The sequence below is a fragment of the Kitasatospora sp. NPDC002040 genome (assembly GCF_040296785.1).
Classification (GTDB): Bacteria; Actinomycetota; Actinomycetes; order Streptomycetales; family Streptomycetaceae; genus Kitasatospora.
The window spans coordinates 1-56,735 of the sequence record NZ_JBEOXV010000003.1 but is presented as its reverse complement, the minus strand read 5'-3'; the positions used below and the strand labels follow the sequence as shown (position 1 = coordinate 56,735).

Annotated in this window: 51 protein-coding genes and 2 tRNA genes (1 of these 53 running past the window's edge); 24 read left to right on the top strand and 29 right to left on the bottom strand. The window is 72.7% G+C overall.

Annotated features, from left to right (window positions below; all coding sequences use genetic code 11):
• From metG to rsmI, 3 genes are all read right to left on the bottom strand, one after another.
• A protein-coding gene (gene metG / locus ABT118_RS10490) for a methionine--tRNA ligase (protein WP_350657477.1) crosses the window boundary here: on the bottom strand, positions 1-664 show its 5' portion. Its footprint begins 956 nt before the window's first position; 664 of the gene's 1,620 nt are visible here — the first part of the coding sequence; its start codon is at positions 662-664; its stop codon lies beyond the left edge, outside the window.
• Positions 665-745: 81 nt separating this feature from the next.
• Positions 746-1,162 (bottom strand): hypothetical protein, encoded by a 417-nt coding sequence (locus ABT118_RS10485; RefSeq protein WP_350657455.1) that lies wholly within the window; start codon positions 1,160-1,162, stop codon positions 746-748.
• Positions 1,163-1,530: 368 nt separating this feature from the next.
• Positions 1,531-2,379, bottom strand: a complete 849-nt coding sequence (gene rsmI, locus ABT118_RS10480; protein WP_350657448.1) for a 16S rRNA (cytidine(1402)-2'-O)-methyltransferase — start codon at positions 2,377-2,379, stop codon at positions 1,531-1,533.
• 203 nt (positions 2,380-2,582) lie between these two features.
• Between rsmI and ABT118_RS10475 the strand changes: the two genes are divergently transcribed.
• Positions 2,583-4,331, top strand: a complete 1,749-nt coding sequence (locus tag ABT118_RS10475) for a dolichyl-phosphate-mannose--protein mannosyltransferase (protein ID WP_502884533.1) — start codon at positions 2,583-2,585, stop codon at positions 4,329-4,331.
• A gap of 119 nt (positions 4,332-4,450) precedes the next feature.
• Entirely contained in the window at positions 4,451-6,160 is a 1,710-nt protein-coding gene (locus ABT118_RS10470; protein ID WP_350657400.1) for a penicillin-binding transpeptidase domain-containing protein, read from the top strand.
• A gap of 7 nt (positions 6,161-6,167) precedes the next feature.
• On the opposite strand, the gene ABT118_RS10465 is transcribed toward ABT118_RS10470, so the two are convergent.
• The 8 genes from ABT118_RS10465 to ABT118_RS10430 form a co-directional block, all read right to left on the bottom strand.
• Entirely contained in the window at positions 6,168-7,688 is a 1,521-nt protein-coding gene (locus ABT118_RS10465; protein ID WP_350657380.1) for a N,N-dimethylformamidase beta subunit family domain-containing protein, read from the bottom strand.
• Positions 7,689-7,737: 49 nt separating this feature from the next.
• Positions 7,738-9,060, bottom strand: coding sequence for a glycosyltransferase 87 family protein (locus tag ABT118_RS10460; protein ID WP_350657364.1), 1,323 nt, complete (start codon positions 9,058-9,060; stop codon positions 7,738-7,740).
• 103 nt (positions 9,061-9,163) lie between these two features.
• Positions 9,164-10,645, bottom strand: coding sequence for an APC family permease (locus tag ABT118_RS10455; protein WP_350657345.1), 1,482 nt, complete (start codon positions 10,643-10,645; stop codon positions 9,164-9,166).
• A 210-nt stretch (positions 10,646-10,855) separates the two neighbouring features.
• A complete protein-coding gene (locus ABT118_RS10450; protein WP_350657331.1) occupies positions 10,856-12,106 on the bottom strand; it encodes a glycosyltransferase 87 family protein in 1,251 nt (416 codons plus the stop codon).
• Between the two features lie 231 nt (positions 12,107-12,337).
• On the bottom strand, positions 12,338-13,744 hold the full coding sequence (locus ABT118_RS10445; protein ID WP_350664992.1) for a penicillin-binding transpeptidase domain-containing protein: 1,407 nt from the start codon (positions 13,742-13,744) through the stop codon (positions 12,338-12,340).
• 107 nt (positions 13,745-13,851) lie between these two features.
• Positions 13,852-15,222 carry an FtsW/RodA/SpoVE family cell cycle protein gene (locus ABT118_RS10440; protein ID WP_350657306.1) on the bottom strand — a complete coding sequence of 457 codons (1,371 nt, stop codon included), beginning with the start codon at positions 15,220-15,222 and terminating at the stop codon, positions 13,852-13,854.
• 87 nt (positions 15,223-15,309) lie between these two features.
• Complete coding sequence (locus tag ABT118_RS10435) at positions 15,310-15,819, bottom strand: DUF1269 domain-containing protein (RefSeq protein WP_350657292.1); 510 nt, start codon at positions 15,817-15,819, stop codon at positions 15,310-15,312.
• A gap of 90 nt (positions 15,820-15,909) precedes the next feature.
• Positions 15,910-17,097 carry an FAD-dependent monooxygenase gene (locus tag ABT118_RS10430; RefSeq protein ID WP_350657284.1) on the bottom strand — a complete coding sequence of 396 codons (1,188 nt, stop codon included), beginning with the start codon at positions 17,095-17,097 and terminating at the stop codon, positions 15,910-15,912.
• Between the two features lie 104 nt (positions 17,098-17,201).
• On the opposite strand from ABT118_RS10430, the gene ABT118_RS10425 reads away from it, so the two are divergent.
• From ABT118_RS10425 to ABT118_RS10415, 3 genes are all read left to right on the top strand, one after another.
• Positions 17,202-17,906: a TetR/AcrR family transcriptional regulator gene (locus ABT118_RS10425; RefSeq protein ID WP_350657264.1), complete on the top strand. Its 705-nt coding sequence runs from the start codon at positions 17,202-17,204 to the stop codon at positions 17,904-17,906.
• An 83-nt stretch (positions 17,907-17,989) separates the two neighbouring features.
• The gene (locus ABT118_RS10420) at positions 17,990-19,309 is read left to right on the top strand and encodes a VWA domain-containing protein (protein WP_350657251.1); all 1,320 of its coding nucleotides are present in this window, start codon (positions 17,990-17,992) and stop codon (positions 19,307-19,309) included.
• Between the two features lie 2 nt (positions 19,310-19,311).
• Complete coding sequence (locus tag ABT118_RS10415; protein ID WP_350657237.1) at positions 19,312-20,181, top strand: peptidase; 870 nt, start codon at positions 19,312-19,314, stop codon at positions 20,179-20,181.
• 87 nt (positions 20,182-20,268) lie between these two features.
• Here the strand turns inward: ABT118_RS10415 and ABT118_RS10410 are convergent, their stop codons facing one another.
• Together ABT118_RS10410 and ABT118_RS10405 are read right to left on the bottom strand one after the other, a co-directional pair.
• Positions 20,269-21,216 (bottom strand): GNAT family N-acetyltransferase, encoded by a 948-nt coding sequence (locus ABT118_RS10410; protein WP_350657222.1) that lies wholly within the window; start codon positions 21,214-21,216, stop codon positions 20,269-20,271.
• Positions 21,217-21,409: 193 nt separating this feature from the next.
• Complete coding sequence (locus ABT118_RS10405) at positions 21,410-22,951, bottom strand: M28 family metallopeptidase (RefSeq protein WP_350657203.1); 1,542 nt, start codon at positions 22,949-22,951, stop codon at positions 21,410-21,412.
• A 209-nt stretch (positions 22,952-23,160) separates the two neighbouring features.
• Between ABT118_RS10405 and ABT118_RS10400 the strand changes: the two genes are divergently transcribed.
• The 3 genes from ABT118_RS10400 (at position 23,161) to ABT118_RS10390 (ending at position 25,190) form a co-directional block, all read left to right on the top strand.
• Positions 23,161-23,961: a leucine-rich repeat domain-containing protein gene (locus ABT118_RS10400; RefSeq protein WP_350664983.1), complete on the top strand. Its 801-nt coding sequence runs from the start codon at positions 23,161-23,163 to the stop codon at positions 23,959-23,961.
• Between the two features lie 143 nt (positions 23,962-24,104).
• A complete protein-coding gene (locus tag ABT118_RS10395; protein WP_350657190.1) occupies positions 24,105-24,521 on the top strand; it encodes a hypothetical protein in 417 nt (138 codons plus the stop codon).
• 141 nt (positions 24,522-24,662) lie between these two features.
• On the top strand, positions 24,663-25,190 hold the full coding sequence (locus ABT118_RS10390; RefSeq protein ID WP_350657183.1) for a hypothetical protein: 528 nt from the start codon (positions 24,663-24,665) through the stop codon (positions 25,188-25,190).
• Between the two features lie 4 nt (positions 25,191-25,194).
• Here the strand turns inward: ABT118_RS10390 and ABT118_RS10385 are convergent, their stop codons facing one another.
• From ABT118_RS10385 to ABT118_RS10340, 10 genes are all read right to left on the bottom strand, one after another.
• Positions 25,195-25,476, bottom strand: a complete 282-nt coding sequence (locus ABT118_RS10385) for a hypothetical protein (RefSeq protein WP_350657173.1) — start codon at positions 25,474-25,476, stop codon at positions 25,195-25,197.
• Between the two features lie 61 nt (positions 25,477-25,537).
• On the bottom strand, positions 25,538-25,993 hold the full coding sequence (locus ABT118_RS10380) for a bacteriocin immunity protein (RefSeq protein WP_350657166.1): 456 nt from the start codon (positions 25,991-25,993) through the stop codon (positions 25,538-25,540).
• Between the two features lie 406 nt (positions 25,994-26,399).
• Positions 26,400-26,473: transfer RNA gene (locus ABT118_RS10375), tRNA-Ala, on the bottom strand.
• A 57-nt stretch (positions 26,474-26,530) separates the two neighbouring features.
• Positions 26,531-27,496 carry a divisome protein SepX/GlpR gene (gene sepX, locus ABT118_RS10370; RefSeq protein WP_502884520.1) on the bottom strand — a complete coding sequence of 322 codons (966 nt, stop codon included), beginning with the start codon at positions 27,494-27,496 and terminating at the stop codon, positions 26,531-26,533.
• Positions 27,497-27,646: 150 nt separating this feature from the next.
• Complete coding sequence (locus ABT118_RS10365; protein WP_350657150.1) at positions 27,647-28,255, bottom strand: GNAT family N-acetyltransferase; 609 nt, start codon at positions 28,253-28,255, stop codon at positions 27,647-27,649.
• A gap of 14 nt (positions 28,256-28,269) precedes the next feature.
• Positions 28,270-28,827 (bottom strand): MogA/MoaB family molybdenum cofactor biosynthesis protein, encoded by a 558-nt coding sequence (locus ABT118_RS10360; RefSeq protein WP_350657137.1) that lies wholly within the window; start codon positions 28,825-28,827, stop codon positions 28,270-28,272.
• Complete coding sequence (gene moaC, locus ABT118_RS10355; RefSeq protein WP_350664978.1) at positions 28,824-29,255, bottom strand: cyclic pyranopterin monophosphate synthase MoaC; 432 nt, start codon at positions 29,253-29,255, stop codon at positions 28,824-28,826. The genes ABT118_RS10360 and moaC overlap by 4 nt, the downstream gene beginning before the upstream one ends.
• A 108-nt stretch (positions 29,256-29,363) precedes the next feature.
• Entirely contained in the window at positions 29,364-30,665 is a 1,302-nt protein-coding gene (gene glp, locus ABT118_RS10350; protein WP_350657114.1) for a molybdotransferase-like divisome protein Glp, read from the bottom strand.
• 20 nt (positions 30,666-30,685) lie between these two features.
• Positions 30,686-31,609 (bottom strand): UTP--glucose-1-phosphate uridylyltransferase GalU, encoded by a 924-nt coding sequence (galU, locus tag ABT118_RS10345; protein WP_350657100.1) that lies wholly within the window; start codon positions 31,607-31,609, stop codon positions 30,686-30,688.
• A gap of 70 nt (positions 31,610-31,679) precedes the next feature.
• Positions 31,680-32,531, bottom strand: coding sequence for a GGDEF domain-containing protein (locus tag ABT118_RS10340; protein ID WP_350657089.1), 852 nt, complete (start codon positions 32,529-32,531; stop codon positions 31,680-31,682).
• 81 nt (positions 32,532-32,612) lie between these two features.
• Between ABT118_RS10340 and ABT118_RS10335 the strand changes: the two genes are divergently transcribed.
• Complete coding sequence (locus ABT118_RS10335; RefSeq protein WP_350657076.1) at positions 32,613-33,191, top strand: 5-formyltetrahydrofolate cyclo-ligase; 579 nt, start codon at positions 32,613-32,615, stop codon at positions 33,189-33,191.
• Between the two features lie 15 nt (positions 33,192-33,206).
• On the opposite strand, the gene ABT118_RS10330 is transcribed toward ABT118_RS10335, so the two are convergent.
• On the bottom strand, positions 33,207-35,927 hold the full coding sequence (locus tag ABT118_RS10330; protein WP_350657063.1) for a penicillin acylase family protein: 2,721 nt from the start codon (positions 35,925-35,927) through the stop codon (positions 33,207-33,209).
• A 274-nt stretch (positions 35,928-36,201) separates the two neighbouring features.
• Here ABT118_RS10330 and ABT118_RS10325 point away from each other — a divergent pair, with 274 nt between their 5' ends.
• From ABT118_RS10325 to mscL, 5 genes are all read left to right on the top strand, one after another.
• A complete protein-coding gene (locus ABT118_RS10325) occupies positions 36,202-37,686 on the top strand; it encodes a potassium/proton antiporter (protein WP_350657049.1) in 1,485 nt (494 codons plus the stop codon).
• Between the two features lie 297 nt (positions 37,687-37,983).
• Entirely contained in the window at positions 37,984-39,282 is a 1,299-nt protein-coding gene (locus tag ABT118_RS10320; RefSeq protein WP_350657038.1) for an MFS transporter, read from the top strand.
• Positions 39,283-39,362: 80 nt separating this feature from the next.
• The gene (locus ABT118_RS10315; RefSeq protein ID WP_350657024.1) at positions 39,363-39,656 is read left to right on the top strand and encodes an FmdB family zinc ribbon protein; all 294 of its coding nucleotides are present in this window, start codon (positions 39,363-39,365) and stop codon (positions 39,654-39,656) included.
• A 199-nt stretch (positions 39,657-39,855) separates the two neighbouring features.
• Positions 39,856-40,155, top strand: a complete 300-nt coding sequence (locus ABT118_RS10310; RefSeq protein ID WP_350657014.1) for a hypothetical protein — start codon at positions 39,856-39,858, stop codon at positions 40,153-40,155.
• Positions 40,156-40,226: 71 nt separating this feature from the next.
• Positions 40,227-40,643 (top strand): large conductance mechanosensitive channel protein MscL, encoded by a 417-nt coding sequence (gene mscL, locus ABT118_RS10305; RefSeq protein WP_350657005.1) that lies wholly within the window; start codon positions 40,227-40,229, stop codon positions 40,641-40,643.
• Positions 40,644-40,678: 35 nt separating this feature from the next.
• On the opposite strand, the gene ABT118_RS10300 is transcribed toward mscL, so the two are convergent.
• Both ABT118_RS10300 and ABT118_RS10295 read right to left on the bottom strand, forming a co-directional pair.
• A complete protein-coding gene (locus tag ABT118_RS10300) occupies positions 40,679-40,900 on the bottom strand; it encodes a hypothetical protein (protein ID WP_350656986.1) in 222 nt (73 codons plus the stop codon).
• Positions 40,901-41,012: 112 nt separating this feature from the next.
• Complete coding sequence (locus ABT118_RS10295; protein ID WP_350656942.1) at positions 41,013-41,984, bottom strand: sigma-70 family RNA polymerase sigma factor; 972 nt, start codon at positions 41,982-41,984, stop codon at positions 41,013-41,015.
• Positions 41,985-42,330: 346 nt separating this feature from the next.
• Here ABT118_RS10295 and ABT118_RS10290 point away from each other — a divergent pair, with 346 nt between their 5' ends.
• The gene (locus ABT118_RS10290) at positions 42,331-43,203 is read left to right on the top strand and encodes a phosphatase PAP2 family protein (RefSeq protein WP_350656875.1); all 873 of its coding nucleotides are present in this window, start codon (positions 42,331-42,333) and stop codon (positions 43,201-43,203) included.
• Positions 43,204-43,507: 304 nt separating this feature from the next.
• A complete protein-coding gene (gene murJ / locus ABT118_RS10285; protein ID WP_350656808.1) occupies positions 43,508-45,463 on the top strand; it encodes a murein biosynthesis integral membrane protein MurJ in 1,956 nt (651 codons plus the stop codon).
• A 19-nt stretch (positions 45,464-45,482) separates the two neighbouring features.
• Here the strand turns inward: murJ and ABT118_RS10280 are convergent, their stop codons facing one another.
• From ABT118_RS10280 to ABT118_RS10270, 3 genes are all read right to left on the bottom strand, one after another.
• Positions 45,483-46,877, bottom strand: coding sequence for a ParB/Srx family N-terminal domain-containing protein (locus ABT118_RS10280; protein WP_350656748.1), 1,395 nt, complete (start codon positions 46,875-46,877; stop codon positions 45,483-45,485).
• Positions 46,878-47,091: 214 nt separating this feature from the next.
• Positions 47,092-47,164 (bottom strand) — tRNA-Arg (locus ABT118_RS10275).
• Positions 47,165-47,232: 68 nt separating this feature from the next.
• Positions 47,233-47,718: a histidine kinase gene (locus ABT118_RS10270; RefSeq protein ID WP_350656720.1), complete on the bottom strand. Its 486-nt coding sequence runs from the start codon at positions 47,716-47,718 to the stop codon at positions 47,233-47,235.
• A 181-nt stretch (positions 47,719-47,899) separates the two neighbouring features.
• Here ABT118_RS10270 and ABT118_RS10265 point away from each other — a divergent pair, with 181 nt between their 5' ends.
• The 8 genes from ABT118_RS10265 (at position 47,900) to ABT118_RS10230 (ending at position 56,632) form a co-directional block, all read left to right on the top strand.
• On the top strand, positions 47,900-49,201 hold the full coding sequence (locus tag ABT118_RS10265) for a diacylglycerol/lipid kinase family protein (RefSeq protein WP_350656664.1): 1,302 nt from the start codon (positions 47,900-47,902) through the stop codon (positions 49,199-49,201).
• A gap of 52 nt (positions 49,202-49,253) precedes the next feature.
• Positions 49,254-49,826, top strand: a complete 573-nt coding sequence (locus ABT118_RS10260; RefSeq protein WP_350656548.1) for a phosphatase PAP2 family protein — start codon at positions 49,254-49,256, stop codon at positions 49,824-49,826.
• 102 nt (positions 49,827-49,928) lie between these two features.
• The gene (locus ABT118_RS10255; protein ID WP_350656461.1) at positions 49,929-50,576 is read left to right on the top strand and encodes an ABC transporter permease; all 648 of its coding nucleotides are present in this window, start codon (positions 49,929-49,931) and stop codon (positions 50,574-50,576) included.
• A complete protein-coding gene (locus ABT118_RS10250; RefSeq protein ID WP_350656335.1) occupies positions 50,569-51,783 on the top strand; it encodes a betaine/proline/choline family ABC transporter ATP-binding protein in 1,215 nt (404 codons plus the stop codon). Before ABT118_RS10255 ends, ABT118_RS10250 begins: the two co-directional genes overlap by 8 nt.
• Positions 51,780-52,505 (top strand): ABC transporter permease, encoded by a 726-nt coding sequence (locus ABT118_RS10245; protein WP_350656235.1) that lies wholly within the window; start codon positions 51,780-51,782, stop codon positions 52,503-52,505. The genes ABT118_RS10250 and ABT118_RS10245 overlap by 4 nt, the downstream gene beginning before the upstream one ends.
• The gene (locus tag ABT118_RS10240) at positions 52,502-53,467 is read left to right on the top strand and encodes a glycine betaine ABC transporter substrate-binding protein (RefSeq protein WP_350656154.1); all 966 of its coding nucleotides are present in this window, start codon (positions 52,502-52,504) and stop codon (positions 53,465-53,467) included. Before ABT118_RS10245 ends, ABT118_RS10240 begins: the two co-directional genes overlap by 4 nt.
• 56 nt (positions 53,468-53,523) lie before the next feature.
• Positions 53,524-55,044 carry a carboxyl transferase domain-containing protein gene (locus tag ABT118_RS10235; protein WP_350656090.1) on the top strand — a complete coding sequence of 507 codons (1,521 nt, stop codon included), beginning with the start codon at positions 53,524-53,526 and terminating at the stop codon, positions 55,042-55,044.
• Between the two features lie 151 nt (positions 55,045-55,195).
• Positions 55,196-56,632 carry a glycosyltransferase family 39 protein gene (locus tag ABT118_RS10230; protein ID WP_350655992.1) on the top strand — a complete coding sequence of 479 codons (1,437 nt, stop codon included), beginning with the start codon at positions 55,196-55,198 and terminating at the stop codon, positions 56,630-56,632.
• Positions 56,633-56,735 lie beyond the last annotated feature (103 nt).

Below are 56,735 nucleotides of genomic sequence, written 5' to 3'. Positions count from 1 at the left end.
TCGACAGGTCCTTGAGGTCCTGCTCGACGAAGCGCAGCACCTCGTTGCGGGCCGAGGCCGGGGCGATGAAGTCGGGGTTCTCGGCGTAGAACTCCAGCAGCTTCGGGCCGTAGGCGGAGAGGCGGAAGAAGTAGTTCTCCTCCTCCAGCCACTCGACCGGCTTCTTGTGCACCGGGCAGAGCTTCTCGTCCTCGGTGGCGCCGGGCAGCAGCTCGCCGGGGATCTTGTACTCCTCGCAGCCGACGCAGTACGGGCCCTCGTAGCCGCCCTTGTAGATCTCGCCCTTGTCGTACAGGTCCTGGACGAACTCCTGCACCCGGTCGGTGTGGCGCTGCTGGGTGGTCCGGATGAAGTCGTCGTTGGCCACGTTGAGGTGCTGCCAGAGCGGCTTCCACTCCTCCTCGACCAGCTTGTCGCACCACTCCTGCGGGGTGACCCCGTTGGCGTCCGCCGTGCGCATGATCTTCTGGCCGTGTTCGTCGGTACCGGTCAGGTACCAGACCTTCTCCCCGCGCTGGCGGTGCCAGCGGGTGAGCACGTCCCCGGCCACGGTGGTGTACGCATGGCCCAGGTGCGGGCGATCGTTCACGTAGTAGATCGGGGTGGTGACGTAGTAGGCCGAGTTCGATGCCTCGGTGGTGCTGTGGTCTGCAGTGGCCGCCATGGTCGGAAATCTTAGCCGCGCGAAGGAACCACCCTCGACTCGATTAGCTCGGGGTGGTTCCTCCGGCCGGGGACGGCGGGGTCAGGCGGCGCGGCCGAACAGCGAGCGCAGCCAGCTGCCGAAGGACCGGTGCGGCAGCCGGGCCCGCGGCGGGCGGTCGGGCTCCGCGTGCGAGGCGTAGCCCGGCGAGTGGTGCCAGGAGTGCTCGGCCGTGGCCACCCGTCCCTCGCGCATGATCCGCACGGTGTGTCCGCCGCAGCCCGGGCAGGTCGGCTTCAGCAACGGCGAGGGCACCCGGACGCCGTTCGCGTGGTACTCGATCACCGTCCGCCCGTCCCGGGCCACGTGGTGCTCGATCCGGTACCCCTGCTCCCACCCGTAGCCACAGCTCAGGCAGGCGAACGAGTACGCCTCGCGGACGCTCTCCACCGGCGCGGCCGGCCTGGCCGTGCTCAGCGTGTTGGTCGATTCCGTCGGACTGCCGATCGTGTCGCTCATGGCCGTCTCCCAGCGCCCGCCGGGCGTTCGCCCGGCTCGGGTCTTTCCATCCCAGGGAATGCCCGGGGCCCGCACTCCGCCAACCGGCTTTCCGAAGCTTGGCTCCGAATTGGGGATGCCTGTACGACAACGGGGCCAAAGCTTCAACGAGCCATGGCTTTACGGAGTGCTTCCTCCAAGGTACGCGCGGGACGGATCACCCACTAGGGCTGGTCGTCGAACCCCCGTCGTCCGCCCGAAGGGCGGGCGGGGCGGCGTTGGGGTGCGTGCATCGGCGGCGCCGAGAAGGGGGCCCCTCCTGCCCGTTACCGGGCAAGGAGGGCGCGTGGCCCGGCGGCGGCCCGCAGACGGGGGTTCGACGACCAGCCCTAGGGCTGCTTCTTGGCGGCCACCATGGCGTCGAAGACCTCGCGCTTGGGGAGGCCGAGTTCGGCGGCGACCGAGGCGATCGCCTCCTTCCGGCGTTCGCCCGCCTCCTCCTCCCTCAGGGTGACGAGGCGGGCCAGTTCGGCCGGTGTCAGGTGCTGCGGCGCGGCCGGCGGGGCGCCCGCCACCACGACGGTGATCTCGCCGCGGACGCCGTCGGCGGCCCAGGCGGCGAGGTCGGCCAGGCCGCCGCGCTTGATCTCCTCGTAGGTCTTGGTCAGCTCGCGGCAGACGGCGGCGGGGCGGTCGGCCCCGAAGGCCTCCGCCATCGCGGTGAGGCACTCGGCGATCCGGTGCGGCGCCTCGAAGAACACCATCGTGCGCGGCTCGGCCTTGAGCTCGGCCAGCGTCCTGGCCCGGTCGCCGTTCTTCCGGGGCAGGAACCCCTCGAAGGTGAACCGGTCCACCGGCAGGCCGGACAGCGCCAGCGCGGTCAGCACCGCGGACGGCCCGGGCACGGCGGTGACCTTGATCCCGACCGCCACGGCGGCGTCCACCAGCCGGTACCCCGGGTCCGAGACGGACGGCATCCCGGCATCGGTCACCAGCAGCACCCGGGAGCCGTTCTGCAGCGCCTCGACCAGCTCGGGCGTCCGGCCGACCTCGTTGCCCTCGAAGTACGACACCACCCGGCCGGTCGGGGTCACCCCGAGCGCCTGGGTCAGCCGGCGGAGCCGGCGGGTGTCCTCCGCCGCGATCACGTCCGCCGTCGCCAGCTCGGTGAGCAGCCGGGGCGGCGCGTCGGAGACGTCGCCGATGGGAGTTCCTGCGAGCACGAGTACGCCTGTCACGCCCCCATCCTCCCAGCTTCCGGGGGCCCGGCTGCGCCCCCGCAGAATTGGTGACGAAACGGGCAGGATTGCGGCGGGCCATTGCCTGCTCAGGAGCCGCCCCTACGATGTGGCGGGTGAGCGGCGAAAAGAGCCTTGAGGCGCCGGTTGGCGTAGACCACTCGGAGCAGGACGGAGCCGTCCTGCCGGACGACGCGGCCCCCGTGCCGGTGCCCCGTACCGCGGAGCCCGGGCGGACGGGCTGGCGGCGCGGGCTGGAGCGGTTCGGCTACCGGGAGTCCGAGCGGGACGGGACGGCCGAGCGGCTGGTGCCGCCGATGCCGGACGGCCCCGGGGTGACGCCCCACCGAGTGCCGCCCTCGCCGGTGCTGCTCCGGCTCGGCGTGCGGCTGCCGGACGCGCTCTGGTCCTGGCTCTGCCGCTGGGCCGGCTGGCTGGGCCCGCTCGCGGTGGCGCTGTTCGCCGGGGTGCTGCGGTTCAGCGGCCTGAGCGGCCCGAACGCGATGATCTTCGACGAGACCTACTACGCCAAGGACGCGTACTCGCTCTGGCAGGTCGGTTACGAGACCAGCTGGCCGGACGACGCCAACGGCAAGATCCTCTCGCCGCAGCAGAGCATCCCGTTCCGGACCGACCCGTCGTACATCGTCCATCCGCCGGTCGGGAAGTGGCTGATCGGCCTGGGCGAGCAGTGGTTCGGGATGAACCCGTTCGGCTGGCGCTTCGTGGTCGCGGTGCTCGGCACGCTCTCGGTGCTGATGATCGCCCGGATCGGGCGGCGGCTGTTCCGGTCGACCCTGCTGGGCTGCGTCGCGGGCCTGCTGCTGGCGGTGGACGGGCTGCACTTCGTGATGAGCCGCTCGGCCCTGCTCGACCTGGTGGTGATGTTCTGGTGCCTGGCGGCGTTCGGCTTCCTGCTGCTGGACCGGGACCGCACCCGGGCGCTGATCGCCCGTCGGCTGGAGCACACCCCCGGCGGTGACTGGCTGTACCTCGGCTGGCGCCCGTACCGGCTGGCCGCCGGGGTCTGCCTCGGGCTGACGCTCGCCACCAAGTGGAGCGGGATGTACATCCTGGTGGCCTTCTGGCTGCTCGGCGCGTGCTGGGACCTCGGTGCACGCCGGCTGGCGGGGTCCAGGCACCCGTGGCTGTGGGCGTTCTGGGACGCCATGATCGCCGGGCCGCTGCTGCTGGTGATCACGGTCGCGGTCTACATCTCCACCTGGACCGGCTGGTTCATGTCCAGCGCGGTGCCGGGCAAGGGCGGCTACGGCCGGGACTGGGCGGTGCACCGGGCCGGGCTCTCGCCCGAGTTCGTCGACGGCATCCGGATGCCGTTCCAGTTCGACATGAGCTGGGTGCCGGACGCGCTGCGCAGCCTCTGGCACTACCACGCGACGATGTACGACTTCCACGTCGGCCTGACCAGCCCGCACACCTACCAGTCCAATCCGTGGAGCTGGCTGCTGGTCGGCCGTCCGGTGTCCTTCTCCTACGAGTCCCCCAAGCTCGGCCAGTCCGGCTGCAAGGTGGCCGAGTGCGCGAGCGAGGTGCTCGGGATCGGGACGCCGCTGCTCTGGTGGACCGGGCTGATCGCGGCGCTGTACTGCCTCTACCGCTGGCTGCTGCAGCGGGACTGGCGGGCGGGCGCGATCCTGTGCGGGCTGGCCGCCGGGTACCTGCCCTGGTTCATGTACTCGGAGCGGACCATCTTCCTGTTCTACGCGGTGGTCTTCGTGCCGTTCCTGGTGCTCGCGGTGACCATGATGCTCGGGGCCCTGATCGGGCCGGTCACGGCCTCCCGGGACCGGCGGGTGATCGGCGGCACCGCGGCCGGGTTGATCGTGCTGCTGGTGATGTGGAACTTCCTCTACTTCCTGCCGATCTACACCGGGCAGACCATCCCGATGGACGACTGGCGGGCCCGGATGTGGTTCACCAGCTGGATCTGAGCCCCCACCGCACCCTCTGTACCAGATGCGTCACAAATGCCCCTCCGATTGCAGGTGTACGGAGTTCCCCCACCTACTGTGGAGCGGACCTGTCGTGACCATCGGGGGAATTCCGCACTATGAACAAGGGCGCCAAGATAGGCATCGCCGTCGTCTGCACCGCACTGGTCGGCGTGGCCGGAGTCGGGGCGTACAACGTGTACGACTCACTCTCCGGATCGGACGAGAAGTCGCCCAAGGTCAGGACGGTGGTCGCCGAGGCCCCCAGCGCGGACCTCGCCGCGGCCGGGGCCAAGGCCTTCCTGGAGGCCTGGGCCAAGGGCGACCTGGAGGCGGCGGGCGCGCTGACCGACAAGCCGGACACCGCGACCGCCACCCTGCGGGCCTTCCAGGACAAGGTGAAGCCGAGCGCCCTCACCCTCACCCCGGGCGGCACCCCGACCGCCCCGGCCAGCCCCTCCGCCAAGGCCTCCGCCAGTGCCAGTGCTTCGGCGAGCGCCGCTGCCTCGCCGAGTGCGAGCGCTCCGACCGGCACCGAGGTGCCGCTGAGCTTCCGGGCCAAGGTGGAGTTCGCCGGGACCGCCAACGCGTGGAACTACGAGGGCCGGCTCGGCCTGGTCAAGATGAGCGACGGCAAGGCCGCCGTGCACTGGGCCCCGAACGTGGTCCACCCCAAACTCGACAGCGGCGAGAGCATCGCGGTGAAGCCGGTCTTCGCAGAGCCCGCGATGGTGCTGGACCGCAACGGCAAGCCGCTCAACTTCCCCTCGCTGACCCCCGCGCTGATGGACCGTTTCAAGCAGAACGCCTCCGGCGACCCGGCCGACGCCGGCACCGGCGTGGTGATCGCCAAGGACGACGGCACCGGCACGGCGGACAAGCTGTTCACGATCACCGACCCCAAGCCCGCCGCCTCGCTGAAGCTGACCCTGGACGGCAAGCTCCAGGCCGAGGCCGAGAAGGCGGTGGCGGCCGCGTCCAAGGGCGGCACCCTGCAGGCGTCGCTGGTCGCGATCGAGCCCAGCACCGGACACGTGCTGGCCTTCGCCAACGCCCCCACCACCGGCCAGAACCGCGCCTTCCTCGGCGCGGTCGCGCCCGGCTCCACCATGAAGGTGATCACGGCGGCCGCGCTGCTGGAGGCCGGGGTCAAGCCGGACGACCCCGTGCCCTGCCCGGCCGGCCTCAACATCGCGGGCCAGGCCTTCAAGAACGACTTCACCGAACCGCACGAGGACTGGAAGTTCTCCCAGGACTTCGCCCAGTCCTGCAACACCGCCATGATCAAGAAGGGCATGGAGGTGCTCAAGAGCGGCGACATGGAAGCCCTCGCCAAGGACGCCTTCGGAATCGGCCCGACCTGGAAGACCGGCATGCTGCTGGCCCCCGCCAAGGCCCCGGCGCCGTCCGGCGAGAACCAGCGCGCCGCCCAGCTGATCGGCCAGGGCAGCATCACCATGAACGCGCTCACCATGGCCTCGGTCTCCGCGACCGTGCAGAGCGGCACCTTCCGGCAGCCGATCCTGGTGCCCGGTGCCGAGCAGCAGAAGGCCGAGAAGACGCTCGCCGCCGGCACCCTGCAGTCGCTGCGCGCGATGATGAACCTGACCGCCACCTCGGGCACCGCCGCCGGAGTGATGAATGGCATCACCGCCGGTGCGGGCGCCAAGACCGGCACCGCCCAGGTCAACAACCAGGCCAACGACAACAGCTGGTTCACCGCCTACCGGGGCAACCTCGCGGTGGCCGCCGAGGTCGGGGCCGGCGGGCACGGCGCCGACGCGGCCGGCCCGGCGGCGGCCATGGTGCTCAAGCTCGGCAACGGCTGACGGCGGCTCAGGCGCCCACCGGGTGCTGACGGCCCGCCGGGCCGGCGGCGAACGCCCGCAGCAGGTTCTCGGTGACCTGCCGGGTGAACGCCCCGGCCCGGCGGTCCATCCCGTGGTCCGCCCGGCCCCCGCCGGGGCCGTTGGCGTCCAGCGCCTCCACCCAGCGCATGGTCCCGGTCGCGAACACCCCGGCCCCGCCGGGCACCGTGTAGTACGCCGAGTCGGCGTGGCTGCGGCGGCCTTCGCAGACCACCGGTGACCGGGAGACGATCTCGATCGGGCCCGGTGGCGCGGTGTCCGGCGGCACCCGGTCGTACTCGACCCCGACCAGGTGCGGGAAGCTGTCGCCGGCCCGGGCACCGGTCCCGGCCAGCAGCCAGTGGTCGGGGTCGCCGACCACGTACGGCGCGTCCACCGGGTAGCCGTCGTAGCTCACCCCGAGCAGACTGCTCTCCGGGTCGGCACCCGGGCCGGAGCGGAAGTCGGTGGTCGCGGGCCGGCCGGCCCGGAAGCCGGGGTCGTCCTGGTAGGCGGACTTCCAGCAGACCACCGTCCGGTCCGAGCCGAGCGCCGAGGGCTCGTACCGGACCCTGCGGTAGCAGCAGTTGGCGCCGAGGAAGGCCAGGTTGGTCCCGGCGTCGCGGGCCGTGGTGACGTGCCGGCGCTGCTCGTCCGACCAGTACTCGTCGTGCCCGAGCGAGACCACCGCCGTTGCGCCGAGCAGCAGTCCGGGCTCCCGGGCGATGTCCACCCCGGTCACGTGGGCCAGCGGCAGACCGAGCCGCTCGGCCAGCGCGATCAACGGGGCCTCGTAGACCAGGAACAGGCCCGCCCCGTGGTCGTACTGGTACGGACGGTCGAAGCCGACCTCCATCGAGCGGGTGGCGTACCCGCCGGTCGGGCCGTTGTAGAGGCTGTACCCGCCCCACTCGTTGTACGCCTGCCAGGTCGCCACCGCGTTCACCAGCACGACCCGCCCGGCGGTGGCCCGGGAGCGGACGGTGACCGGCACGAAGCGCTGGCCGGGCGCGTCGACGGCGTCCAGCCGGAGCAGGTAACTGCCCTCGGGCCAGCCGGTGGTGTCGACCGTGGTGCTCCTCGGCCAGTCCGCCCGGACCGTTCTGGTCCCCTGGTCGACGGTCGGCCCGGGGCGGGCGGCACCGGGGATCGGGCCGGACTTCCAGACCAGCCTGGCCCGGGCGCCGCCGTACCAGCCCATCCGGTGGGCGGAGACCGTGAACGCCGCGGCGGTGGTCGACACGTGCAGCCCGAGCGGCTCGCCGGGGAGCACGCTGACCCGGTCGGCGTAGCCCTCGATCGCCCGGGCCGGGCCGGGCGCGGTGACGGTCCAGTCGGCGGTGCCCGGACGGTCGTTCTCGGCCGGCTCCGGCGAGGCGCTGGGCACCGGGGCCGGGGCCGGGGCCGGATCAGACTGCGCCGCCGGGCCGGAGGTCCTCCCACAGGCCGTCAGACCGGCGGCGGCCACGGCCAGTCCGAGGAAGTGCCTTCGCCCGTTATGTTCCGTCATGCCCGTATCGTCCCGCAGCGGGCTCCGCCCGCCCCGAACGCCACGACGCCTAGAGCTGGACGCCCGTGAGGATCGTGGTGAGCCGGTCCCGGGGGCGGGGGTTCGCGGCCAGGCGGGGCCAGATCACCAGGACGGCGGGGAGGGCGAGGTAGCCGAAGCGCCCGGCCGGGGCGAGGGTGAAGGCGACGGTGAGGCCGACCGCCAGGACGTCGCAGGCGGCGACGGCCGAGGTCGGGGGGTAAGCCAGCAGCCAGAGCGTGACGCCGAGGGCGCCGAGGCAGAGCAGGGTGAGCGAGATGGTGTGGCCGGTCGGCCCGAAGCCGGCCAGCACCTTGCCGGGCAGCGGGCTGCCGGCCGGTGTGTGCACGGCGGTCAGTCCGAGCGGGAAGCGGATCACCTGGTCCCGCAGCTCCTGGCTCCGGGTCAGCAGGTACGGCAGGACCACCGCCGCGCTGCCGGCCAGTGCCGTGAGCGCGGCGCGGGCGGCCGGCCGGCGTCCGTACAGCCGCCAGAGCAGCAGGGCGGCGACCGGCAGGGCGGGCCAGGCGGTCCACTTGAGGGTGCAGGCCAGGGCGAGGACCAGCCCGGCCGGGATCGCCCGGCCCCGGGCGGCGAGGGCCATGGCCAGGCAGCAGACCCCGATCAGCGGGAGGTCGACGCCGCCGACGGCGAGCGCCAGGGCGATCAGCGGCGAGGCGGTGAGGGCGGCCAGCGGCAGCAGCGGTGAGGCGGCGGGCCGGGGGCGGAGCAGGCGCCAGCAGGCCAGCAGGCAGGCCAGGAAGGTGGCGGCGAACCAGATCCTGGCGTCCCCGAGCACCATGGTCAGTTCGTTGCCGTGCCCGAACACGGCCCGCGGCAGGCCGAACAGGGCCATGGCCGGGAGGTAGGGGTTGTAGTCGGTGACCACGGCCGGGTCCGGCAGGTACGGGCTGCCGGTGTGCAGCAGCAGGTCGGCCGAGCGCTCGACCACCATCACCTCGGACTGGTGCCGCCCCTGCAGCACCAGCAGGACCAGCGGCAGCAGCACGGCGCCGAGCAGGGCCGCGCCCGCCGCCGCCCGGGTGGCGTACCGGCGCGGCAGGGTGAGGCAGAACAGGCCGGCCAGCGCGTAGCCGGGGGCCGCGACGGTGCCCCAGAAGATCTGGTTCGGCAGGTCGGAGACCAGCGGGAAGGCCACCGCCCAGCCGGTCGCGACCGCGCAGCCGAGCACCTGGACGGTGCGCCGCTCGGTCGGCCGGAGGCGGGCCCGGCGGCCGGCCCGCGCCGCCGTCCGCTGGTCCGGTATCCGGGCGGTCGCCACCCCCGACCGGGGTGCCTCGTGCAGGGTGCAGACCGCCTGCTCGGGTGCTCCGGTGGTTCGGGTGGTCGCCATGCTGGAAGGTTAGGGGTTCGGGTGTGCTGTTCCGCCGAAGGAGCGGCAACTGTTATGTGGAGCTGTCCGGCAGCGCGGCTGCCGGGAGCCGCGCCGCCGTCCGTCAGCGGGTGCCGGTGAGCTCGGACTCCGGCCGGTTGAGCTTGGAGTGCTTGACGCTGTAGCTGAAGTAGACGACGGCGGCGAGGGCCAGCGCGACGCCGAAGAACAGGTACGTGAGCGGGTGCAGCTCGTAGATGAGGTACGCGCAGAACCCGACGCTGAGCACCGGCACCACCGGGTAGCCGGGCACCTTGAAGCCGCGCGGCAGGTCCGGCTGGGTGCGGCGCAGGATGACCACGCCGATCGAGACCACCGAGAAGGCGACCAGGGTGCCCAGGCTGGTCAGGTCGGTGAGGATGTCGAGCGGGACGAAGGCGGCCAGCAGCGAGACGGCGACACCGACCACGACGGTGTTCCACACGGGGGTGCCGGTGCGCGGCGAGAGCTCGGCGAACTTCTTCGGCAGCATGCCGTCCCGGCCCATCGAGTACAGGATCCGGGTCTGACCGTAGATCACCACCAGGGTGATGCTGAAGATCGAGACGATCGCGCCGACCGCGAACATGACGGCGGGCCAGGTCTGGCCGGTGACGTCCTGGAGGATCTGCGCGAGGCCGGCCTCCTGGCCGTCGAACTGCTGCCAGGGCTGGGCGCCGACGGCGGTGATCGCCACCGCGATGTAGAGCAGGGTGACCACGACCAGCGAGATGATGATCGCCGCCGGCAGGGTCCGGCGCGGGTCCTTGACCTCCTCACCGGCCGTGGACACCGCGTCCAGCCCGATGAAGGAGAAGAAGATGCTGGAGGCGGCCACCCCGACGCCGCCGATGCCGAGCGGCATGAACGGGGTCAGGTTGCCGGACTGGAAGCCGGTCAGGCCGATCGCCACGAAGAGCAGCAGGATGACGATCTTGATGATCACCATGGTCGCGTTCACCTTGGCGGACTCGCTGACCCCGCGGATCAGCAGCGTCACCACCATCGCCACCAGGATCACCGCGGGCAGGTTGAACACCCCGCCGTCACCGGGCGGGCTGGCCATCCACTCCGGCAGCCGGAAGCCGAAGGCCAGGTCGAAGAACTTGTTCAGGTACTCGCCCCAGCTGACCGCGATCGCGGAGGCCGAGACGCCGTACTCCAGCAGCAGGCAGACCCCGACCCCGAACGCGACGATCTCGCCGAGGGTGGCGTAGGCGTAGGAGTACGAGGAGCCGGAGACCGGGATGGCCGAGGCCATCTCGGCGTAGCAGAGCGCGGTGAGCCCGGCGGTGACCGCGGCCAGCAGGAAGGAGAGCACCACGGCCGGCCCGGCCTCGGGCACCGCACTGCTGAGCACGAAGAAGATGCCGGTGCCGACGGTGGCCCCGATGCCGATCGAGGACAGCTGCCAGAGGCCGATCGAGCGCTTCAGCTGGATCCCGGACCGGCCGCCCCCCTCCGGCGCTCCACCGGGCGGCGCGTCGGCCGCCCCGCTCTCGGCGATCAGGGTGGCGACCGGCTTCTTGCGGAGCAGGCGCGAGCCGGGGGTGCTCTGGGTGCTCAAGGGGTGGTTCCTTCTGGGCGGGGGAGGGTGTCCTGGCGACCGGTCCGGCCGGCTCGGCGGGAGCAGCAAACCGGACCAACCGCACGAAGATGGGACAGTACCCCGCGAAGAGACCGGTCACGCAACGGTGCGACCCGGAGTCCGCCTTGACGAATCGTCACACGTCGACCGACAAACCGGACACTTCGCACGCGGCGCGCTGACCGCGTGTCAGCTCTCCTTGGCCACGAACTCCCGGACCTGGGCGGGCTCCCTGGTCCGGACCGGCCCCCGGGTCTGCGCGGGCACCAGGAGCTCCGGGACCGGCTGACGGCTGCGGAGCGTCCGCATCCCGGCCAGCACCAGGACGCCCAGGCCGGTCAGGGCGTACACGCCGCCGCCGAACTGCTGCCAGAACGCGAGCTGCAGCTCCTGGCCGTCCCGGTGCGGGACGAGCCACATGGCCCGGCCCAGGAAGGCGAGGGCCACCAGGGCCAGGGCGGTCCGGTAGGGCAGTCCGCGGCTGCGGCCGGTCGCCTCGGCGGCCAGCAGGACCAGCAGCGGGACGCACCAGATCCAGTGGTGGGTCCAGCTGATCGGCGAGATCAGCAGCGCGGTCAGCGCGGTGCAGAGCACGCCCCAGGCCTCGGCCCGCCGGTCGCCGAGCCGGTAGCAGCGGACCGCGACCACCAGGCCGGCCACCAGGGCCAGGCCCGCGACCACGACGGCGGGCAGGCCCGGCTGGACGGTGTGCAGCAGCCGGGCGACGGCGCCGCGCAGCGACTGGTTGTCGACGATCTCGATCCGGCCGACCCGGGTGGAGTCCCAGAGGTAGTGGGTCCAGAAGCCGTACGTCGCCCCGGGCAGCGCGACCGCGCCGATCGCGGCGGTGACCAGGAAGGTGACGCCGGAGACCACGGCGGCCCTGATCCGGCCGGTGAGCAGCAGGTAGACGGTGAAGATGCCGGGGGTCAGCTTGATGCCGATCGCGATCCCGATGCCGACGCCCTTGAACCGGTGATCGTGCGTCAGGTCCCAGAGCACCAGGCAGGCGATCACCAGGTTGATCTGGCCGTACTGGAGGGTCAGGTAGACCGGCTCCAGGAACACCCCGGCGCCGGTGGCGAGCAGCACCGCACCGGCCCGGTGGCCCTGGCGGGGCCAGCCGGCCAGCCGGAACGAGAAGTGGGCGAACAGGGCCAGCAGGGCCACGTTCAGCAGGGTGACCAGCACCCGCAGGGTGGAGATGTCGAACCAGGTCGCGGGCACGAAGAGCATCGCGGCGAACGGCGGGTAGGTGGCCGGGAGGTTCCAGCCGGGCAGCCGCATCGCGTACAGGTCCTGCCCGTTGGCCACCGCCTCGCCCTCGGCCCGGTAGACCAGCATGTCCACCATCGAGAAGCCGTGGAAGTGCCGCACCACCGCGAAGACCGACAGCAGGGCCAGCGCGACCAACGCCGTGCTCGCGGTACTGGTGCGCATCAGCGATCTGAGCCGGTCAGGCATGACGCCTCGCCACCGCCGCGCGGGCGGGCTGACTTCGGCGGTGTGACGGCATGCTGGATTCCCCCCGGTACGCGGCTCGAAGCAGTCCACGCTAGCCGAGCGCGGCAGCCCCGACCGTGACTCGCGCCACATCCGGTGTCACAGTGCGGCTGCAGTCGGTGAGTTCCCGCCAGTCCTTGTGGGTTCCGTCAGTTCACCTCGGTCACGTCAGTTCCCGTTCAGGACGGCCTGCATGACCGCCTTGGCGATCGGTGCGGCCAGTCCGCCGCCGGTGACGTCGGTGGCGTTGCTGTCCGCGATCACCACCGCGACCGCCACCGGCGGGACGTCGGTGGAGCCGCTCGGCCTGGCCCAGGAGATGAACCAGGCGTACGGGATACCGGAGTTGTCCACGCCCTGCTGGGCGGTGCCGGTCTTGCCGCCGACGGTGGCGCCACTGATCCGGGCGCTCCGGCCGGTGCCGGTCTCCACCACGTCGGTCATCAGCTGCTGGACCTGGGCGGCCACGGCGGGGGTGAGCGCCTGCCGGTAGCGGACGGGCTGCATCACCTGCACCGAACTGCCGTCGTCCTTGGTGAGCTTGTCCACAAGCTGTGGATGCATCACGGTGCCGTTGTTGGCGACGCCCGCCGCGACCATCGCCATCACCAGCGGGGTGGCGGCGGTGTCGAACTGGCCGATCGAGGAGAGCGCGACCTGCGAGGCGTTCATCTTGGTGTCGAAGTTGGACCGGGCGGCCCGGACCGGGATGTCCAGCTTGGCGTCGTTGAAGCCGAAGTCCTGCGCCGTCGCCACCATCCGGTCCAGCCCGACCTGGGTGCCGAGGTAACCCATCACGCTGTTGCAGGAGTTGACCATCGCCTGGTCCAGCGACTGACCGGGGCTGTTGCAGGCACTGGTGTCGTTGACCAGCGCGGTGGTGGTGCCCGGCATCACGAAGGGGTAGGGGGCGCTGGTGGGGGCGTTGATGTCGGTGACCACGCCGTTGGCCAGCGCGGCGGCCGCGGTGACCACCTTGAAGGTGGAGCCGGGCGGGTAGATCTGACGGAGCGCCCGGTTCAGCATCGGCTGGTTCTGGTCGGCCTGGAGCCGGTTCCAGGCGTCCTGGTCGGCCGTGGCCGAGCCCGCGAAGCTGCCCGGGTCGTACGACGGGGTGCTGGCGAGGGCGAGGATGCGGCCGGTGGCGGGCTCGATCGCGGCGACGGCCCCGGTCTGGCTACCGAGCCCCTTCACCGCGGCCTGCTGGGCGGCCCGGTTCAGGGTGGTGCTGACGTCGCCGCCGGGGTTCTGCTTGCGGGCGATCGCGTCCCAGACCGCCCAGCTGGCCAGCCGGGGGTCGGTGCCGGAGAGCAGGTCGTCCTCGACCCCCTCGATCTGGGTGTTGCCGTAGGTCTGCGACGAGTAGCCGGTGACCGCCGCCCACATCGGACCGTCGGTGTAGGTGCGCTTGTAGGCGTACCGGCCGCCGGTCGGGGCCGAGCCGGTGACCGGCTCGCCGCCGACCAGGATGTTGCCGCGCGGCTGGGCGTAGCGCTGGATGGTCTCCCGCTGGTTGGCCGGGTTGTCGTCCAGCGAGTCGGCCCGGAACACCTGGACGTAGGTGGCCTGGCCCATCAGTGCGAGTACCAGGACCAGGCAGAAGGTGCCCGCCCGGCGGCCCGTGGTGGAGATGCCGGGCAGCCCCTGCGGGCCGCCGGTGGAGGTCTCACTGCGTCGCGGCTTCACGGCTGCTCCGGGTCGGCGGGGTCGGGCTCGGGGGCCGGGCGGCGGGCCTGGTCGCTCATCCGGACCAGCAGCGCCACGATGATCCAGTTGGTCACCACCGAGGAGCCGCCCTGGGCGATGAACGGCAGCGTCATCCCGGTCAGCGGGATCAGGTCGAGCACGCCGCCCGCGACCACGAAGAGCTGGAGGCCGACGATCGCGGCCAGGCCGATCGCCAGCAGCCGGCCGAACGGGTCCCGGAGGGCGATCCCGATCCGGAAGCCCCGGGAGATCAGCAGCGCGTACAGCAGGAAGAGCGCGACCAGGCCGACCAGGCCGAGCTCCTCGCCGATGGTGGCCAGGATGAAGTCGGACTTGGCGGCGAAGCCGATCAGGATCGAGTGCCCCAGGCCGAGGCCGGTGCCGAGCACCCCGCCCCAGGCGAACGAGAACAGCGACTGGGCGATCTGGTTGGCGCCCTGGCCGGCCGCGATCGAGCCCAGCGGGTCCAGCCAGTCGGTGACCCGGCTGTGCACGTGCGGGGAGAGCCAGCCGACCGCGACCGCGCCGACCGCCGCCAGGAACAGGCCGATCGCGATCCAGCCGCTGCGCGCGGTGGCCACGTACAGCATCACCACGAACAGGCCGAAGAACAGCAGCGAGGTGCCGAGGTCGGTCTCCAGCACCAGCACCCCGACGAAGGCGGCCCAGATCAGCAGCACCGGGCCGAGGTCGCGGCCGCGCGGGAACTGGAACTTCCACACCTTCCTGCCGGTGAGCGCCAGCGCGTCCCGGTGCACCGCGAGGTAGGCGGCGAAGAAGACCGCCAGCAGGATCTTGGCGAACTCGCCCGGCTGGAAGGAGATCGGGCCGATCACGATCCAGATCCGGGAGCCGTAGACCGGCGGGAAGAAGATCGGCAGGATCAGCAGCACCAGCGCCACCAGCGCGCCGATGTAGGCGTACCGCTGGAGCACCCGGTGGTCCCGCAGCAGCACCAGCACGCCGATGAACAGCGCCACCCCGAGGGTGGACCAGAGCAGTTGGGTGGGTGCGGCCTCGCTGCCCGGAGTGGCCCGGTCCAGGCGGTAGATGACGACCAGTCCGATCCCGTTCAGCAGGATCGCGATCGGCAGCAGCAGCGGGTCCGCGTACGGCGCCTTCCAGCGGATCACCCCGTGCGCGAGCAGGGCCAGCACCCCGAGCGCGGCCCCGTACCCGGCGGCGCCGGACGGGACCTCGCCGTCGATGTTGGCCCCGACCTCGATGTACCCGAAGACGGCGATCAGCACCGCCCCGAGCACCAGCGCCAGCTCGGTGTTGCGACGGCTCGGGACCGGGCGCCGTCGCGGCGCACCGGCCTTGGCCACAGCGGAGGGAGAGGCCACGGACGTCCTGTCGGAGGGGGGTGGGACTGGGTAGCACGGCGGGGCGGGCGGGCCCGGTCAGGCCCTCCCGCCCCTGCCGAGGGAGCGTCAGACGCCTGCGGGCGCCTCGCCCCGGGCGGCCTCCACGGTGGCGCGCAGCTCGGCCTCGGCCTCGGCGCTCAGCGAGGTCTGGATGATCTGGCCGCCGTACTGGGCGACCGCCGGGATCACCTTGTCCGCGGTGGCCTTGCGGACCAGCAGGAAGACCGCGGCGGTGCCCGGGGTCAGGTGCTCGCCGACCTGGCGCATGAAGTTGTCGTCCACGCCGACGTCGGTGGAGGCGCCCACGGCCGCACCGGTGGCGCCGCCGACGGCCGCGCCGAGGAACGGCATGAAGAACAGCAGGCCGATCACCCCGCCCCAGAGGGCGCCCGACGCGGCGCCGGCGCCGGTGGTGGAGACGGCCTGGTGCAGCTTGATCTTGCCGTCCTGGCGGCGCTCGACCACGACGGCGTCCTCGAGGTCGATCAGCTTCTGCTTCTGCAGGCCGACCACGGTGCTGCGGACCTGCTCGGCGGTGGCGAGGTCGGGGTAGGCGATCGCGAACAGGTTGCTCACGGGGATGGTCCTTCCAACTCGACGGGCTTCACAGGCACCCTAACGAGGATTAGCCATATTTATGGCAGTTGGTGCCGGTGTGTCCGATATTCACCGGGCGACCGCGGCATGCTCCGCCGGGTAGCCCGGCAGATCGAGGGCGGTGACCTTCCTGCCCTCGTTGAGCATCCAGGTCAGCAGCGCGGGCCGGTTCAGCATGGTGTTGCGCAGCCACCGGCCGATCCGCCCGGGGGCGAGGAACTTACCGGTCCGGTCACCGCCCTGCTGGCAGCCCTGGGCGTACCCGCGCAGTCGGCCCTCGTACGCGGTGAAGGCGGCCCGGTGGTCACCGGCGGCCCGGGCCAGCTCCCCGGCCAGCACGTACGCGGCGACCACACCGGTGCCGGTGCCCATGCCGCCGATGGTCGCGCCGCAGGCGGCGTCGCCGACCAGTGCGATCCGGCCCTTCGACCAGACCGGCACGTCGGCCCGGCTGATCGAGTCGAAGTACAGCTCCGGCGCCTGCCGCAGCGACTCCAGCATCCCGGGCACCGCCCAGCCGACCCCGGCGAACTGCTCGGCGATCAGCGCCTTCTGCTCCGCCGGGTCGTGCCGGTCGTAGCTCAGCTGCGGCGCGGCGAAGACCACGAAGGCGTCCGCCACCGCCGGGTCGCGGTGGCCGCCGCCGAGCTGGGCCAGCCGGCCGGGGGTGTTGCAGCCGACGGCCTCCCGGCCCAGGCCGAGGTGGTTGGGCAGCTGCCAGGTGGCGGCGTAGTAGCCGAGGTGGGTGACGAACTCCTCCTCCGGGCCGAAGGCGATCCGGCGGACGTTGGAGTGCAGGCCGTCGGCGCCGATCACCAGGTCGAACTCGCGCGGGGCGCCGTGCCGGAAGGCGACCCGGACGCCGGTGGCGGTCTCGGTCAGGCCGGTGACCGAGTCGCCGAAGACGTACTCGGTGTACGGCAGGCTCGCCTCGTACAGCACCCGGGACAGGTCCCCGCGCAGTACCTCCAGGTCGCCGCCGGTGAACTCGGCTGGCAGGTGCAGCTCCTGACGGCCCTTCTCGTCGACGAAGGTGCAGGTCCGGCCGCCGGTCTCGACCCGGCGCAGCTCGTCCAGCACGCCCATCCGCGCCAGCACGCCGAGGTGGGTCTCGCCGCGGAAGTCGACCGCCTGGCCGCCCTCGCGCAGGGCCGGGGCCAGCTCGACCACGGTCGGGCGGAAGCCGTACCGGCCGAGCCAGTAGGCCAGCGCCGGACCGGCGATGCTCGCACCCGAGATCAGCACGCTCTTGCCCATGGTGACTCCCCGTTCAGAAACTGTGTCCGCCGGACGCGGATCAATACTGTGTACAGTAGACGCAGTTTCAGGACCGGCGCAAGCACCAAGGGAAGGGAGTGGGCGTGGACGAGGATCCGAGCCCGGCCGCACGGCTGCTCTGGGGGCCGCCGCCCAGACCCACTCGGGGCCCCAAGGCGGCCCTGAGCCTGGGTCAGATCGCCGCGGCGGGCATCGAACTGGCGGACACCGAAGGGCTGGCCGGGCTCTCGATGCAACAGGTCGCCGGGCTGCTCGGCTACACCAAGATGTCGCTCTACCGGTACGTGCCGGGCAAGGCCGAGCTGGTCACCCTGATGGTCGACGCGGCGATCGGCCAGGCGCCCGAGCTCAGCGGCACCGGCTGGCGCGAACCGCTCGCCGACTGGTCCCGGCAGCTCGCCGCCGTCTTCGGCCGGCACCCCTGGCTGCTGGACGCCACCGTCGGCCCCCGGCTGATCGGCCCGACCGAACTCGGCTGGATGGAGGCGGCCGTGGCCGCCCTGGCCGACACCGCGCTGACCGGCGCCGAACGCCTGGACGTGGTGGCCGTCCTGGCCGGCCACGTCCGCGCGATCGCCCAGCAGTCCCGCGCAGCCGGCCCCGAGGGCAGCCCGGAGCAACAACTGCTGGCCACCCTCGGCAGCCTGATCGCCACTCACCGGGACGCGTACCCGGCCACCGCCGCCGCGATGGCGGCCGCCGCGCAGGAAGGGCAGGACCAGGCGCTGGAGTTCGGGCTGCGCTGCTTCCTGGACGGGCTCGGGGTGCTGATCGACGGGCGCGGCTAGCCTGACCGCCTTGGCTGGCAGTGGAGTTCGGCACTCCCGGCCGTCCGGGGCCGCTTTGGTCGTCCGAACTGATGATCCATAAGATGCGGCGGGTGACGACCACCAGACGACGATCGCCGGCCCGCCCACTCGGGCTGCTGGCCGCCTTGGCGATATCCGCCGGGGCCCTCCTGCACGGGTTCCCCGCGCAGGCCGACGAGACCACTCCCGGGGCGGCCGCCGAGCCGCCCCGGGTCAACCTGGTCCTGGACGTGAGCGGCTCGATGCGGGCCACCGACATCCAGGGCAAGAGCCGGATGGCGGTGGCCCAGCAGTCGTTGAACGAGGTGATCGACGCGCTGCCGTCGGAGACCTACTTCGGCATCCGCACCCTCGGCGCGACCTACCCCGGCGACAACAAGGTCGAGGGCTGCAAGGACACCAAGCAGCTCTACCCCGTGGGCCGGACCAACAAGGTCGAGGCCAAGACCGCCGTGGCCACCCTGCGGCCGACCGGCTGGACCCCGATCGGGCTCGCCCTGCGCGGCGCCGCCCAGGACCTGGGCACCGGGCCGACCACCCGCCGGATCGTGCTGATCACCGACGGGGAGGACTCCTGCGCCCCGCCCGACCCCTGCGAGGTGGCCCGTGAACTGGCCGCGCTCGGCACCCACCTGGTGGTCGACACGCTCGGGCTCTCGCACGACGACAAGACCCGCCAGCAGCTGCTCTGCATCGCCAACGCCACCGGCGGCACCTTCACCGACGTCCAGAGCCAGCAGCAGCTGACCGACAAGGTCAAGCAGCTGGTCAACCGCGCGGGCAGCACCAACCGGACCGCCCCGACCAAGGCGACCGGCACCGAGCAGTGCGACACCGCCCCGGTGCTCACCCCCGGCGTCTACAGCGACCGGGAGAAGTTCGCCGAGCACCGGGTCTACCGGGTGCCGGTGAAGGCCGGCCAGGAGCTGCGGGCCTCGGTCAGCATCTCGCTCGACCGGGCGCTCGCCCGGGACTACGGCGTGCTGCTGAAAGCCACCGACCTGAGCGGCCAGGAGCTGGTGCGCGGCACCGACGCGGGCAGCGGACGGACCGACGTGGCCTCCACCGGCGTGCGCTGGTCCTCACCCAAGAAGGCCTCGGCCTCGCCGTCCGGCAAGACCGCCGCGGCCACCGCGGACGAGACCGTCTGCCTGGTGGTCAGCAACTCCTTCGCCCCGGCCGCCGGCGTCGCCGCCGAACCCGGCCTGCCGCTGGAGCTGACCGTGGACGTGGCCGCCGCCTCCCCCGCCCCCGACGGCTGGTCCGCCGGGCTCGGCCGGGGCTGGGTGCTGCTGCTGGTGCTCACCCTGACCGGTCTGCTGGTCGGACTGGTGGCCGGCTGGCTGGCACGCTGGCGAATCGCTGTCTGGCGGGAGAACTGACGATGCGTACGACTGCACTGCGGGCCGCACTGCTCGCCGCCGGGGTACCGCTGCTGATGGCGGCCTCCCCCTCCCCCAGCCCGTCCCCGTCCGTCTCCGGTGCTGCCGTGCCGGTGAACGACGCGGGCACCAGCTTCCTCACCGCCACCGCGCTCGGCACCGGGCAGGGCGCCGACGTGGCCGCCTCCACCGGTGACTACCTGTACTGGGCCTTCGGCGCCGCCGAGGGCCAGACCACCACCGTCGACGTGACCGTCACGCTGCCGCCGAGTGCCCAGCGGCACGGGCCGCAGAGCTGGTCGGTCGAACTCTTCGACGGCCTGCGGCGGCGCCAGTCCTGCACCGCCGGTCCGCAGGACGCCACCGCCGAGACCGCGGCGGCCACCGTCGCGCTGCGCTGCAGCCTGCGGCAGATCCGGTCCTGGGCCGAGCCCTGGTCGGGCGACCCGCTGCCGGGCACCTACTACGTCCGGCTGACGGCCGGTCAGGTCCCGCAGAACGACCTCGGCCTGGCGGCCGGCGTCCAGCTGCGGCTGACCAGCAAGGGCGGGGCCGGCGACGCCCAGCCCGAGGGCGGTGAGCTGCGGGCACCGCTGGTCCCGCCGGTCAACGCCGGCTCCCCGGCGGCCGCGGCACCCACCGCTGCGGCCGGTTCGACCGACCGCGCGGTGGCCCCGGCGGAGGAGGAGACCCACTGGTACTCCGCTCCGTTCCAGGGCCGCAACACCCGCTGGTTCTGGACCGTCGGCGGCGGCACCCTGGCCGCGCTGGCCGGCGTCCTCGGCTACCGCCTGACCCGCCACCCGCGCGGCGGCGCCCCGCGCCGGGGCCCGGCCAACCCCGGCACCGGGCAGCCCGGTTCGTTCGGCTAGACCAGGAAGGGGCGCGGGGACTGCGCGGCTGTTGCCCGGCCGTGCAGTCCCCGCGCCCCTGTCCGTCGAGCCGATCCCCTGCAGCCGCTAGCCCGCGGTCTCGGTCAGCACCAGCCGCACCCCGAAGTTGCGGTACCCCGCCCGGTCGAAGCAGGCCGCCATCGGCCGGTTGTCCCGGTCCGTGTCGGCCCCGATCCGCTCGGCCCCGCGCGCGGCGTGGAACCGGGTGATCTCACCGAGCAGCTCGTCCGCGTACCCCCGGCCGCGCAGCTCCGGCACCACCCCGAGGTAGCCGACCACCGGCCCGCCCTGGTTGGCGGAGGGCAGGGCGAAGCCGGCCGGCCCGCCCTCGGGCGTGTACGCCAGCAGCCACCACGCCCGCTCGCCCGGCATCCGCAGGTAGCCGGCCAGCGTCTCCCTGGCCTCCCCGTCCGCGCCGAGCCGGGCCAGGTTCCGCCGGGTGTCGTCGTCCAGGCTGCCCTCGGCCACCCGCTGGAACACCTCGACGAACGCCTCGTCGTCCGGCTCGGTCCGGAAGACCAGCCGGCCGCTCGGCTCCGGTACCGGCAGCTCCGGCGTCCACTCGTACCGCAGCCGCTCCAACCGGCCCTTCAGGCCGCTCCGTCCGGCCGCCTCGATCCGCCACTCCAGGGCGGCGAGCGCCGCCGGGTCGTCCCGCCAGCCGGGTGCCAGGAAGAGGTGCCACTCGGGCAGTTCGTCCCAGCCGGCCGCGCGGAAGGCCTCGTGGGCGGCGCCCAGCAGCCGGGCGGCCAGCGCGATCCGGTCGGGGACCTCGGGGGCCACCCAGACGCAGTCCAGCGCCAGTGGCCGGTCGCTCTCGGGGAAGGCCCACCAGACGGCACGGGCCAGCAGGCGCCCGTCGGCGTCCTGCGCGATCCAGGTGTGGGCGGGACGGTAGCCGCCGTTGTCGAGCATGCTGCGGTAGCGCTCGGGGTCGGCCCAGGAGACGGGCTCGTCGATGCTGCAGGAGAGAACCAGGTCGAGGTCGGCCTCGACGGTGGGACGGAAGAACACGCTGCCTCCGAAGACAGTCGGCAGGCGCTTCCGTGCAGAAGTGTCCGGTGCTCTAGCGAGCCGTGCCGGAAGGAAGCGCCGAGAGAACGGGGGTGTACATCGGAATGCCTCCTTCCTCCGCCCGGAGCGGACCTGGCGCCGGATGCGCCGTCGGCCGGGACACTACCCGGCGCCAGGTCTGACGGTCCATCGGTTATTCGGTGAGCTCGTGGCCGTCGTGCAGCCCCCCGCTGCCCGATCCGCCCGTGGTGCGCTCCGGGACGACCGGCAGGGCGAGCGAGGAGAGGTCCCAGGCGTAGGTGCCGACCGCGTGCGCGATCACGTCGATGTTGAGGTCGAAGGCCCGGGGGTCGAGGTTCGCCAGGGTGTCGCAGGCCGCGTGGTAGCACTTGTCGTACGCGACGCCCGCCGTGCCGCCGTACTTCGCCGCCTGCGCCTCGGTCTTGATGCCCTCGGCCCCGGTGGCGGTGCCGCCGGCCGGGATGCCCGCCTCGATGAACGGGCCGTAGTCCGAGCGCCCGGTGAAGTCGGTGCCCTCGTGCGGCTTCCGCCGCCCGTCCAGGTAGCCGTTGATCAGCCGCTCGATCTGGGCCGAACCCTGCGGGCCCGGGCCCGACCCGACCCCGTCCGAGTCGTCGCCGTCGTAGACGAACTGGGCCGAGTTGGGCGAGGCGATCATGTCGAAGTTCAGGTACAGCTTGATCTTCTGCCGCTCGGCCGCCGGCAGCGCGGCGACGTACGCCTTGGAGCCGACCAGGCCGAACTCCTCGGCCGACCACCAGGCGAACCTGACCTTGTTCTTCACCGGACGGTCCGACAGGTTCCGGGCCACCTCCAGGATGCCCGCCGAGCCGGAGCCGTTGTCGTTGATCCCGGGGCCGGCCAGCACCGAGTCGAGGTGGGCGCCGACCATCACGGTGCTGTTCTCGTCCCCGCCCCGGGTCTCGGCCAGTACGTTCCAGGTCTTCCGGGTCTCCACCCTGGTCCTGATGTCCAGGTTCAGCGTGACCGGCCCCGCGGCCGCCTTGGCCGCCAGCGCCTCACCGGTCGACTGCGCCAGCCCGCCGATCGGCACCCGGGCCAGCTTCGGGTCGCCGAGCGTCCCCGCCAGCTCCCCGTCCGTGTTGTTGTAGACCAGCACGCCGACCGCACCGGCCGCCGCCGCGGCGGTCTGCTTGACCGCGAAGCCGCAGCCACCGCGCTTGATCAGCGCGATCCGCCCGATCACCGAGCCCGCCGCGTAGTCCTCCGGCTCGCACCCGCTGGTCGCATCCACCGGCACCACCGCGAGCGGCGCCACCAGCCCGCCCTCAGGCCCGGCGGCCGAGTACGTCATGGCCGTCACCACCAGCTGCTCGGCCGTCGGCGAGACCACCGCGAGCCGCTCCGCCAGGGTCTCGTTGAAGACGTAGTCGAACTCCTGCTTGGTGACCTTCAGCCCTGCCTCCCGGGCCTGCCTGGCCACGTACTCGGCCGACTCGGCATGCCCCGGGGACCCCGCCACCCGGTTGCCGCCGTTCCGGTCCGCTATCCGCTGCAGCCGCTCCAGCGTCGTCCTGGCGCCCTTGCCACTGCTCCGCTCCACCAGTTTCGCGGCCAGCTGCGCCGCCTTCTTCGCCGGATCGGGCCCATGGTCATGGGCAGCCGCCCCGGTGACACCGACCAGCAGCACCGGCATGGTCAGCGCGGCCACCGCCAGTGCGGCGGTGGCCGAACGACGGGTACGAGAGTTCATGGTGTGATTCCTCCGACAATCCGTCAATAACGTACGAGGAGTGTGGAGCGACCGTAGCGACACCGCCGTCCCCTGCCCACCAAAAGCCGGGAATCCGCCCCACCAGCCCTGCGGGAGCACCCTCACCTGACGGTACGTCCGCTCCGGGTGCCCGACCCATTGCCCGTCCGCCCGCGATGGCGCACCAGCGGCTCCGTATCTTGTACGCCATGGCGAACGAAACAGGGCCGAAGTCGTTGGGCGACACGTCGGCCCCGGCCCCGGGCAGCAGCGTCTCCCACCGCGACATCTGCACCTGTTTCGACCAGTACCGGGTCACCAACCGGCGCCGGGTCCGCTTCCACAACGATCGGCAGGACACCTCGTCGCCGGCCTGGCAGCACCTCCTGGCGCTGATCGACGAAGCGGCCGCCGACGGGCGCGAGGTGTTTCGACCGCTGGCTGACATGAGTCCGCAGGAGCGGCGGCAGATCGTCACTCTCCCGACCACCATCGCGAAGCTCACCGCGGTCGAGCACTTCATCCTCTACGGCAGCAACCTGGTTCGGATCCCCCCGGAGATCGGCGCCATGACCAGCCTGCAGGAGTTCACCCCGTACACGTCGTACCGGCTGCACTGGCTCCCGTACGAGCTGACCAGGTGCCCGAGCCTGAAACGAAGCACCGTCAGCACACGCGCCCTGTACGGGAACGAGAAGGTCCGCCCACCGTTCCCCCCTCTTCACACCGGCCGCGCGGTGACGGGCACCCACGGCCTCGACGACGTCGAGCCCGGAGAATGGGGTGCCGCCTCGGTCAGCACGTGCAGTGTGTGCGACCGGTCATTGGAGGGGATCGGGATCCACCAGGCGTGGATCTCCCTGCAGGTTGCCACCGACGTACTTCCGCTCCTGGTCAACGCCTGCTCCGAAGCCTGCATCCAGTCTCTCCCCACCCCTCCGGGCGACTACGTCCAGACCCCTCACACGGGTGGCCCCGGGATCGCCCAGCCCACGGCCGACTACGCCTGACCTCCCGTCATACGCACGGGCCGCCGCCCGGGCGACCGATGCAGCCACTCGTAGAAAGCGAATCACTGCATCCGGCGGCCACCCCAGTCGGGCAGTTAGCGTCAGGTTGACGATAATCGTATCCGCGGACTACCGTGCCGGGCATGACAGTGAACGTGGTCCTGACGCGAGACAGCGTCTGCATGGGGGACGACTGCAATGCTCCGCACCAGCAGGACGGCGCCTTCGACAGCGCCACCACCCTGGGCGACTTCATGACCCGGGTGGCCAACTACCCGCTCCGCATGCGCGGCGCCCGCTGGGTGATGTTCCTTGGCTGGAACCGCGCCGAGGGCTCCCCGATCGCCGAGATCTCGCCGGAGTGGACGAGCCCTCGGTTCATGGCCGGGGCCGACCCCCTGCTCCCCCTGGCCTCCCTCGCCGCTGCCGACGGGGAGCTGAGCTTCTTCTTCCAGTACCACTCCGGCAGTGTCCCTCTGGCGGGAACACCCGACCCCGCCCCCACCGCCCTCGATCCGCTCGCAAGCCGACTCGCCCTATGGCTCACCGAGCGCAGCTGAGACCTGCCTGAGGCTGTGCAGCCGCCAGGCGAACTGCCGGATCAGGCATGAGCCTGCGTGGTCGGACAGGTCGACCGCCGGTCCCGCAGCGGCGCTACTGTCGGCCTCCCCACGATTCAGAGACGAGGGACGTTGAGCGACGTGGCCGCCCACGACGAACCCATCCGAAGTATCGACACGTGGACCGTCGAGGACCTCGAAGCCCTTGCCGCAACCCAGTGCGGCCGAGTGCTGGAGCAGATCCGGGAGTTCGCCCAGTTCCACGCCTACCGATCCGAGGAGCCGAAGCACGTCCGTCTGCGGTGGGCCAAGCTGTCCCTGCTCGCCAACAGGCGGCTGCGCGGCGACGACCCATGGAATCAGGCGCGAACGGCCCAGCAGGCTTTCGCCCTCCGCATCTGGATCATCGGGCATCTCGGCCCCGACACGGACCCCGACTGGAATCCCGAGACGCTCGCTGCCGACACCCTCGCGGCACTCGCTCTCGATTCCGCTGAGGCCGGCACCCTGTCCGTGGGCTGGCCCGACCTCCCGATCGAGCAGATAGGCGAGCTACGCCGTCACAAGAACATGACCGCCCACCTGGACAGACTGCTCGCCCTCCTGCAGCCCAGCCCGACCACGGACCAGCTTGTCGCCTGGCAGGAAGTACGCAAGCACCTGCCGTGAACCGTCACCGCTCCTTGACCACAGTCCCGCTCCACCAGTCCAGTTGGTCGCCCGGCTCCCAGCACACGACCAGCTGACGCCGCGTGAACTCCTCCACCGTGCGGTGCAAGGCGGTCTGCGCGGTCACAGACCGGCTCGACACCGGGGTGTCCGCCAATCCGCCGTCCATGATGCCGGCGGGTCCCTCGAAGTAGGCGGCATACCGCCACCGGTCAGGGGTCCGGTACAGGACGAGATGTGTCGGTGTGCCGACCTCAGATCCGTACGGCTTCGTCGTTCGGCCCATGTCCGTACCGTACCGGCGGACACGCAGGCGCTTCACCGGGGCGGCGAGCACTGATGCTCTGTCACAGGGCTATCGGGCGGTAGCTCAATGCCGCGTCGACGATCTGCTCGGCGGTGACGCCCTCGGTTCCGGGCGCCGGCTGGAGGATCAGGTCTGCCACGCGCGGGTGGGGCAGATTGGCTTCGAGCAGCCGCAGGTAGTAGTCGGCGTCCGGATCGGCGTCCTGGACCCGGTGGACGAGCTCGGAGAGTTCGTGGCGGGTGATGCCGGGTACCCGGGGACGGGCCGGGCGGGCGGACTCCGCGGCAAGACCCTCCAGACTGCGCGACCCCTGGTACTCAACGAAGTCGAGCGGCTCGTACCGGTGCCCGGTCAGCTCGTTGAAGGCGGCGATCGCCTCGTCCGCACCGGGTTCGCCCTGAAGGGTCAGGTCGGCGATCCGCTCGATCTCACGGCCGAGCTCCGCGAGGCGCTGCGGGGACACGGGCGGTGGGAGGAGCTCCGGTCGCAGATCCATGCCCTGCATTATGCGCGGTCTCCCACTGCCCGCCCTGGCGGCCTGGGCATGATCGGAAGGGTGCGTTCGAGGACTGCGCCGCACGGCACTCGACGTCGGCCAGGAACCAGTCGGGGACCTGGCCGGTGGACCGGAGGTGCTTCCGCTCATCAGGGTTCAGACTGTCGACCGCGAAGGCGTAGGCGTACATCCGGCTCGAGGCCGCCTCGCGTCGCAGGTCGCCGCCGATCCCGGACCGCCAACCAGCAGAGGCGGTCGTCGGTCAGGTTCGGTATCTGCTCCGTCCGGCCCCCGGTGCACATCGCGGCCGAACTGCTGGAGCCCCCGGAGCAGTTGGCGTGCTTGACTGCCGCACTGACGATCAAAGGCCCTCCCGGACGATCCCGGGAGGGCCTTTGACATTGGGTGGAGCTGAGGGGATTCGAACCCCTGACCCCCTCGATGCGAACGAGGTGCGCTACCGGACTGCGCCACAGCCCCAACGAGAAGAAACTCTAGCACTTCTTCGCGGGGGCTCGTGACCACCCCTCACCTGCGCTACTCGTTCGCGGCGCGGGGCCTGGAGGGGTGGTCCGCCTCGGCGGGGTCGGCGTACTGGTCGAAGAGCTGGGTGTTGCGGGCCTCGGTGCTGCGGCCGGCGTCCCAGGTGGAGCGGGGGTCGAGGCCGCGGGTGGAGCGGGGGGCCACCGGGGCGGTGACGTAGGTGGGGAGGGGCACCGGGACGGGCTCCCAGGAGTCGGGGCCGGCGGCGGCGCGCTCGCGCATGCCGTCGACCCACTCCTCGTGGTCGGTCGCCTCGACCAGGGCGGAGTCGGTGGTGGCCAGCCGCAGGTGCGGGCGGCCCTCGGCGGGCGCCGGGACGGCGGCGGCAGCGACCGGAGCGGGCTCGGCGGCCGGCCGGGGTGCGGCGGGCCGGGCCCGCTCGCGGTCGCGGAGCCGCTCGGCGTCCCGGGCGGCCCGGGTGCGGTCGAGCTTGACCTCGTACCGCTGGCGCTCCAGCCGGCGCAGGTGGCCGATGTAGAGGGTGAGCAGCAGGGCGGGCAGGGCGGGCACCCAGAGGAAGGCGACGCCGAGGACCGCCGCGGCCACCGCACCGACGGCGAAGGCCAGGAAGAGGGTGGTGACCATCCGGCGGCGCCGGGCCAGCAGGCGGGCCCGGCGTTCGACCGAACCGCGTGCGGCCGCGGCCGCCGAGGCGGCTGCGGCGGCGGAGACCGGCGGCACCGCGGGGGCCGGTTCGGCGGGTGCCGGGGCCATGGCTGGGGGATCGGTGTCCGCCGCCGGGGCGGGAGCCGATTCGGGAGAGGTCTCGTCGTCGTCGCCAAGCACCCGGGTCGCCCGCCGCTCCATGGCCGACCGTCCGGCCAGCAGGCGGATCGCGGTACTGAAGCGTTCCGTCGGACGCGCCTCGTTGAGCTCGTCCTGCCTGCGGAGCCACATCGGCACCAGATAGGCAGCCCAGGCCCCTACGATGACCGCGTAGATAAGGCCGCTACTGCGCATGTTTCACACGGTACGGGCGCGGGGGAAGGCCCGGCAGCAATTTGGCGCGGCGTGTCGTGTGATCAAGCTGATTCTCCGACTATTTTGCCGGTATTTGTGACCACTCGGTCGGCGCCCGATGCCATATCGATATCTATTTCGAACACTTATTCAATTACCGGTCCGGCCACGGCTCCTGACCGACCGCCAGCGCGCCAGCATGCCCTCCGGCACCTCCTCGGCGAGCAGCACGTAGACCAGGTGGTCACGCCAGTCGCCGTCGATGTGCAGATAGCGCGGCCGCATTCCCTCCTCGCGGAAGCCGAGCTTTTCGGCCACCCGGCGGCTCGGCAGGTTCTCCGGCCGAATACAGACCTCGATCCGGTGCAGGCCGAGGGTGCCGAAGCAGTGGTCCACGGCCAGGGCGACGGCGGTCGGCATGATGCCCCGGCCGGCCACCGACTCGTCGACCCAGTAGCCGATGTTGGCCGAGCACATCGAGCCCCAGGTGATCCCACCGACCGTCAGCTGGCCGACCAGGCGGCCCCGGTGCAGCACCACGAACGGCACCATCCGGCCCGCGCCGGCCTCGTGCCGCAGGTAGCGGGCCATCTGCCGGAAGGTCGGTCTGGGCACTCCGGCCCGGCCGGGCCCGGCCGGGGGGACGGTGGCCTCCCAGCGCCGCAGCCAGTCCCGGTTGCGCTGGCTGACCTCCTGCCAGGATCGCTGGTCGCGGACCCGGATCGGGCGCAGCGCGACCTCCCCCTCCAGGAGCTCCACCTGCCAGGAGGCGTTCAGGGCGCGCTCCCTTCATCGAGGGCCGGTCCGGCGGAGGCCGGTGCGTCGGAAGCCGGTGCACCGGAGGCAGGTCCGTCGGCGGCCCGTACGTGGTCGCCGCCGCCGAGCTGGTCCACGGCGTGCGGGAGCAGCGGCGTCAGCACGGCGAGGCCGTCCTTGACACCTCCGGTGGAGCCCGGCAGGTTGACGATCAGGGTACGTCCGGCCAGCCCGGCCAGCCCCCTGGACAGTGCCGAGGTGGGCACCTTCTCCCGGCCGTACGCCCGGATGGCCTCGGCGATGCCCGGGATCTGACGGTCGATCACCCGGGCGGTCATCTCCGGGGTCAGGTCCATCGGCGAGATGCCGGTGCCGCCGGTGGTGACCACCGCGTCGTACCCGGCCGCCACGGCGGCCCGCAGCGCGGCCTCGACCGGCTCGCCGTCCGGGACCACCTGCGGCCCGTCCACGGTGAAGCCCATCGCCCGCAGGCCCTCGGCGACCAGCGGGCCGCCCCGGTCCTCGTACACCCCGGCCGAGGCCCGGTTGGAGACGGTGACGGCGAGCGCCCTCACAGCGAGGCCGTCCAGTCGCCGCTCTTGCCGCCGGTCTTGCTGAGCACCCGGACGTGCTCGATCGCGGCGCCCTTGTCGACCGCCTTGACCATGTCGATCACGGTCAGCCCGGCCACCGCGACGGCGGTCAGGGCCTCCATCTCGACGCCGGTGCGGTCGGCGGTGCGCACGGTGGCGGTGATCTCGACGGCGTCGTCCGCCACCGTGAGCTCGACGGTGACGCCGGAGATCGCGATCGGGTGGCAGAGCGGGATCAGGTCCGGGGTCTTCTTGGCGCCCATGATCCCGGCGATCCGGGCCACCGCGAGGGCGTCGCCCTTGGGGACGCCCTCGCCGCGCAGCAGCTCGATCACCCGGGCGGCCACCCGGACCCGTCCGGCGGCGACCGCCGTGCGGACGGTGGTGGCCTTCTCGGAGACGTCCACCATCCGGGCGGCGCCGGTCTCGTCGACGTGGGTGAGGCGCGGTGTTTCGGACAAGGGGGACTCCACGGTGGCACGGGTCAAGTACCGCGCTACCGTACAGCCCCGCCCCGGTCAGCCCGTGAGAAGGACCACATCCACGGTGCGTCCGGCCGCCACCGCGGTCTCCTCCTCCGGGACGGTGATCAGGCAGTTGGCCCGGGCCAGCGCGCCGACCAGGTGCGAGCCGTCGCCGCCGACCGGGGCCACCTCGCCGTCCGCGTACCAGCCGCGCAGGAACTGCCGCCGCCCGGCCGGGGAGCGCAGGTCGGCGGTGCAGACCGCGCGGACCACCGGCCGGTGGATGTCGGGGGCGCCCATCATGGTGCGGATCACCGGGCGGACGAACAGCTCGAACGAGATGTACGAGCTGACCGGGTTGCCCGGCAGGGCGAGCAGCGGGGTGCCCTGGATCCGGCCGAAGCCCTGCGGCTTGCCGGGCTGCATCCGCAGCCGCCGGAAGTCCATCTCCCCGTACTCGGCGAAGACCTCCTTGACCACGTCGTACGCGCCGACGCTGACCCCGCCGCTGGTGACGATCAGGTCGGCCCGGCCGAGCTGGTCCTCCAGCACCGCGCGCAGCACCGCCGCGTCGTCCGGCACGCCGCCGACCCGGTAGGCGATCGCGCCCGCGTCCAGGGCGGCGGCGGTCAGGGTGAAGCTGTTGGAGTCGGAGATCTGGCCGGGGCCCACCGGGTCGCCGGGCTGGACCAGTTCGCTGCCGGTGGAGAGCACCACCACCCGCGGCCGGGGGCGGACCCGGACGGTGCCGCGGCCGATCGCGGCGAGCAGGCCGAGCTGGGTCGGGCCGAGCAGGGCGCCCGCCTCCAGCACCCGCTCCCCCGCCGAGAGGTCGCTGCCCCGGCGGCGGATGTGCGCGCCCTCGGCGACCGGGCGGAGCACCCGGACCTCCTCGACCCGGTCGGAGGGCGCGGCGGTCATGGCGTCGGCGGCCCGGCCGGTGCCGGTGCCGCCGTCGGTCCACTCGACCGGGGCGACCGCCTCGGCGCCGGGCGGCATGGGCGCACCGGTCATGATCCGGGCGGCCTGCCCGGGGCCCACCTTGGGGAGTTCACCGGCGCCGGCCGCGATCTCGCCGACCACCGTGAGCACCGAGGGGTACTGCTCGGTGGCCCCGGTGGTGTCGGCCGTGCGGACCGCGTAGCCGTCCATCGAGCTGTTGTGGAAGGGCGGCAGGTCGACCCCGGAGTCGACGTCCTCGGCCAGTCGGCAGCCCTGGGCGTCGAGCAGCTGGAGCTCGATCGCCGGGAGCGGGACGACATCTGACAGGACGTCCGCCAGATGCTCGTCCACGCTCCACATGCGCGGCGGTGCCGGGGTCTCCTCGCAGCAGGAGTCGGAAGTCGTCCCGGTCATCGCTCACACTCGCCTTCTCGTCAGCCCTGCATCTCCGTGGCGACGAAGTCCTTGAGCCAGGACCGGAAGTCCGGGCCGAGGTCCTCACGTTCGCACGCCAGACGGACGATAGCGCGAAGGTAGTCGGCCCGGTCGCCGGTGTCGTAGCGGCGGCCCTTGAAGAGCACGCCGTGCACCGGGCCGCCGCCGGTCTCGTCCCGGGTCGCCAACTCGCGCAGGGCGTCGGTCAGCTGGATCTCGCCGCCCCGGCCGGGCTCGGTCTCGCGCAGCACGTCGAAGACGGCCGGGTCGAGGATGTAACGGCCGATCACCGCGTAGTTCGAAGGGGCGTCGGCCGTGTCCGGCTTCTCCACCAGGTCGGTGATCCGGAAGACGTCCTCGCCGAAGCCGTTGGCCTTGACGGCGGCGCAGCCGTACAGGTGGATCTGCTCCGGCTCGACCTCCATCAGCGCCACCACCGAGCCGCCGAGCTCCTGCTGGACCTCGATCATCCGGGACAGCAGCGGGTCGCGCGGGTCGATCAGGTCGTCACCGAGCAGGACCGCGAACGGCTGTCCGGCCACGTGCTGTTCGGCCACCGAGACGGCGTGGCCGAGGCCCTTCGGGTCGCCCTGGCGGACGTAGTGCATGTTGGCCAGCTGGACCGACTCCTGGACCCGGCGGAGCTTGTCCTGGTCGCCCTTGCGGGCCAGCAGCTCCTCCAACTCGTAGGCGCGGTCGAAGTGGTCCTCGAGCGCCCGCTTGTTGCGGCCGGTGACCATCAGTATGTCGGAGAGGCCCGCTGCGGCCGCCTCCTCGACGACGTACTGGATCGCGGGCTTGTCGACGACCGGCAGCATCTCCTTCGGGGTCGCCTTGGTGGCGGGCAGGAAGCGGGTACCCAACCCGGCAGCCGGCACCACGGCTTTGGTGACAGGGAGGCGGCGGGCGTTCGTCGTCGTCATACGTCAGACCTTACTAAGGCGGGGTTCCACCGGGCTGAGAGCAGGATTAACCGGTGATGAACCACACCGGTCAGGCACCTGCGTCACGTGCAGCAGCCACGGCGGCCGTCGTGTGGGCAGTGCCGGCGGAGGTGAGGGGGGCCTCCTCGTCACAGGGCGACAGATTACCGGTCCGGCCGGGGTGCTCCGTCCCCTCCCGGCCGGTCAGCTCGGCCGCACCGCGCCAGCAGTCGCCGCCGGTGGCGCGTGCCGCGGCCAGCGCGCGGTCGGCCGCGCGCAGCAACAGGGCCGCGTGCGCACCGTCCTCCGGCAGCACGGCGATCCCGACCGCGGCGGTGAGGCCGTTGCTCCCGGACACCCGATCGGGGCCCGGGCCGGCCGGGGACCAGTCGAGCAACTGGTGCCTGCGGACCGACCAGCAGAGCCGCTCGGCCACCTGCACCGCACCGTCCAGGCCGGTGTCGGGCAGCACCACCAGGAACTCCTCGCCGCCGTACCGGCCCAGGGTGTCCGAGCGGCGGATCTCCACGCTCAGCCGCTGGGCGAGGTCGCGCAGTATCGCGTTGCCCCGGCCCCGGCCGTGCTCGGCGACCACCGCCTCGAAGCCGGCGATCTCCAGCATCAGCAGCGCCAACTGCCGTGGCTCCGCGCCCGGATCGACCCGGCGGGAGCGCTCCACCTCGCGGTCCAGGGTGAGCTGGAGGTGCCGGTAGTTCCACACCCCGGTGAGCGGGTCGCAGGAGGCGGTGCGCTGGAGCACGTCCCGCTCGGCGGTCAGCTCGTCGACCCGGAGCCGCAGCGCGGCCTCCCGGGTCTCGGCGTCGGCGGCCCTTCGGCGCAGCCGAAGACCCGTCAGGGCGACGGCGCCGAGCGCCGGTGCGCTCAGCACGGCCAGCGCCTGGACCAGGAACGGGGTGGGCATCCGGTGCCTTCCACATGTCAGGCTCTGTGCACCGGGGCGAAGGTGCGGGCCGCGGGCCGGAGCAGGACCAAGGAGTATCCAGTGCACAACGACAAGACCGGCCTCCGGTCACGGCTGCTGGCAGAACGGCGTGAACTCTCCCCCGAACGGCGGGAGCACGCCGCCGCGCGGCTCGCCCTGCACGCCGGGTCGCTCGCGCGGGCGGGCCAGACCGTCGCGGCGTACGTCTCGGTCGGCGGCGAGCCCGGCACCCGGCCGCTGCTGGACGCGCTGCGGGCGGACGGGGTCCGGGTGCTGCTGCCCGTCCTGCTGCCCGACAACGACCTGGACTGGGCCGAGTACGAGGGCCCGGACGCGCTCGCCCCGGCCGGACGCGGCCTGCTGGAGCCGACCGGCCCCCGGCTCGGCCCGGACGCGGTCTGCGCGGCCGCGCTGGTGCTGCTGCCGGGCCTGGCAGTGGACCGCCGGGGCATCCGGCTCGGCCGCGGCGGCGGCTCCTACGACCGGGTGCTGGCCCGGCTGACCCGGCGGCGGGCCGCACCGGTGCTGGCCACCCTGCTGTACGACACCGAGCTGCTGGACACCGTCCCGGCCGAGCCGCACGACCTGCCGGTGCACGCCGCGGTCACCCCGTCGGGCGTGCACCGGCTGAACGGCTGAGCTGCTGACTCACCGTCAGCCCCTGGTCAGGACCAGCTTGTGCCTGGTGGCCTGCTCGACCGCCTCGGGCGACCAGGCCCAGGGCAGCAGTTCGCCCTTGACCCAGAGCTCGGTCTGGTCGTTGTAGTTCTCGTGGAACGCGTGCCCGGACGCCCCGCCGACGTTGATCCAGCGGGAGGCGTTGAAGTCGCTCAGGTCGACCACCATCCGCATCGACGGCACCCAGTCCACCTGGTAGCCCGCCGCCGCGTTCCAGCCCGCCGCGTTGACCGCCGCGGTGCCGCCGGAGAGCTGGTACGGGCCCCGGTTGAGCAGCTTGTGCACCAGCCCGGAGGCGATCGAGGAGTCGTCCTTGCCGAGCGTCTGCTCGGTCAGGGTCAGGGTGTGCAGCCGGCCCCAGCTCCAGGTCGCGATGTCCTTGCCGAGCTTGGCGGTCAGCTCCTGCCGGGCGTTCTTCAGCGACTCGGCCAGCAGGTTGCCGAGGCCCTTCTGCGCCTGGTGGTTCGCGTCCTTGTACTCCCACCAGGGGCTCTCCGGCTGGGTGAGCAGCCCGCGCACCACCTCGGTCCAGCGGTCCCCGCCGTCCGGCTGGGCCTGGCCCGGGTCGCGGGTGCCGCAGACGGTGACCGGCGGCGCCGGGTTGAGGTCGTCGTCCGGCAGCGTGGAGTCGCGCTTCTGCCGGACCAGCAGGCAGTCGCCCTCGGCCCGCAGGTCGGCCGGGAACTTCTGGCCGAAGGCGAGCGTGAGCAGCTGGCGCCAGACGGCGTTGTAGTAGGCGGCGGCGGCCGAGTCGGCGTCCTGGTGGAAGTTCCAGTCCTTCAGCAGGTCCTGGGCCTCGCGCACGTACGGGTCGTCGATCCTGACCTTGAGCAGCAGCGGCACCAGGGTCCTGGCCATCACGCTGGTGTTGTCGAGCTGGATGTCCCGCATGTCGTCCGGCGAGATCTTGCCGCCGTTCTTCAGCCGGTCGGTGATCTGGGTCTCGATCTCCTTGGCCCGGGTGCCGTACTCCCAGTCCTTGGTCAGCAGCGGCTTGTAGGAGTTCGGGTCCACCACGGCCTGGTTGGCGGTGACGATGTAGCCGGACACCGGGTTCCAGCTGTACGGGAGCGCCTTGAACGGGAGGAACTCCTTGTTCCAGCCGTACGAGGAGTCCCAGCCCGGGGCCGGGTATCGGCCGTCGCCCTTGGTGCGCTGCGGGATCATGCCGGGGGCCTGGTAGCCGATGTTGCCCTTGGTGTCGGCGTAGATCAGGTTCTGCGCCGGGACGGCGAAGTCGGCCGCCGCGGCCCGGAAGCCGTCCCAGTCGGCGGCGCGGTCCAGCTTGAACACCGCGTCCATGGTCTTGCCGGGGATCAGCGCGGTCCACTGCAGGGCGACGCCGTAACCGGCCGCCCGGTCGGGGGCGTTGTCGGCCGGGGCGTACTTGCCGACGTTCTGTTCCTCGGTGCTCTTGTCGGAGATCAGCGGGCCCCGGTCGGTGGTGCGGACCACGATGGTGCGGTCCTCGCCGCCGGCGACCTTGATGGTCTCCTTGCGGGTCTCGAAGTTCTTCTGCTTGCCGTCCACCAGGTAGGTGTCCGGGCTGGTGACCTTCTCCAGGTAGAGGTCGGTCACGTCGGCGCCCAGGTTGGTGAAGCCCCAGGAGATGTTCTGGTTGTGGCCGATCACCACGCCGGGCAGGCCGGCGAAGGTGAAGCCCGCGGTGTCGAACTGGCAGGCCGCGCCGACGTTCCGGCAGTGCAGGCCCATCTGGTACCAGGTGGAGGGCATGGACGGGCCGAGGTGCGGGTCGTTGGCCATCAGCGGCTTGCGGGTGGTGGTGTGCTCCCCGCTGACCACCCAGGAGTTGGAGCCGATGCCCTGGCCCTGGCGGCCCAGCAGTTGCGGCACCGCGCCGATCCGGTCGGCCACGCCCTTGAGCAGCGACTCGGTGGCGGCCCGGCCCTGGACGGTGGAGGCCGTGCCCTGGGCGGCGGTGGCCGAGCCCCCGGACGGGCGGAAGGCCCCGTCGGTGCCGACGGCGCCGGTCACGATGGTGCCGTTGCGCTCGTACGGGTAGGCGGGGTAGAGCTGGTCGATCTTCTCCGGGCCGAAGTCCTGGGCCAGCAGCGAGCGGTCGATCTCCTCCTGCATGTTGCCGGAGAGGTTCCAGGCCATCGCCTTGAGCCAGGCGACCGAGTCGACCGGGTTCCACGGCTCGGGCTTGTAGTCCCCGTTCACCGCGCCGAGCAGGCCGTACTCCAGCGAGGCGGAGCTGCCGGAGTGCTCGGACAGCCAGGCGTTCACGCCGTCGCTGTAGGCCTGGAGGTACTTCTTGGTGTCCTCGGCGAGCTTGCTGTCGTACTCCTCCTGCGCCACCCGGCGCCAGCCCATGGTGCGCAGGAAGGAGTCGGTCTCGACCTGGCCGGAGCCGAACATCTCGGACAGCCGCCCGGCGGTGATGTGCCGGCGGACGTCCATCTCCCAGAACCGGTCCTGCGCCTGGACGTAGCCCTGGGCCCGGAACAGGTCCTCGGAGCTGTCCGCGTAGAGCTGCGGGATGCCGTTGGCGTCGCGCTTCACGTCCACCGGTGCGGTCATCCCGGCCACCTTGACGCTGCCCTCGACCACCGGGAAGGAGGAGCGGACGGTGTGCACGGCAAAGAAACCGGCGCCTGCCGTGCCGGCGATCAGCAGCACGACCAGCACGAGCACGAACAGACGAGCGCGCCGGAACCTCTTCGAGCGGGGCATCTGGTTGAGTCCTTGGCTGGGAGACGGGCGGCCGTGACAGACCACCACATTAGGGCGCACGGCCTGACGGAGCTGCACGCGGGGCGCCCCCGGTCGGATCAGTGGGACCCTACCGGGCCCACCTGAGCGGAAGCTGGTCGGCCGAAGGTAAAAGAACAGGTAAAATGTTAGACTGGGTAACGATCCCGATCGGACGGACCGTCAGGTCCCCTGCCGGACGCTGCCTCCAGACGCTCCATCAGCCCGCCCGCTCTCTCTGCCGAGGTGCCACTGCGTGACTGTCGACGACCTGAACCGCTTTCTGCTCGAAGCCGCCGTGGTCCTGCTGGTCGCGGTGGTCGCGGTGCGCATCTCGACCCGCTCCGGCCTCCCCAGCCTGCTGATCTACCTCGGCATCGGCGTGGCGCTCGGTCAGAACGGGCTCGGCATCGAGTTCAACAACGCCGAGCTGACCCAGGTACTCGGCTACACCGCGCTGGTCGTCATCCTCGCCGAGGGCGGTCTCAAGACCAGCTGGCGGTCCATCAAGCCCGTGATGCCGGCCGCCACCGCGCTGGCCACCGCGGGCGTCGCGGTCAGCGTCGCGGTCACCGCGGCCGGCGCGCACTACCTGGCCGGCTTCGACTGGCGCACCGCGCTGCTGCTCGGCGCGATCGTCTCCTCCACCGACGCGGCCGCGGTCTTCTCGGTGCTGCGCACCGTCCCGCTGCCGTCCCGGCTGAACGGCCTGCTGGAGGCCGAGTCCGGCTTCAACGACGCCCCCGTGGTGATCCTGGTGCTGGCCTTCGCCACCAGCGGGCCGCTGGACTCCTGGTACGTCCTGGTCGGCACGATCATCGCCGAGCTGGCGATCGGCGCGGCGGTCGGCCTGGCGGTCGGCAAGCTCGGCGCGTACGCGATCCGGCACATGGCGCTGCCCTCCTCCGGCCTGTACCCGATCGCCGTGATGTCGCTGGCCGTCGGCGCCTACGCGGGCGGCGCGCTGCTGCACGGCTCCGGCTTCCTGGCGGTCTACGTCGCCTCGCTGGTGCTCGGGAACTCCAAGCTCCCGCACGGCCCGGCGGTCCGCGGCTTCGCGGACGGGCTGGCCTGGATCGGGCAGATCGGCATGTTCGTGGTGCTGGGCCTGCTCTGCACCCCCGCCAGCATGGGCAGCGCGATCATCCCCGCGCTGGTGATCGGCACCGTGCTGGTCTTCCTGGCCCGGCCCGCCTCGGTGCTGCTCACGATGACCCCGTTCCGGCTGCCCTGGCGCGAGCAGGCCCTGCTCAGCTGGGCCGGGCTGCGCGGTGCGGTGCCCATCGTGCTGGCCACCATCCCGCTGGTCGCGCAGGCCCCGCTGGCCCGCGAGGTCTTCAACATCGTCTTCATCCTGGTGGTGGTCTTCACCCTGCTGCAGGGCCCCACCCTGCCGCTGGTGGCCAAGTGGCTGCGGATCTCCGAGGGCTCGCTCGGCCAGGACCTCGGCATCGAGTCGGCGCCGCTGGAGCGCCTGCACGGCCAGCTGCTCTCGGTCACGCTCCCGCCCGGCTCCCGGATGGCCGGGGTCGAGATCAGCGAGCTCCGGCTGCCCGCCGGGGCCGCCGTCACCCTGGTGGTCCGCGACGGCAGCAGCTTCGTCCCCGACAAGACCACCGTGCTCCGGCCGCTGGACGAACTCCTGGTGGTCACCACCGAGGAGGTCAGCGAGGCGACCGAGCGCCGGCTGCGCGCGGTGGACCAGGGCGGCAAGCTGGCCGACTGGCTGCGCGGGCGGTAGTTCATGTGTTTTACGCGACGTTCACCTTCGGTTCGCTGGGCGCGCCGCCCTTCCGACCCGTAGGATGACGGGTAAAGATTTGCTATCAACTGATACATCCGCAACATCTGCCTGAAGCAGAGTTGGCGCGACCGCTCGGCGGCCGCGGTCCGCAGCAGTTCCTGCCCCCTGGCCCCCGCTTCCACGACGGCCAGCCGGACCCGGTATCACCCCGGTCGACGCGCGAGAGGACGACTCTCGGCGCCGTCGGGGCCTCCCAACCCCGTCCGCGCTACCAGGCAGCGGAAAGAACCGACCGTGGCGGCCCGCCGAACGGCAGACAACCCCACCCGCGTCGGGTACGGAGCACTGCTCCGCACCCCCGGTGCCTGGACCTTCCTGGCACCCGCGTTCGCAGCCCGGCTCCCGTACGCCATGCTCAGCCTGGGCATCGTGCTGCTGGTGCTCGACACCCACGGCTCCTACGGCACGGCCGGCGCGGTCGCGGCCGTGGCCGCCGTGGCACAGGCCCTGATCGGCCCGCAGACCGGCCGGCTGGCGGACCGGTACGGGCAGTCCGCCGTGCTGGTGCCCAGCATCGTGGTGCACGCGTTCTCGGTCGGCGCACTGATCGCGCTGGCCCTCGGCCACGCGCCGGTCTGGGCGCTGTTCCTGGCCGCCGCACCCGCCGGTGCCAGCGTCCCGCAGATCGGCGCGATGGTCCGGGCCCGCTGGGTGTCCCGGCTCTCCGACTCCCCCGCCACGCTGAACACGGCGTTCGCCTTCGAGTCGGTCACCGACGAGTTCACCTTCGTGATCGGCCCGGTGCTGGCCACCGCCATCGCCACCGGCTTCAACCCCTCGGCCGGCCTGATCGCCGAGGCCGCGCTGACCGTGGCCGGCGGCCTGGCCTTCGCCGCCCAGCGCTCCACCGCCCCGGTCCGGCACCCCCGGGCGGCGGGCGCGGCGCGCGTCTCCGCGCTCTCCTCCCCCGGCGTCCGGCTGCTGGCCGGCTCCTTCCTCGGCGTGGGCACCGTCTTCGGCGCCATGCAGGTCTCGGTCACCGCCTTCGCCGAGAACGCGGGCCGGGCCGGGATGAGCGGCACCGTCTACGGCGTGTTCGCCGGCGGCTCGATGCTGGCCGGCGTGCTGTACGGGCTGATCGCCTGGCGGCACGCGCCCCGGCAGCGGATGCTCGGCTGCTACGCGCTGCTGGTGCTCGGCTGCTCCACCCTGTGGGCGATGCCGAACCTGACCGCGCTGGCGATCGCCGGGCTGTTCTGCGGCCTGGCCATCGCCCCGACCCTGATCACCGGCTACACCCTGGTCGAGACCCTGGTCGCGGACGGCGCCAAGACGGAGGCCTTCACCTGGCTCACCGGCGCGATCGGCCTCGGCCTGGCGACCGGCTCCACCGCGGCCGGTCTGCTGATCGACCGCTTCGGCGCCTCGGGCGGGTTCGTGGTGCCGATGGTGGGCGCCGGGCTCGGCCTGGTCGCCCTGCTGACCATGCGCGGACTGCTGGTCCCGCCGAGCACCCCGAGCCGTACCGTGGCCAGGGGCGGAGCCCTCGGCGGCGGGCAGGCGTCCGTTCTCACACCGGTGGCGCTGGACTGATCCCGCGGAATGCCGCATGATTGAGGATCGTTAGCACTCATCAGGCGAGAGTGCCAGGGGGAAGTGCAGGAGGAAGCCAAGTGCCCACGTACCAGTACCAGTGCACCGAGTGCGGGACCGGCCTGGAGGCGGTGCAGAAGTTCACCGACGACGCGCTGACCACGTGCCCCGAGTGCCAGGGACGCCTCCGCAAGGTCTTCTCGGCGGTGGGCGTGGTCTTCAAGGGCTCCGGCTTCTACCGCACCGACAGCCGTTCCTCGTCCAGCAGCTCGGTGAGCCCGGCGTCGTCCTCGACGCCTTCGACCCCGGCCGCCTCGACGCCCGCTCCGGCGGCTTCGAGCAGCTCCTCGTCGGGTTCGACCTCGACCAGCTGAGACCGTCCGTTCCGACGGGCCCGGTCCGCGCACTTCGGTGCGGGGCCGGGCCCGTCGGCGTTTTCCACACCCGTGCGGGTGACACCGGTTGTCCACAGCCCCCGGGTTGTCCACAGGCTCCGGCTCCGTACCGGCCGCTCCTGCGACCTGCCCGCACTCTGATCCCGCGACCACGCGTTCCGATCGGAGGCGGTGCCCCATGGCCACCCTGCACGCCCTGCACACCCGAGCCGCCGTGCCCAGCACGGCTCCCGCCGTACCGCCCCGCCAGGTGGTCCCGGCCTTCCCGCCGATCCGCCGCGGCTCCGGCGGGCGGCACCGGCTCCAGCGGGCCGTCCGGTACCGTCCGGGCCTGCTCACCACCGGCCTGCTGGCCGCCGCCACCGCCCTCGCGGCCGGCCCGCTCCGCCCCGGTCCACCCCCGCCGACCTCGGCACCCGTGGTCACCGCCGAGGCCGCGTCCGCACCCCGCTGCCCCGGGGCGGCTCCACCGTCCTAGCCGGGTGGGCGTCAACCCGGCGCCGACGGATTCACCCGTGACCGATCCGACCCGGCATCGTTCAGCGCGGCATGAAGGGCTTCAAGGAATTCCTGCTCCGCGGCAATGTCATCGACCTCGCCGTCGCCGTCGTCATCGGCGCGGCTTTCACCACAGTCATCAACGCCTTCGTCAACGGTGTCATCGACCCCCTGGTCGGGGTGTTCGGCACCAAGGACCTGTCGGCCTACTCGTCCTGCCTCAAGGGCCCCTGCGCGGTGGACGCCACCGGGAAGGTCACCTCCGGCATCTTCATCCTCTGGGGCTCGGTGCTCAGCGCCGTGCTCAGCTTCGTGATCACCGCAGCGGTGGTCTACTTCCTCCTGATCGTCCCGACCAAGCGGCTGATGGCCAAGTACAAGACCCCGGTCGAGGAGGCCGCCGAGGCGGAGGCCAAGGAGGTCGCGCTGCTCACCGAGATCCGGGACGCACTGGTCCGCCAGCGCTGAACCGCACCCCCGCCGCCCGTCCGGCCGCCGTTCCGCTACCCCCCGTGGTGCGGCGGCCGCTGACTCCGGTACCAGTCGATCCCGCGCCCCGGGCCCTCCCCCGCGCCGCCCCAGCCCTGATCGGTGTCGTCGCTGGTCTGCCGGTCGAACGGGTCCTCGAAGACCAGCTTCGGCCGGGGCCTCGGCTCCGCCTCCCGCTGCTGCTCGGGCCCCTGCCCGGGCCCCTGCTCGGGCTGCTGCTCCGGCACCGCGACCACGTCCTCTCCACTGCTCCCACTGCCCTGCTGCGTCCCTCCAGCCTAGGCCGCAACGGCGACGGACCCCGCCGGGGCCGAAGCCCCGCCAGGGTCCGTCAGGTGTCCGATCGGGTCAGGCGGCTTCGAAGCCCGCGTGGTCGGCGATCTTCTTCAGCTCCGCCAGCGCGTGCTTCTCGATCTGCCGGATCCGCTCCCTGGTCAGCCCGTGCTGCTTGCCGACCTCGGTGAGCGTCCGCTCGCGGCCGTCCTCCATGCCGTACCGGGACCGGATGATCGAGGCCGTGCGGTCGTCCAGCCGGCCGATCAGGTCGTCCAGCTCCTCCCGGCGGAGCATCACCATCACGGCGTCCTCCGGAGAGACCGCCCCGGTGTCCTCCACCAGGTCGCCGAACTGGGTCTCGCCCTCGTCGTCGACCGCCATGTTCAGACTGACCGGGTCCCGGGCCCAGTCCAGCACGTCCTTGACGCGCTGCTCGGTCGTGTCCAGCTCCGCCGCGACCTCGGCCGGATCGGGCTCGCGGCCCAACTCCTTCGCCTTCTCCCGCTGCACCCGCCGGATCCGGCCGAGCTCCTCCACCAGGTGGACGGGCAGCCGGATGGTGCGGGACTGGTCAGCGATCGACCGGGTGATCGCCTGCCGGATCCACCAGGTCGCGTAGGTGGAGAACTTGAAGCCCTTCGCGTAGTCGAACTTCTCGACCGCGCGGACCAGGCCCGCGTTCCCCTCCTGGATCAGGTCCAGCAGTGGGAGACCGCTGCGCGGGTAGCGGCGGGCCACCGCCACCACCAGTCGGAGGTTCGACCTGATGAAGACGTCCTTGGCGCGCTCGGCGTCCTCGGCTATCGCCTCCAGCTCCTCCCGCTTGCTGCCCTTGGGCAGCGACGGTTGGTCCAGCAGGTGCTGGGCGTAGACGCCGGCCTCGATCCGGAGCGAGAGCTCGACCTCCTCGGCGGCGTCGAGCAGCGGCGTCCTGGCGATCTCGTCGAGGTACATGCCGACGAGGTCACGGTCGGCCTCAAGGTTGTTCGGGCGGGCCGCGCGAGTCCGGTCGGCCCTGTCGCGAACGACGGCACGAGTGGCCATGCTTGCTCCCTTGCTGCTGGTGCCGGTCTGCGGATCTCGCCCCGCCGAATGGGAGCCGGGGCAAAGAGATGCGGGCCTCGGAGAGGCTCACACGTAACGATCCAACGCACAGAATTCGGACAACATTCCCAACTCACCCAGTTTCTTCCGCCGATGCAGTATCCTGCGACTTTTCGCACGCGATCATCGACAGCGGGTGACCGGGCATCGACCCGGAGTGCCGAAGGCAGCCGCACCACTCCGTCAACGAACGACGGTGCCCGTCCGCAGCTTCTCCCCACAAAAGATGCCAAATCGCTATCGGTCCGGGGCCGGATACCGCACTCCCCCTGGGAAGGTGTCAGCCATGTACCCGCCCATCGACGGCACCCGCACCGCCCCCGGGCCCCGGGGCGTCGCCGATCCCACCGCGCGCCGCCGGCAGCGACTGCTGACCGGCTCGGCGCTCACCCTGGGCGCGGCCCTGCTGCTGGGCCTGCTGCTGGTCCTGGCGACGAGCCACTGGGGGCCGCTGGCCCGGCTCGACCAGGGCTGGGCGGGCTCCCTGCACGGCTACGCCCTGCGGCACAACATCTGGACCGCCTCCATGCAGACCCTCGCCGACATCGGCAGCACCGTCACCATGCGGGTGCTGCTCGGGGTGGCGGCGGCCTGGCTCTGGGCGATCGGCGCCCGGGTGCTCGGCGGCTGGGCCGCCGCCCTGATCCTGGTCGGCTGGGCGGCCGAGCGCCTGGGCGAGCACGCCGTGGGCCGGGAGCGGCCGCGCTTCGCCGCCCAGGTCGCGCAGGCGGACGGGTACGCGTTCCCCTCCGGCCACGCGCTCGCCTCCGGGATCACCTGCGCCGCCCTGGTGATCCTGGTCTGGCCCCGGGCCAACCGGGCCGGGCGGGCGGTCGCCTGCACCGCCGCCGGCCTCGCCGTGCTCGCGATCGGCTGGACCAGGATCGCGCTCGGCCTGCACTGGCCGAGCGACGTACCGGCCGGCTGGCTGGCCGCCGCCGTGGTGGTCGGCTCGGTCACCCTGGCCGTCGAGCTCTGGCGCCCGGGCGCCCTCTCCCGGGACGTCCGCCGGGTCGACTGGCGGACCAGGCCCCGGGTGCAGCGCGTCCTCGCCACCGGCAGCCCCCGTCCCGACCTCGACCCCGACCTCGCCCCCGAGCCCGGAGCCGCCCCGGAACCGGCCCATCAGGCCCCGCACGGCCGACCTGACGGACCGTGAGAAGCGTCACATTCCCGTTCCACAAGAGCGCCCGACGGGAAGGCACAGGGGCCCACTCGCCGAATCGATCCCCGTCAGCACCGGAAATATCAGGCACAACCACCACTTTCACGACAGTCCGGGGCGCCCGGCCGCACCCGCTCCCACCTGCCGGGAGATGTCGGGCACACGGCACGGATCTCCCCACCGGGTGCCGTGGTGAGGCAGACTGCTGCGGCTGGGCGTGCCTGCGCCCGGCCCGGGCCGGGCAGTCGCCGCACAGCAACCGCACGTCCACTGCCCAGGTACCGAGCGACGGGGGCGAATGACCATGCACACGACGGACGGGCCCGCCGGCCCGTACGGCGACCCGCCCACCATGCCGCTGCGTCAGATATCCGACGACCAGCCCGTGCCGGGTCCGGGGCAGCCCACCGTCCAGCTCGGTCGGCACGTCCCCACCCCCCGCCTGCCGTACCCCCCGCCGCCCCCGGCTCCCCCGGTGGCGCCGCCGGCCGAGCCCGCCAAGGCCGCCGGGGCGAGCTCCACCGCCCGCAACGGCCTGATCATGGCGCTCGGCTCGCTCACCTCCCGCGCCCTCGGCTTCGTCCGCGCCGGGGTGATCGCCGCCGCACTCAGCACCGGCGCCCTCGCCGACGGCTACGCGGTGGCCACCATGCTGCCGAACACGATCTTCATCATGCTGATCGGCGGCGTGCTCAACTCCGTCTTCGTCCCCGAGCTGGTGCGGGCCGCGCAGACCCACGAGGACCGCGGCGTCGCCTACACCAACCGGCTCCTGACGGTCTGTGGCGTGGTGCTGATCGCGATCACCGCGGTGGCCTTCACCTGCGCCCCGATGATCGTCGACGCCTACACCAACTACCGGCCCGAGGACGCCGTCCAGCGCGAGCTGACCATCGCGCTGGCCCGGTACTGCCTCCCCGCGATCCTGTTCTACGGCGTCTTCGGCCTGCTCGGCCAGGTGCTCAACTCGCGGGACAGGTTCGGCGCGATGATGTGGGCCCCGGTGCTCAACAACGTCGTGGTGATCGCCGTCTTCGGGCTCTACCTGGGGATCTACGCGCACGCCACCACCGCGAAGGACGTCTCCGCCGGCGCGACCATGCTGCTCGGGCTCGGCAGCGCCCTGGGCATCCTGCTCCAGGCGCTGGCCCTGCTGCCCTCGCTGCGCTCCTCCGGCTTCCGCTACCGGCCGCGGTTCGACTGGCGCGGCTCCGGGCTGACCACCCCGCTGCGGGCGGCCGGCTGGGCGCTGCTCCTGGTGGCGGTCACCCAGCTCGCCTTCCTCGGCATCACCAACCTGGCCACCGGCGCCCTGTCGCAGGCCCAGGCCGACGGACTCACCCAGGGCCTCGGCTACACCGCCTACAACAACGCCTACCTGCTCTTCATCGTCCCGCAGGGCATCATCACGGTCTCGCTGGTCACCGCGATCCTGCCGGGCATGTCCCGCTCGGTCACCGCGGGCCGGTTCGAGGAGGTGGGTGCGGAGCTCGCGCTGACCCTGCGGAACTCGGCCGGGATGATCGTCCCCGCCTCCGCGATCTTCCTGGCGCTGGCCGCGCCGATCGTCACCCTCGCCTACGGCCACGGCAACGTGTCGGACCCGGACATCGAGGTGATGACGCAGGTCCTGATGGCCTTCGCGCTCGGCCTGCCCGCGTTCTGCGCCCAGTACGCGCTGGCCCGCGGCTTCTACGCGATGAGCGACGCCCGGACGCCGTTCTGGCTCACCACGGTGACCTCGGGCAGCAACGTGCTGCTCTCCTGGGTCGCCTTCCTGGTGCTGCCGAGCCGCTGGATCATCATCGGGATGGCGGGCGCCCACACCGCCGCGGTGCTGATCAGCGCGGCCATCACCGGACGCGCGCTGGGCCGCCGGCTGCGCCGCGAGGGCGCCGCCGTCGTCACCGAGCTGCCCGCCGACGCCACCGTCGACTTCGGTACCGGCCGCCGGGCCCGGATCCGCAGCGGCCTGGACGGCGGCCGGCTGGTCCTGCTGCACCTGGCACTGGCACTGGCCTGCGCCCCGGGCGCACTGGCCGCCTACTGGCTGACCGGCCGGCTCGACTCGGCGCTGGACGGCGGTGCGGTGGCCGCACTGGCCGCGCTGGTGCTGGGCCCGCTCGCCGTCCTGGTCTCGGTGCTGCTGCTGGCCCGGCCGCTCGGTGCGGGTGCGGCGGTCGCCCCGCTGGCCCGCAAGCTGCGCATCCCCTACCCGGCTCCGGCCGTCAGCGGCGGCAAGCACCGCCGCTGACGGGGAGCGGTCGACCGGGTCAGGAGACCGGGTTGCCGACCAGCTGGACCGGGCCGTTGAAGGTGTTCGGGGTGCAGCCGGGGGCGGTCAGGGTCAGCCGGTCCCGGGTGGCCACCACGCTCAGCGGGCCGGTCAGGACGGTCCCGCAGAGCTGCACCGTGCCGGCACCGACCGCCTGGACCGGGCCGGTGATGTCCGAACCCTTGACCACCAGGCTCGCCCCGGCGCGGACCACGACCGGGCCGGTCTGCTGAGCACCGGTCAGGCAGGTGGTGCCGCTGCCGACCACCAGCGGGCCGGTGTGACGGCCCGTCACCGTGGTGGTGCACGCCGGGCCGGTCGGGACCTGGGCCCGGAAGGCCAGCGCGTAGGCGATCTTGCCGGGCTTGGCCTCGGTGATCGGGGCGCTCAGCTTGCCGAACTCACCACCGGTGGGCTTCTTGCCGGCGTTCCACGCGGCCATCCGGCCCAGCTGGTCGGCGGTGCGGCCCCCGATCACGGTGTCCCCGGGCACGGCCGACATGGCCTGCGAGGCCGTCCGGACCGCCGCCAGGTACGAGGCGGCGTCGGTCGGGTTGTACGAGCCGGGCAGGGCGATGCCCTGGGCGCGCAGCCAGTCGCCCCAGACGAACTCCAGGTACTCGGCCGCGTCGGCCGGCACCGCGTAGCCGATGTCGCGGGTGAAGTAGACCAGGCTGCGGTACGCGTCGTCGTGGAAGTACGCCAGGCCCAGGTGCTGCGGCAGCTCCGCGACGGTGACCGGCCGGTTCTGCTCGTCCACCAGCCGGACCCAGTTCCGCTCCTGCATGGCCTGCCAGAACGCGGTCGGCGACAGGTCGCTGAAGTTGGCCTGGACGATCAGGCGGATGTGCAGCTGCGGGCCGCCGTCCCGGGCCTCCAGGAAGGAGGTCAGGGTGTGGTGGCCGTCCGTCAGGTACAGCGCTCCGCCCGGGCCGACCACGACGGTCTTCATCTCGGCGCGGCTGGCCTCGGTCTCCTGGCCGATCGCGATGGTGCAGGTGAAGCTGGCCGGGTCGGCGATCCGGGCGCCCGGCTGCACCGTGGCGGCCACGCCCTGGCCGTTGGTCTCGCACCAGTCGTCGAAGCGCTTGTTGATGTTGCCGTTCAGCTCGTCCTTGGGCGAGCCGTAGCGGCCGAGCTTGTAGTAGACCTCGTCGTAGCCGATCGAGGACTGGGTCGGGCGCAGCTGACCCAGGCTCACGTCCAGCAGGTCGCCGGGCTGGGCCCGCAGGGCCGCCGCGGTGGAGCCGCCCGCACCGCTGGCCGCCGCCGCCGGGCCGGCCAGCCCGGCCAGGCCGCCCAGCGCGAGCACGCCGGCCGCGGCGGCGGCGAGCAGTGCGCGGCCCGGGCGGCGACGCGGCAGGAAGGGTGCGGGGGCGGAGCCGGTGCTCATGGGTTCTCCTGCGGGTCGATGGCTGGCAAGCAGTCGCTGCTGGCGCATATCAACCCACCGGCCCCGCCTCAACCGGTGACCGCAGGGTGACCCCGGAACGGCGGGCGGATGAACCCTGTTCGTCGGCCGTCCACATCTCGGACACTGCGGAAACAGGAACGCCGCAGGCCCTCCGTCCCCGTCGGGTGGAGGGCCTGCGGCGCTGTCATCACTGTGCCCCATGCAGGATTCGAACCTGCGACACCGGCTTTAGGAGAGCCGTGCTCTATCCCCTGAGCTAATGAGGCGTGACCGATGACAGACTAGCGGATCACGCCCCGGGCGCCCCTCCCTATAGCTGGTTCCGGCGCCGGGATCAGTCGGCGGCCTGCTCGGCGGCCTTGACCTGTTCGGCGAACTCCTCGGCCGGGAGGCGGTCGACGGTGGCCCCGTGCTCGGCGGCGAACCGGTCGGCGGGCTCCGGCGAGGCCTCCTTGATGTCGAGGACGAGCAGCCCGGTGCCGTCCTCCACCCGGGGGCCGAGCACGATCAGCCCGGCACCGCCGGTGGCGCTCCGCTCCTCCTCGGCCGCGTTGCCGAGGGCGGCCCCGGCCGCGAAGCCGAGGAAGGCGCCGACCGGTCCGCCCAGCATGCCGATCAGCCCGCCGACCACGCCGGACCCGACCGTCGGGACGCCCGCGCCCCGGGCGAAGCTCTCGCCCATCTCCAGCAGGCCCTCCGCCGAACGCTCCAGCACCGCCGCCTGGCGCAGCCCCGGCAGGTGCTTGGCCTGCTCCAGGGCGGCCCGGCCGGCCGCGGGGTCGGCGAAGGCGAGCAGAACCACGTTGTGCTGGTCGGTCATCGCGTTCCGATCGGTCGGCGGCGGTGTGCGGCGGTGTCACGTCATCCTGGACACAGCAGCCGGGGCGGTGCCACAGGCGAGGACCATTCAGGGTGCGGGCGGAACCGACGGGACGTCACTCCGGCGTCGTGGCGAGGGGGATGTGTTGACGGGCTTGGGGCAGGATCGGGAGGGAACCGGAATGGAGCGGTCGGTGGAGGGTGCGGTGCGGGCGCAGCGGTTGGCACGGGTGGCGGTCGGCTGCGCCGGGGCGGCGGCGGTGGTGCTGGTCGCGATGATCGGGCTGCGCGGCCTCGGCGTGGTGCTGGCCGGGCTGGTCGGACTGGCGGTGGCGGCGGCCGGGGTCTGGTGGGCGCTGGCCTACCGGGGGCCGGTGCGGCTGTTCGGGGCGGTGCTCGCGGTGGCGGCGCCGCTCTGGGTGCTGGGCTTCCTGGTGAACAGCGGGATGGGGGTCGCCGCGCTGGCGGCGGTGGCGCTGTGGACCGGGGCGATGACGTCCGCGGCCGGGGCGCTGCGGCAGGACCGCAGGCAGCGGACGGCCCGGGAGACCTCGGCCCGGCGGCCGGTCCGGCCGGTGCTCATCATGAACCCGAAGTCCGGCGACGGGAAGGTCGGGAAGTTCGACCTGGTGGCGAAGGCCGAGGCGCTGGGCGCCCGGGTGGTGCTGCTCGACGGGCAGGACGTGTCCGAGCTGGCGCAGCAGGCCGTCCGGGACGGCGCCGACCTGCTCGGGGTGGCGGGCGGCGACGGCACCCAGGCCCTGGTCGCGGCGGTGGCGGCCGAGCACCGGCTGCCGTTCCTGGTGATCTCGGCCGGCACCCGGAATCACTTCGCGATGGACCTGGGCCTGGACCGGACCGACCCGTCCCGCTGCCTGGACGCCCTCACCGACGGGGTCGAACTGCGGGTCGACCTCGGTGCGGTGGCGGGGCGGCCGTTCGTCAACACGGTCTCCTTCGGCGCGTACGCCGAGATCGTGCAGAGCCCGGAGTACCGGGAGTCCAAGGCGGCCACCGCGCTCGGCGCGCTGCCCGACCTGCTGGCCAACCGGATCGGCGCCCGGCTCACCGCCCAGGCGGACGACACCCGGCTGGAGGACCCGCAGGCGCTGCTGGTCAGCAACAACGCGTACGAGACCGGCGACCTGCTGGGTGCGGGCAGCCGCCCCCGGCTGGACGCCGGCCGGCTCGGGGTGATCGGCGTGAAGCTGGAGGGCGCGGCCCAGGCCGCCGAGCTGGCCCTGCGCGGCGAACAGGCGCAGGGCCTGACGGTGCTGACGGCCCGGCAGGTGACCGTCACGGCCGACAACGGGACCATCCCGGTGGCCGTCGACGGCGAGGCGCTCACCCTGCCGACCCCGGTCAAGTGCGAGATCCGGCCGGGGGCGCTGCGGGTGCTGGTCCCCCGCGACCGTCCCGGTGCCACGGCGGTCGCCCCACTGCGGGACTGGCGCCGGGTGGGGCGGCTGGCCCTGGGACGCTGAGCAGGGCCGTGGTGCGCAAGGATGAACGGAGCGGACAGGAAGGTGGCGAACGATGCGTAGCCCGACGACCGGTGGATGGTGGCCGCCGCAGCCAGGCCCTGCGGTGCTGGACCTGGCGGCCCTGGACCGGGCGGTGTACGGCGCGGTCGCGATCACGCCCACGCCTGCACTGGACGGGGTGATGCGGCGGCTCTCGCACGCCGCGAACCACTCGAAGATCTCGTTCGCGCTGGCCGGGCTGCTGGCCCTCCGGGGCGGTCCGGCCCGGCGGGCGGCGCTGCTCGGCGTCGCCGCGATCGGGGTGGCCTCGGCGGCGGCCAACCTGCTCGGCAAGAACCTGGTCCGGCGGGAGCGGCCGGACCGGCTCGGGGCGCTGGTGCCCGAGGCCCGGCACGTGCCGATGCCCAGCTCGGCCTCGTTCCCGTCCGGCCACTCCGCCTCGGCCTTCGCCTTCGCGGTCGCGGTGGGGGCCGAACTCCCCCGCACGGCGGTGCCGCTGTGCCTGCTGGCAGCCGCCGTGTCGTACTCCCGGGTGCACACCGGCGTCCACTACCCGGGCGACGTGGTGGCCGGGTCCCTGCTCGGCGTCGCCTCCGCCACCGCCGTCCGGATCGCCCTGACCTGAGCCGCCGGGCCCCGTCCGCTGCGGCCGACCGCGGCCCGCCGCAGCGGCCCGGATGGCTGATCCCGGCGGGTGCGGGGCGGCCTGACGGGGTGTGATGGGGAGGTGGACTTCTGGGAGTACGTCAGCAGCCGTCGGGAGCAGCTGCTCTCGGATGCCTTCCAGCACGCCAGCGCGGTGTTCCAGTGCATGGTGGTGGCCGCCCTGGCCGGGGTGGCGATCGGGGCGCTGACGTACCGGAGCGAGCGCGGCGGCCGGATCGCGGTGCTGACCACCGGGACGATCCTGACCCTCCCCTCGTACGCGCTGCTGGGCCTGCTGATCCCGGTGCTCGGCCTCGGTGTCCCGCCGACCGTCACGGCGCTGGTGCTGTACGCGCTGCTGCCGATCGTGCGGAACGCGATCGTCGGCCTGCGCGGGGTCGACCCCACCCTGGTGGACGCGGCCAGGGGGATCGGGATGACCGGGACGGCGCGGCTGCTGAAGGTGGAGCTGCCGATCGCCTGGCCGGTGATCCTGGCGGGCATCCGGGTCTCCACCCAGCTGAGCATGGGCATCCTGGCGATCGCCGCGTTCGCCTCGGGGCCCGGTCTGGGCAACGAGATCTTCTCCGGGCTGGCGAGCCTGGGCAGCGCCAACGCACTCAACGAGGTGCTGGCCGGCACCCTGGGCATCGTCGTCCTGGCGCTGCTGTTCGACGCCGCGCTCGTGCTGCTGGGGCGCCTGACGGTATCGCGAGGACTGCATGGCTGACGTCACCGGCGCGACCATCGAGCTGGAGCAGCTGACCAAGCGCTACCCGGGCAGCGCGAACCCGGCGGTGGACTCGGTCAGCATGGAGATCGCGGCGGGCGAGACGGTGGTCCTGGTCGGCCCGTCCGGCTGCGGCAAGAGCACCACGCTGCGGATGGTCAACCGGCTGATCGAGCCGTCCTCGGGCCGGATCAGGATCGGCGGCGAGGACGTCACCGACATCGACCCGGTGAAGCTGCGCCGCCGGATCGGGTACGCGATCCAGTCCTCGGGGCTGTTCCCGCACCTGACCGTGGCGGAGAACATCGCCCAGGTGCCGCGGATGCTCGGCTGGGGGAAGCAGCGGATCAGGGACCGGGTGGAGGAGATGCTCGACCTGGTCGGCCTGGACCCGCGCGAGTTCCACGACCGCTACCCGCGCCGGCTCTCCGGCGGCCAGCAGCAGCGGGTCGGGGTGGCCAGGGCGCTGGCGGCGGACCCGCCGGTGCTGCTGATGGACGAGCCGTTCGGCGCGGTGGACCCGATCACCCGGGACCACCTCCAGGACGAGCTGATCCGGCTCCAGCACGAGCTGCACAAGACCATCGTCTTCGTCACCCACGACTTCGACGAGGCGATCAAGCTGGGCGACCGGATCGCGGTGCTGCGGGAGCAGTCCAGGATCGCCCAGTTCGACACCCCGGAGGCGATCCTGACCAATCCGGCGGACGACTTCGTGTCCGGCTTCGTCGGGGCGGGCGCGGCGCTGAAGCGGCTCAACCTGACCCGGGTCCGCGATGTCGGGGTGGCCGAGTACCCGGCCGTCTCGGCCGACGAGCCGCTCCAGGTGATCTTCAACCGGCTGCGGATCGGCGGGGTCAGCGAGCTGATGGTGCTGGACCGGCACCGCCGCCCGTACAAGTGGCTGCGCCGGGGCGACCTGGCCCGGGCCCGGGGTTCGCTGGCCCGGGCCGGCACGCCGGTGACCCACACGGTGAGCCGGGACGCCACCCTGCGGGACGCGCTGGAGGCGGTGCTGACGGACAGTTCGGGCCGGGTGGCGATCACCGGGCGGCGCGGCGAGTACCAGGGCGTGGTGGACATGGAGACGCTGCTGAACTCGGTGCACGAGCTGCTGGAGGCGGACCGGCTGGCCGCGCTGGAGGGTCAGGAGGAGCTGATCGGGCACCAGCAGCCGCACACCCGGCAGGAGTTGGAGGGCCAGTGATCACCCGGGCCAAGCTGCTCACCACCCCGGCCGTGCTCGCCGCGGTGCTGCTCGCCACCTACCTGTGGATCGTGAACGCCCCGCTGGACTCGATCGAGCGGAACGCGCTGGAAGGCGGCCAGGTCCGGCTCTACCTCTGGCAGCAGGTCGAACTGACCGCCGTCTCCACCTTCTTCGTGCTGGTGCTGGCGCTGCCCGCCGGGGTGCTGCTGACCCGGCGGTTCGCCCGCCCGGCCGCCCCGCTGGCGGTGGTGCTGGCCAACCTGGGCCAGGCCACCCCGGCGATCGGCCTGCTGGCGCTGCTCACCTTCTGGCTGGGGATCGGGGCCAGGACGGCGCTGGTCGCGATGGTGGCGTACGCGGTGCTGCCGGTGCTCAGCAACACCATGGCGGGGCTGCGGGCGATCGACCCGGCGCTGCTGGACGCCGCGAAGGGCATCGGGATGTCGCCGCCCGGGGTGCTGGCCCGGGTCGAACTCCCGCTGGCCGTCCCGCTGATCCTGGCCGGGGTGCGGACCGCGCTGGTGCTGAACGTCGGCACCGGGACGCTGGCCTCGTTCGCCGGCGGCGGCGGTCTGGGCAACCTGATCACAGCGGGCATCACCACCCAGCGGACCAGGGTGCTGGTGGTCGGCGCGGTGCTCACCGTCTGCCTGGCCCTGCTGGTGGACTGGCTCGCCTCGCTGGCCGAACTCCGGCTCAGCCCCCGGGGCCTGGAGTGAGGCGGCTCGGGGTGCTGGCCGCCGTGGGCGCGCTGCTGCTGGCCGGCTGCGGGCTGCACAGCGGCAGCGTGATCCCGGCCGACGTGCACCCGGGCTCGCTCGGCCAGGGGCGCCCGCTGGCGGGTGCCTCGCTCACCATCGCCTCGAAGAACTTCACCGAGAACGTCATCCTGGCCGAGATGATCGGCCTGGTCTGGACGGCCGCCGGCGCCGAGGTGACCGACCGCACCAACATCTCCGGCTCGATCGGCGCCCGGCAGGCGATCGTCTCCGGCACCGCCGACGCGATGTACGAGTACACCGGCACCGGCTGGATCACCTACCTCGGCCACACCGAGCCGATCACCGACCCGCAGGCGCAGTGGCAGGCGGTGCACGACGCCGACCTGGCCAACGGGATCACCTGGCTGCCGCAGTCCGCGCTGAACGACACCTACGCCTTCGCGGGGAACGCCGCCAACGTGACGAAGTACGGGCTGCACACCCTCTCCGACCTGGCGGCGCTCTCGCACCGCGACCCGTCGGCCGTGACGCTCTGCGTGGACAACGAGTTCAGCGTCCGGGACGACGGCCTGCCCGGGGTCACGGCCGCGTACGGGATGACCGTGCCGCGTTCCAACGTGCGCACCATGGACGCCGGGATCGTCTACACCACGGTCGCGGACGGCTCCTCCTGCCTGCTCGGCGACGTCTACAGCACCGACGGCCGGATCGCGGCGCTCGGGCTGAAGGTGCTGGAGGACGACCGGCACTACTTCCCCAACTACAACGCCGCCCCCGAGCTGAACAGCGCCACCCTGGCCAGGTACCCGGTGCTGGCCGACCTGCTCGACCCGGTCTCCGCGAAGCTCGACAACACCGTCGCGCAGCAGCTCAACTCCCGGGTGGACGTGGACGGCGAGGACCCGCGCGCGGTGGCCCGGCAGTGGCTGATCGACCAGGGCTTCATCACCGGGGACTGACCACCGGGGACCGGCCGCCGCGCCGACAGTGATCACCGACACGCACCCCGGCGGTCATGACGGCGCCCGCACCGGGCAAGGATGCGCTGACGACGGATCACCACGGGGAGTGCGAGTTGACGGCGGATCGGATGATCGGGCTGCTGCTGGACGCCGGGAGTTTCAGATGCTGGGACGAGCCGGTCCGGCACGACGGCGCTGACGAGGCGTACGGGGCCGCACTGGGGCGGGCCCGGGAGCGCACCGGGCTGGACGAGGCGGTGACCACCGGGCGCGGCCTGCTGGGCGGGCGGCCGGTGGCCGTGGTGGTCTCCGAGTTCGGCTTCCTGGGCGGCTCGATCGGGGTGGCCACCGCCGAGCGGATCACCAGGGCGGTGGAGCGGGCCACCGCCGAGCGGCTGCCGCTGCTGGCCCTGCCGGTCTCGGGCGGGACCCGGATGCAGGAGGGGACGGCGGCGTTCCTCTGCATGGTCCGGATCAGCGCCGCCGTGCTGGCCCACCAGGAGGCCGGGCTGCCGTACCTGACCTACCTCCGGAATCCCACCATGGGCGGGGTGTTCGCCTCCTGGGGCACGCTGGGCCACCTGGTGCTGGCCGAGCCGGGCGCCCGGCTGGGCTTCCTCGGCCCCCGGGCGCACCAGGAGCTGCGCGGGGTCGAGCTGCCCGCCGAGGTCCAGCTCGCGGAGACGCTGGCCGCGCGCGGGCTGATCGACGCGGTGGTCCCGCCCGAGGAGCTGGCCGGGGCGGTCGGGCGGGCGCTCGCGGTGCTCACCGACCCGGCCGGCCCCGCCCCCGCTGCGGCGGACCGGCTGCCGGGCCCGGGCCCTGCTCCGGCCGACGCCTGGGAGTCGGTCCGCCGCAGCCGCAGTCCCGAGCGGCCGGGGACGGACGCGGTGCTGGCCGCGGCCGACCCGGGCCGGCTGGAACTGGCGGCCCCGGACCCGGCGTTGGCCCGGGCCCTGGTCAGGTTCGGCGGGCAGCCCGCCGTACTGGTCGGCCAACGCCCGGGTGCCGAGCGGCCGTTCACCGCCGCCGACCTGCGCACCGTCCGGCGGACGGCCCGGCTGGCCGAGCAGCTCGGGCTGCCGCTGGTCACCCTGGTGGACACGTCCGGGGCCGAGCTCTCCGCCCAGGCCGAACTCGACGGCCTGGCCGTGGAGATCGCCCGCTGCCTCAGCACCCTGGTGGCGCTCCGTACGCCCGTGCTCTCGGTCCTGCTCGGCCAGGGCTCGGGCGGCGGCGCACTGGCCCTGCTGCCCGCCGACCTGGTGCTCGCGGCCGAACACGGCTGGCTGGCCCCGCTGCCGCCGGAGGGCGCCTCGGCGATCGTGCACCGGGACGGCACGCATGCGGCCGAGCTGGCCCGGTCCCAGGGCATCGGCGCCGACGCCCTGGTGGCGGCGGGCCTGGTGGACCGGATCGTGCCCGAGCACCCGGACGCCGCTGCGGAGCCCGCCGCCTTCGCCGCCCGGGTCGCCCGGGAGATCGGCCTGGCTCTCGGTGAGTTGACGAACCGTCCGGCGGAGCAGCGGCTGACCGACCGCGCGCGCCGGAACCGGCGACTGGGCGGGAGCTGATCCGACCGGAACTGTTCGGAGATTTTCGGACTGATCGTTCGCGCGCTACTCTGATCCCTGATTTGTTACCAAATTCGACGGATGATCAGATCAGCTCTTGAGTCACGTGCGATCTCTCCTGCGCAGCGTATGGCTGTCTCCTGCCCTCGCCATGCTGCTTGTCGGCCTGTTCCGCAGTACCGACCCCGAGTTGTGGCGGGACGAGGTCTCCAGCTGGAGCGCCGCCACCCGCGATCTCGACCAGCTCTTCGGGATGCTGGACAACGTGGACGCCAGCAACGGCACCTACTACGTGATCCTGCACTTCTGGGCCGCGCTGTTCGGCGACTCCGTGTTCGCCCTGCGGCTGCTGTCCGCCCTGGCGATGGCCGGGGCCGCAGCCTTCACCGCCCTGATCGGGCAGCGGCTCTTCAACAGCCGCCTGGCCGGTCTGTCGGCGGGGCTGCTGCTGGTCACCGTCCCGACCGTGTCCCGGTTCGCCCAGGAGATCCGCACCTACGCCGTGGTCACCTGCGCGGTGGCGGCGGCCTGCTGGCTGCTGCTCCGGGCGCTGGACCGCCCGGGCGTGCTGCGCTGGTCCGGGTACGCGCTCACGATGGCCCTGGCCGGGGCCTGCCACCTGGTCTCGCTGAGCAGTCTGGCCGGCCAGCTGGTGCTGGTGCTCGGGCACTGGTGGAGCCGGCGCAGGGAGCCGGGCGCCGCCCACGTGCTGTGGCAGTTCCCGCTGGCCGTGCTGGCCACGCTGGCCGCGGTCTCCCCGGTGGCCGTCCTCGGCGACCGGCAGTCGGCCCGGCAGCTCGGCTGGCTGCCCGCGCCCTCGGTGCACGACCTCGTGTACCTCTGGCACGACCTGTTCTACGCGCCCCGGGTCTCGTACGCCTTCGCGCTGCTGGCGCTGCCTGCGCTGCTGCACCCCCGGTTCGTCCGGGGCGCGGTGCAGGCGCTGCTGCTGGCCGTGCTGCCGGCGCTGGTGGTCTGGCAGCTCTCCCAGGGCACCACGTCCTACTTCATAGAGCGCTACCTGCTCTTCACCCTGCCCGCCCTGGCCGTCCTGGCGGGCGCCGGCATCGCCGCCGTGGCGGCCCTGCTGAGCCGCCGGGTGCCCCGCCGGGCCGCCGTCGCCGCGGCGCTGGCCCTGGTCGCCGTCCCGCTGGTGGTCGGCGCCCCCAGGCAGCAGGCACTGCGCAACACCTTCTCGCACGGCGACCGGGACTTCCGCGGCGGGGCCGAGGTGATCGCCGCCGGGTACCGCCCGGGCGACGGGCTGGTCACGGCCGGCGGGAACCAGGCCTGGGCCATGGTGGAGGCTGGTCTCACCTTCTACCTCCCCGGCTCCGTCCGGCCGACGCCGATGTTCGTGGAGCGGGACGCGGTCCGGAACGAGGACCTGTACGCCCGCCCCTGCCCGGTGGCCGAGCCCTGCCTCGGCGACGCGCCCCGGACCTGGCTGGTTACCATCGGCAAGAGCGCCGATCCCTACGAGGGCCTGCCCGGCGACCAGATCCAGGCCCTGCAGAAGGCCTACGTCCCGACGCAGACCCGGCAGCTGCCGGGTCTGACGGTGTCACTGCTGGTGAGAAAGGCTTAGACGTGACGACGGCTGACCAGGAGAGCTCCTTCGCCGATCTCGGTGAGGTGCTGGTGATCATTCCGACGTACAACGAGGCGGAGAACGTCGAGCGGATCACCGC

Excerpts from the sequence above, each read along its gene's own strand:
- ABT118_RS10485 (WP_350657455.1), bottom strand. The coding sequence starts at position 1,162 with ATGAGCGACACGATCGGCAGTCCGACGGAATCGACCAACACGCTGAGC.
- ABT118_RS10470 (WP_350657400.1), top strand. The coding sequence starts at position 4,451 with ATGAACAAGGGCGCCAAGATAGGCATCGCCGTCGTCTGCACCGCACTG.
- ABT118_RS10465 (WP_350657380.1), bottom strand. The coding sequence starts at position 7,688 with ATGACGGAACATAACGGGCGAAGGCACTTCCTCGGACTGGCCGTGGCC.
- ABT118_RS10460 (WP_350657364.1), bottom strand. The coding sequence starts at position 9,060 with ATGGCGACCACCCGAACCACCGGAGCACCCGAGCAGGCGGTCTGCACC.
- ABT118_RS10450 (WP_350657331.1), bottom strand. The coding sequence starts at position 12,106 with ATGCGCACCAGTACCGCGAGCACGGCGTTGGTCGCGCTGGCCCTGCTG.
- ABT118_RS10445 (WP_350664992.1), bottom strand. The coding sequence starts at position 13,744 with ATGGGCCAGGCCACCTACGTCCAGGTGTTCCGGGCCGACTCGCTGGAC.
- ABT118_RS10430 (WP_350657284.1), bottom strand. The coding sequence starts at position 17,097 with ATGGGCAAGAGCGTGCTGATCTCGGGTGCGAGCATCGCCGGTCCGGCG.
- ABT118_RS10420 (WP_350657251.1), top strand. The coding sequence starts at position 17,990 with ATGCGGCGGGTGACGACCACCAGACGACGATCGCCGGCCCGCCCACTC.
- ABT118_RS10415 (WP_350657237.1), top strand. The coding sequence starts at position 19,312 with ATGCGTACGACTGCACTGCGGGCCGCACTGCTCGCCGCCGGGGTACCG.
- ABT118_RS10405 (WP_350657203.1), bottom strand. The coding sequence starts at position 22,951 with ATGAACTCTCGTACCCGTCGTTCGGCCACCGCCGCACTGGCGGTGGCC.
- ABT118_RS10400 (WP_350664983.1), top strand. The coding sequence starts at position 23,161 with ATGGCGAACGAAACAGGGCCGAAGTCGTTGGGCGACACGTCGGCCCCG.
- ABT118_RS10395 (WP_350657190.1), top strand. The coding sequence starts at position 24,105 with ATGACAGTGAACGTGGTCCTGACGCGAGACAGCGTCTGCATGGGGGAC.
- ABT118_RS10385 (WP_350657173.1), bottom strand. The coding sequence starts at position 25,476 with ATGGGCCGAACGACGAAGCCGTACGGATCTGAGGTCGGCACACCGACA.
- ABT118_RS10380 (WP_350657166.1), bottom strand. The coding sequence starts at position 25,993 with ATGGATCTGCGACCGGAGCTCCTCCCACCGCCCGTGTCCCCGCAGCGC.
- sepX (WP_502884520.1), bottom strand. The coding sequence starts at position 27,496 with ATGCGCAGTAGCGGCCTTATCTACGCGGTCATCGTAGGGGCCTGGGCT.
- moaC (WP_350664978.1), bottom strand. The coding sequence starts at position 29,255 with ATGGTGGACGTCTCCGAGAAGGCCACCACCGTCCGCACGGCGGTCGCC.
- glp (WP_350657114.1), bottom strand. The coding sequence starts at position 30,665 with ATGACCGGGACGACTTCCGACTCCTGCTGCGAGGAGACCCCGGCACCG.
- galU (WP_350657100.1), bottom strand. The coding sequence starts at position 31,609 with ATGACGACGACGAACGCCCGCCGCCTCCCTGTCACCAAAGCCGTGGTG.
- ABT118_RS10340 (WP_350657089.1), bottom strand. The coding sequence starts at position 32,531 with ATGCCCACCCCGTTCCTGGTCCAGGCGCTGGCCGTGCTGAGCGCACCG.
- ABT118_RS10330 (WP_350657063.1), bottom strand. The coding sequence starts at position 35,927 with ATGCCCCGCTCGAAGAGGTTCCGGCGCGCTCGTCTGTTCGTGCTCGTG.
- ABT118_RS10310 (WP_350657014.1), top strand. The coding sequence starts at position 39,856 with ATGGCCACCCTGCACGCCCTGCACACCCGAGCCGCCGTGCCCAGCACG.
- mscL (WP_350657005.1), top strand. The coding sequence starts at position 40,227 with ATGAAGGGCTTCAAGGAATTCCTGCTCCGCGGCAATGTCATCGACCTC.
- ABT118_RS10295 (WP_350656942.1), bottom strand. The coding sequence starts at position 41,984 with ATGGCCACTCGTGCCGTCGTTCGCGACAGGGCCGACCGGACTCGCGCG.
- ABT118_RS10290 (WP_350656875.1), top strand. The coding sequence starts at position 42,331 with ATGTACCCGCCCATCGACGGCACCCGCACCGCCCCCGGGCCCCGGGGC.
- murJ (WP_350656808.1), top strand. The coding sequence starts at position 43,508 with ATGACCATGCACACGACGGACGGGCCCGCCGGCCCGTACGGCGACCCG.
- ABT118_RS10280 (WP_350656748.1), bottom strand. The coding sequence starts at position 46,877 with ATGAGCACCGGCTCCGCCCCCGCACCCTTCCTGCCGCGTCGCCGCCCG.
- ABT118_RS10270 (WP_350656720.1), bottom strand. The coding sequence starts at position 47,718 with ATGACCGACCAGCACAACGTGGTTCTGCTCGCCTTCGCCGACCCCGCG.
- ABT118_RS10265 (WP_350656664.1), top strand. The coding sequence starts at position 47,900 with ATGGAGCGGTCGGTGGAGGGTGCGGTGCGGGCGCAGCGGTTGGCACGG.
- ABT118_RS10260 (WP_350656548.1), top strand. The coding sequence starts at position 49,254 with ATGCGTAGCCCGACGACCGGTGGATGGTGGCCGCCGCAGCCAGGCCCT.
- ABT118_RS10250 (WP_350656335.1), top strand. The coding sequence starts at position 50,569 with ATGGCTGACGTCACCGGCGCGACCATCGAGCTGGAGCAGCTGACCAAG.
- ABT118_RS10235 (WP_350656090.1), top strand. The coding sequence starts at position 53,524 with ATGACGGCGCCCGCACCGGGCAAGGATGCGCTGACGACGGATCACCAC.
- ABT118_RS10230 (WP_350655992.1), top strand. The coding sequence starts at position 55,196 with ATGCTGCTTGTCGGCCTGTTCCGCAGTACCGACCCCGAGTTGTGGCGG.